The sequence below is a fragment of the Streptomyces sp. NPDC000410 genome (genome assembly GCF_040300305.1).
Taxonomy (GTDB): Bacteria; Actinomycetota; Actinomycetes; order Streptomycetales; family Streptomycetaceae; genus Streptomyces.
This window is the reverse complement of the sequence record NZ_JBEPDM010000002.1, coordinates 230,687-288,357: the sequence shown is the minus strand read 5'-3', so window position 1 is coordinate 288,357 and position 57,671 is coordinate 230,687. Positions and strand designations below refer to the sequence as shown.

Sequence of the window (57,671 nt, the reverse complement as noted above, 5' to 3'; positions counted from 1 at the left end):
CGCAGTCCCGGGTAGGCGGCGACTGCCGACTCGGGGGAGATCAGGCGTACGGTCAGCCGGCCGTCGGACTCGGCGACGCAATCGGCGATCGGCATGAGGGAGGTTGACGCAGCCGACGAAACCGACGGAGCCGACGCGGCGGAGGAGGACGACGGCGCCGCCTCTGCCGACCCGGCGGACGGAGACGACGAGGAGGACCCGGCCGACGCAGGCGACCCGGACGCCGGTGCCGACCCCGACGACCCGGCCGCCCGGCCGGGCCCCGTGGGCGAGGTGGCCGGAACCGGGCTCGCGCCGAGTTCGGCGAACAGCTCCTCGTACTTCTGGGCCACCGGGCCCGGGTCGAAGCGGCGGGCGTTCTCCCGTGCCGCCGCGCCCATCCGGCCGCGCAGTTCCTCGTCGTCGATGAGCCGCAGCAGCGCCTGGGCCACGGCGTCCGCGTCGCCGACCGGCACGAGCAGCCCGTCGACCCCGTCCGCGATGATCTCGCGCGGCCCGTAGTCGCAGTCGGTGCTGACGACCGGGAGCCCACAGCGCATCGCCTCGACGAGGGTCATGCCGAACGACTCGTGCCGCGAGGTGGACACGGCGATCGCGCCCTTGACCCATTCCGGCTCGATCGGCGAGCGGGGGCCCATGAGGTACACGCTGTTGTAGAGGCCCAGCTCGTCGATGCGTGCGCGCAGCCGGTCCTTCTGGTTGCCCCAGCCGCAGATGCGCAGGGTCCACTCGGGCCGGGCGGCGACGACCTTGCCGAATGCCTTGATCAGCACGTCGTACTGCTTCTCCGAGGCGAGCCGTCCCGCCGCGACGATCGTCCTCCCGTCCGGCTCGGCGGGGGCGACCATCGGCTCGGGCACGCTGTTCGGGATGGACAGGATGCGGGTGTCCGGCAGCGGCATCCGCTCCCGCCAGACCGCGGCGTCGCCCTCCGACACGGTCACGAACGCGTCGAGCGCGGCGAGGTGATCCCGCATCTCGGCGCGGAGTTCGGGCTTGTGGTGATGGTGCGTCATGTGCTCCTGCCCGATGAGCACGGCGCCCTTCGGCGCGAACTGGGCCACGTACGCGACGAGGCCGGGCCGGGTTCCGATGACCACATCCGCGCCGGCGGCCGCGTAGTGGTCGCGCACCCGCTCGTCCGTGAGCGCGCTGTACTCCTTGAAACGCGCCTCGCGGGCCGGGAAGGCTTCCGCGGGCCGGAGCGCGAGCGGGTGCTCGGACTCGTTGGCCGGGGAGCCCGGGCGGGTGTCGACGAGCGGTACGACGGTGATGCGGGGGTCGATCGCGAAGAGCGGCACGTCCCGGTGCCGGAACACCGAGACGATCTCCACCTCGTGCCGGTCGGCGAGCTCCTCCGCGAGGTTGAGCGTGGTGCGGATGGTGCCGCCGATGCCGTAAATCGTGTGGATGAGGAAGGAGACCTTCACTCGACGCTCCGTTCAGTTCAGCCGGGGCATCCTGCCGCCCCACCCCCGCCTACTAGACGGGAATGAGGGTCGGCAGGTTGTTCCACCGGATGGATCTGACCGAAACCGGTTTCACCGGCCGAAACGAGCTGCACCTATCGCTCGAACGAGCGAGCCCGTCGCCGGAACGAGCCGCCGCTAGAACGGGTTGAACTCGTCGAACTCGCGCTGCGCGCTGTCCCGCTCCGCCTCACGGTCCTTACGGCGCTGCGCCGCGGGCCGGGGGGCCTCCATCCGGTGGTCCTCGCCACGACGGCCGAGCATCTCCGCACCGGCCATCATCGTCGGCTCCCAGTCGAAGACGACCGCGTTGTCCTCCGGACCGATGGCCACGCCGTCGCCCGCGCGGGCACCGGCCTTCATCAGCTCTTCCTCGACACCGAGGCGGTTGAGCCGGTCGGCCAGATAGCCGACGGCCTCGTCGTTGTTGAAGTCGGTCTGGCGCACCCAGCGCTCCGGCTTCTCGCCGCGCACGCGGTAGAGGCCGTCCTCCTCCAGCGTGACGGTGAAGCCCGTCTCGTCGACCGCCTTCGGGCGGATGACGATCCGGGTCGCCTCCTGCTTCGGCTTGGCCGCGCGCGCCGCCGCCACGATCTCGGCCAGCGCGAAGGACAGCTCCTTCAGGCCCGTACGCGCCACCGCCGACACCTCGAAGACGCGGTAGCCGCGCTTCTCCAGGTCGGCGCGGACCATGTCCGCGAGATCCTGGCCGTCCGGGATGTCGATCTTGTTGAGGACGACGATGCGAGGACGGTCGTCCAGGCCGCCGTACTGCTTCAGCTCCTCCTCGATGACATCGAGGTCGGAGATCGGGTCGCGCTCGGATTCCAGCGTCGCCGTGTCCAGGACGTGGACGAGGACGGAGCAGCGCTCGACGTGGCGCAGGAACTCCAGGCCGAGGCCGCGCCCCTGGCTGGCGCCCGGGATCAGGCCCGGCACGTCCGCGATCGTGTAGACCGTCGCGCCGGCCGTGACCACGCCCAGGTTCGGCACCAGCGTGGTGAAGGGGTAGTCCGCGATCTTCGGCTTGGCGGCCGACAGGACGGAGATCAGCGAGGACTTTCCTGCGCTGGGGTACCCCACCAGGGCCACGTCGGCGACGGTCTTCAGCTCCAGGACGATATCGCCCAGGTCACCGGGCTCGCCGAGCAGCGCGAAGCCGGGCGCCTTGCGGCGGGCCGACGCGAGCGCCGCGTTGCCGAGGCCGCCGCGGCCGCCCTGGGCCGCCACGTACGTCGTGCCCTGGCCGACCAGGTCGGCGAGCACGTTGCCGCTCTTGTCGAGCACCACCGTGCCGTCCGGGACCGGCAGCACCAGGTCCTGGCCGTCCTTGCCGGAGCGGTGGCCGCCCTCGCCGGGCTTGCCGTTGGTGGCCTTGCGGTGCGGCGAGTGGTGGTAGTCGAGCAGCGTGGTGACGGACTGGTCGACGACGAGGATGACGTCGCCGCCACGGCCGCCGTTGCCGCCGTCGGGGCCGCCGAGCGGCCGGAACTTCTCACGGAACACGGAGGCGCAGCCGTGGCCTCCGTTACCCGCGGCGACATGCAGTTCGACGCGGTCCACGAAGGTGGTCATGGTTCTGTGCCTCCTGGGGGTCCCCCGGCCGAAGGCTGAGGGCGTACGGAAATGTCTACTCGTCTAGTCAATAACGCGCGAAAGGCGGACCCGCTTCCCGTAACGGGAAGTGAGGTCCGCCCCTCGCAAAGAACCGATCAGGCGACCGGAACGATGTTCACAACCTTGCGGCCACGGTGGGTACCGAACTCCACCGCGCCGGCGTTCAGCGCGAACAGCGTGTCGTCGCCGCCACGGCCGACGCCCGAGCCCGGGTGGAAGTGGGTGCCGCGCTGGCGGACCAGGATCTCACCGGCGTTGACGACCTGACCGCCGAAGCGCTTCACGCCGAGCCGCTGAGCGTTGGAGTCGCGACCGTTCCGGGTGGACGATGCGCCCTTCTTGTGTGCCATCTCTCCTCAGTCCCTTACTTCGCAGCCGTGGGGATCGCCGTGACCTTGATCGCCGTGTACTGCTGACGGTGGCCCTGACGACGGCGGTAGCCGGTCTTGTTCTTGTAGCGCAGGATGTCGATCTTGGCGCCCTTGTGGTGGTCCACGACCTCGGCCTCGACCTTGATCCCGGCCAGCACCCACGGGTCGCTGGTCACAGCGTCGCCGTCGACAACGAGCAGGGTCGAGAGCTCGACCGTGTCGCCAACCTTGGCAGTGGAAATCTTGTCAACCTCAACGATGTCGCCGACAGCAACCTTGTGCTGGCGACCACCGCTGCGCACGATGGCGTACACGCGGATCTCTCTCTCGCTCGGAACGGGAACCTCTGATGCCAGCCGTCCGCACGGACCCAGGGCCCGTGACTCTCCGCAATGGATGAACGGCCTCTCCCGACCCGGGGTCGGGAGGGAGGTGCTCAGAAGCTGACGTGCATGGAAACACGCCGACGGTCAAGGTTACGGGGCACATCTCGGGGGGTCAAACCGGCGGACGCGCCGGGCAGTATGCTCGCTCGGCGAAGCCCGTCACCGGAAGGCAAGGCAGAGAAGTGAACTACAGGGTCCAGCCCACCGCCCAGGTCGCCGAGAGCGCCGTGATCGGCGACAGCAGCAGCGTGTGGGAGCTCGCCCAGATCCGAGAGGACGCCCGGCTCGGTGAGGGCTGCGTGATCGGCCGGGGCGCGTACGTCGGTACCGGCGTCCGTATGGGTGACAACTGCAAGCTGCAGAACTACTCCCTGGTCTACGAGCCGGCCGAGCTCGGCAACGGCGTCTTCATCGGCCCGGCCGTCGTCCTCACCAACGACCACAACCCGCGCTCCATCGACCCCGAGGGCAAGCAGAAGCGCGGCGGCGACTGGGAGGCCGTCGGTGTGAAGATCGCCGACGGCGCCTCGATCGGCGCGCGCTCGGTGTGCGTGGCCCCGATCGAGATCGGCCGCTGGGCCATGATCGCGGCCGGCGCGGTCGTCACCAAGGACGTTCCGGACTTCGCGCTGGTCGTCGGCGTCCCGGCCCGGCAGATCGGCTGGGTCGGCCACGAGGGCGTACGTCTGGTCGAGCGCGAGGGCGAGGCCGGTGTGTGGGAGTGCCCGAAGTCGGGGCGTCTCTACAAGGAGACGGCCGAGGGGACGCTCACCGAGGCGGTGTGATCGCGTATCGCGGAGCGGGCGAGATCGTGAATGAGGGGGACCGGGCTGCCGGTCCCCCTCACTCTTACAGCCGCATAGGATGGCCGGGTTTCCTGGCGCCCTACGCAAGCGAGGCCGACATTGTCCCCGACTGATGTCCAGATCTCAGGTCAACTGGACAGGGCTGCGGCGAGCGGAGCGCAGCAGCAGCCCCGCAAAAAGGCCGCACCGCCCCGCCTGTACGCGCTGGACGCGCTGCGGGTCGTGGCGGCGGTGTCCGTCATGCTCTTCCATTTCACGGGGATCGACGCGGCGAACCGGACCAACTGGGGAGTGAACCCCAGGGAGTTGTTCCCTTCGATCTTCCCGTTCACGACCTACGGCTCGTACGGCGTCCAGCTGTTCTTCATCATCAGCGGTTTCGTCATCTGCCTCTCGGCCTGGGGCCGTACGCCGGGCCAGTTCGTCCGGGCCCGCTTCCTGCGCCTCTTCCCGGCCTACTGGTTCTCCGTGGTCCTGGCCTTCCTCGCCTGGCGTGCGCTCCCGGACGGCCAGCGGAAGGTCCCCAGCATCAGCGACTCGCTGACCAACTTCACGATGATCCAGGTGCCGCTGGACGCCCGCCATCTGGTCGGCGCGTACTGGACGCTGTGGGTCGAGCTCACCTTCTACCTGATCTTCCTCGTGGTGGTCTGGAAGGGTCTCGACTACAGGCGCGTCTCCGTCTTCTGCTGGGTGTGGCTGCTGGCGAGCGTGCTGGTCCAGAAGGACAAGACCATCCCGCTGCTGGCGACCTTCGCCCAGCCCCTGAACACCGCGCTCTTCGTCGCCGGCATCGCGATGTATCTGATGTACCGGTTCGGCCCCGACCTCAAGCTGTGGGGTCTGCTCGGCGCGAGCTGGCTGGTCATGCAGAGCGACCTGGTGGAGTACGTGGACGGTCTGCGGCACGACCGGGGCATGGATGTGCACCCCTATGTCGCGCTGGCCCTCGTGACCTCGTTCTATCTCCTTGTTCTGGCCGTCGCCCTGCGCAAGCTGGAGTGGGTCAGCTGGAAGTGGCTGGCGACCGCGGGCGCCCTCGTCTATCCGCTCTACCTCCTCCACGAGGAGCTCGGCTGGGCGATGATCCGCGAGCTGTACGGGCACGTGGGCGCCTGGGCCACCCTGGGCATCACGACGGCCGTGCTGATCGTGCTGTCCTGGCTGGTGCACCGTTTCGTGGAACGGCCTTCGCAGCAGTGGCTGCGCGCCCGCCTCGCCCGGGAATCCGCGCGAGAATCCGCGCGTGATGTGAGCAACATCTGAAGATAATTCACAGCCGGAGTGAACCCGGCGTGAACATTCCCATTCCTACCTCCCGGAGTATCTCGGGAGGTAGGAATGTCCATTCGGTCGCGGCGTTCGGTGCTGGGCCTGCTCGGAGTCGGAACGGCGGGAGTGGCGACGTACGCGCTCTCCGACGATCTGTCGCCGGAAGCGAAGCGGTCCCCGATCTCCGAGCCCACGCCCCAGACGGTCGAGCCCGCGGTATCGGTTCCCTCCCACTCCCTCGCGGAGGAGAACCGGCTGGCCGGCTCCCGCGACTGGCTCTCCGATCCCGAGGACCCCATGGCGTCCGGCGACCGGCGCCGACAGATCCAGGGTTACGCCTCCGCCACCTCGGTCGGACACGGCGAGGTCATCGACTTCCACGTCTCCGTGCACGACTGGCAGCACTACCGGATCAGCGTGTTCCGGCTGGGCGACTACAGCGGCACCGGCGCCCGGCTGCTGACGACCAGCTCCCGCCTCCAGGGCAGGCGGCGCACCGTACCCGAGTCCGATCCGCACACCGGGTCCATAGCCTGCGACTGGCCCGTCTCCTGGAGCCTGCGCGTTCCGTCCGACTGGATGTCCGGTCTCTACCAGGCCGTTTTCACCACCGAGGACGGGCACCGCGCCAGTACGCCCTTCGTGGTGCGGGAGCCGGACCGGGCCTCGGACATTCTCGTGGTGCTTCCCTTCACCACCTACCAGGCGTACAACATGTGGCCGATGGACGGTCGCACCGGCAAGAACCTCTACCGGGGATACCTGGAGAACGGAAAGGTCGGCGCCGCCGACGAGCGGGCGTACAAGGTCTCCTTCGACCGGCCGTACGCACAGTCCGGTATTCCCAAGTGGTTCCAGATGGACACCAGCTTCGTCCGCTGGGTCGAACGGGCCGGACGTGATGTGACCTATGCGAGCAGTGTCGATCTGCACGAAGGGGCGGTGGACACGGCCAAGTACCGCGCGGTGTTCTTCCCCGGCCACGACGAGTACTGGTCCAGGCCCATGCTGGATTCCGCGAAGAAATCCGTCTCGGCCGGCACTCATCTCGCGTTCCTCGCCGCGAACAACGTCTACTTCCACGTGCGGATGGAGTCGTCCGCCGACGGCCGCGCGAACCGGATGATGGCCTGCTACAAGACGTCACCCGACCCCACTCCCGACAAGGCCGGACACACCTCCCGCTGGCGGGACGTCGTAGCGGACGGACGGCACGCCGAACAGGGCCTGCTCGGCATCCAGTTCAACGGGATCCTGAACAAGCCCGCGCCGCTGGTGGTCAAGGAGAGCGGGCACTGGCTCTGGGCGGGCACCGGGCTGCGCGACGGCCACCGGCTGCCCCGGATGATCGGCGTCGAGGCGGACGGCTACGACCCGAAGGCCCCGAGCCCGGCCGGCGCCACGCGCACCCTGCTGGCCGAGTCCTCGTACCGCGACAAGCGCGGCGCCATGAAACGGCGCGTCCAGCACACCGCGCTGACCGAATACCCGAACGGGGCCATGGTGTTCATGGCGGGCACCTTCCACTGGGCGCTGGCCCTGGACGACCCGGGGCACCGGAACCGGCACGTGCAGACGGCGACGGCGAATCTGGTCGACGAGATGCTGCGCGACCGCCGTGCGCGGGCGGAGAGCGGCGCATGAGCGGGCAGCCGGCAGTGCAGGAGCGGGCAACGCAGGAGAGCAATGCATGAAAAAGGGCCCCCGCGGGGGCCCTTTTCCCTGTCGTGCGTGTGTGTCAGCCGCCGATGACGACGCGGCGCACACCCTCCCAGTTGGCCGGGTCCGTGGTGCGGCGGCCGTCGACCAGGACGGTGACGTCCGGCAGGTCGGTGGCGGCCAGCTCGCGGTACTCGGCGTGGTCGGCCTGGAGGACCGCGGCGGTGACCTTCTCGCCCTGGTGCGGGGTGAGGCCGTGCGCGGCCAGCTCGTCGGCCGTGTACATCGGGTCGGAGACGTACGCCACCGCGCCGCGCGCCTTCAGCGCCTCGACGGTGCCGAAGACGCCGGAGAACGCGGTCTCCTTGACGCCACCGCGGTAGGCGGCGCCCAGGACCAGCACGTTCACACCGGACAGGTCGCCGTAGGCGGCGGCCAGCAGGTCGACGGCGTAGTCCGGCATGGCGGCGTTGGCCTCGCGGGCCGAGCGCACGACGGTCGCCTCCGGGTCGTTCCACAGGTACATCCGCGGGTAGATCGGGATGCAGTGGCCGCCGACGGCGATACCGGGCTGGTGGATGTGGCTGTACGGCTGCGAGTTGCAGGCCTCGATGACCTTCTTGACGTCGATGCCGTTCTTGTCCGCGAACCGCGCGAACTGGTTGGCCAGACCGATGTTGACGTCGCGGTAGGTGGTCTCGGCGAGCTTCGCGAGCTCGGAGGCCTCGGCGGTGCCCAGGTCCCACACGCCGTTGGCCTGCGGCAGGTCGGTGCGCTCGTCGAAGTCGAGGACCTGCTCGTAGAACTCCACACCGTGCTTGGTCGACGCCTCGTCGATGCCGCCGACGAGCTTCGGGTAGCGGCGCAGGTCGGCGAAGACCCGGCCGGTGAGGACCCGCTCCGGGGAGAAGACCAGGTGGAAGTCCTTGCCCGGGGTGAGGCCGGAGCCCTCCTGGAGCATCGGCGCCCAGCGGGTGCGGGTGGTGCCGACCGGCAGGGTGGTCTCGTACGAGACGAGGGTGCCGGGCTTGAGGCCCTTGGCGATCGCCTTCGTCGCGGCGTCCATCCAGCCGAAGTCCGGGGTGCCCTCGGCGTCCACGAACAGCGGGACGACGACCACGACGGCGTCGGACTGGGCGACGGCCGCGGTCGTGTCGGTGGTGGCGGACAGCAGCCCGGCGCCGACGGTCTCCTTCAGGAGGCGGTCGAGGTCGTGCTCGCCGGGGAAGGGCTCGGTGCCGGCGTTGACCAGCTCGACGACCTTCTCGTTGACGTCGGCGCCGATGACCTTGTGGCCCTTGGCGGCGAACTGCACGGCGAGCGGCAGGCCGATCTTGCCCAGCGCGACTACACAGATATTCATCGGGTTACTTTCCTCTTCACACGGGACAAGGTTCGGCGCAGTCGCCTGCCCACGCCGGGCGAGGGCTCCCAGAGCGGAGCCGTGGTGATCACCAGTCGTCCCTTGGCGTTCGCGTTGACCGAGACGCGGTAGGGGACGTTCGCACGCCAGCGCCTGGCCAGCGGCAGCGGCAGACCTCGGGTGGTCACCGGGATCTCATACGTCGAGCCTGCCACGTCCAGGTAGGCGCGCACGCCCAGCCTGGCCCGCGCGGCCCGGATCGGGACGGTCGTGGTCAGCACCGTCGCCGTACCGTCCGGGGTCGCCGTCCTGACCGGCTCACCGGCCGGGGCGGGCAGTTCGGTGCCCGTCGGCAGCCTGCGGCCACCGGGCTTGTCGGCGCTCTTGGGCATGGCCTTGGGCGCCAGGCGGAGCACGGCCGAATCGGTCTCACCGGCGACGGGGACCCGTACCGCGAGCCGCAGCACCGGCTCCCGGCCCGACTGCTCCCACTCGGCCGAGACCAGCCCCGTGCCGTCGGCGAGCTGCCGCGGCACGGCCTCGCCGGTGACCTCGAAGAGCCGGTCGGGCAGACCGAGAGCGGCGTCCCGGAAGCCCGGATAGCGGGCGAAGGCGCGGCCGTCCTCCAGCAGGAACGGCGGTGCGCCGTCCTTGGCCTCCTCGCTGATGGCGCGCACCAGCTCGGCGACGGCGCCACGCTGGGCCAGCGCGATCCGCACCCGGCGCTTGACGTCCATCGAGTCGCGCAGCGCCTCGGTGAAGTACTCGTCGGCGAGGGTGGCGATGCCGGCGCAGACCTCGCGCTGCGTCTGCGGGTCCAGCGACGGGAAGTCGTCCTGGATCAGCTTGGCGAGTTCCCACGTGAAGTGGCGCTTGAAGACGGCGTCGCGCTCGGGGCCCGCCTCGATCAGACCGGCCGCGTGCTTCATGATCGCGTCGGCGCAGCGCAGCCGGGCCAGATGGTTGGCCCGGTAGGTGATGTTGCTCGCGTCGCCGCGCTTGACCGCGTAGTAGAACGTGTAGTCCGCGAGGACGGAGATCTTGCGGGCCCGTACGCAGGCTTCGATGGTGAAGGGCTGGTCGCTGCCGACCGGCATGTCCTCGGGGAAGCGCAGCTTGTGCCGCTCCACCAGCTCGCGCCGGAACAGCTTGGTGTTGGCGAGGGTGAACGGCAGCGCCGACTCGTACAGGCTGACGTCCGGGTCGTTGTTCTTGTAAAGCGCCTGGTGGACGTAGCGGCCGTTGGTGCCGACCATCTTGCCGACGACGACGTCCGATTCGTTCTTGTCGGCGCAGGCGACCAGACGCTCCAGGGCCTCGCGGCCCAGGTAGTCGTCCGAGCCTATGAAGTAGACGTAACGACCGGTGGCCAGCTCCAGGGCCCGGTTGCTGGGGGCCGCGGGGCCGCCCGAGTTCGCCTGGTGGACGACCTTGACGGTGCCCGGGTAGCGCGCGGCGAAACGGTCCAGCTCGGCGCCGCTGTCGTCGGTGGAGCCGTCGTCGACCGCCACGACTTCGAGGCGGTCCAGGCCGATGCTCTGCTTGACGAGGGAGTTCAGGCACTCCGTCAGGTAGGGCATCGTGTTGTAGACGGCCACGACGACCGTCACATCGGGCGGTGTCGTCATGATCTGGCCGCCCCGGGGTCACGGTCGGCGAGCAGCCGCGTGTAGAGCTGGTCGAGCACCTCGGCCTGCGCCTCCCACGTCCAGGTGTCGAGGAGACCCGGCTTGTCGTACGCGGCCGTGTAGCGCTCGGGGTCGGCGAGGACGGCCTTGATCGCGCGTACGAGATCGTCGGTGTCCTCCGCCTTGCAGACCTCGCCCTGCCCGGTGGACCGGGTGACCTCGGACATGGTCTTCACATCGCTGACGACCAGCGGCAGCCGGGCGTGCGAGTACTCGAAGAACTTCGTGATCAGCGCGATCTCGTGGTTCGGCCAGTGGTGGATCGGGATGCAGCCCACGTTCGCCGCGGACAGGAAGCGGACCACCTGCCAGTGCGGCACGTACGGCACGGCGTGCAGCCGGTCGCCGACGCCGAGCTCCGCCGCGCGGCGGAGCAGGCCCTGGATGTACCCGGCGGCCGGGCTCGGCACCACGAACGCCATGTGGACGCCGTCCAGCTTCGGCAGGGCCTCGACCATGTCGCCGAGGCCGCGCTGCGGACCGGGCGAGCCGCTGTAGACGACCAGCGGGACGTCCGGGCCGATGCCGCACAGCACGCGCAGGTCCGGGACCGGCTCGAAGTCCTCAAGCTGCTCGTCCACCTCGACCGGCCGGTCGGGGGCGTTGAGGACGACCGTCGGCTGCTCCTTCAGGCCGTGCCGCTCGCGCAGCAGGTCGCCGAGGCCCTCGGAGACGGTGACGACGGCGTCCGCGTACGGCGCGAACTCGCTCTCGTGCGCGGTGTTGCCGGGGATCCAGTGCGCGTTGTCCTCCCACGGCCGTACGCCGGGCAGGAACTCGTGCGCGTCCCAGACGAGCTTGACCCTGCGCCCGGCGGCGCGGGCCCGTATGGCGGCGCGGGCGCCGACACCGAGCATGCGGAAGTCGTTGGCGTGGATCAGATCGGGCTTGAGCGCGTCGATCTCCTTGCCGTACGTGAGCTCGTAGTCCCACAGGACCGGCTCCAGCCGGCGCCAGGCGCGCTTGCCCTTGACGGCCTTCCAGGAGGCGGTGAACGCGCGGTCCACCGGTCCGCGCAGCCGGCGGCCGGCCTTCTGGGCCTCGCTGGTCTGGCGGGCGCGGAAGCCGACCCACTTCTGCATGAACTTGGAGGCGGGTCCGGCCACCGTGAGGCGGGCCTTCTCGGCCTTGCGGAACAGCGGCGAGCCGACGGCGTCCGGCGCCACACGCAGCGCGGCCCGGCGGGTGGCGACGTCCGCGCGCCACGCCTTCGCCCACTGGCGGCGGTAGGCCGCGAGCGGACCGGGCGGGTAGGCCAGCGGGCGGCGCAGCGGCGAGCGGTGCCGCTCGGCGTGCCGCTTGGCCAGCGGGGTCTTCAGCGGCAGCAGCCGGACTTCGGCGTCCCCCAGCTTCCAGGTGCGTCCGTTGCCGGAGCGCACGAGGCCGAGCAGTACGACGTCCCAGCCGGCCGCGGCCGCGGACTCCGCGGCCTTCTGCACCCGGGAGTCGCCCTCGACCTTGTTGTCGACCAGCATGACGACGCGGCCCTTGGAGGGGCGTGCCGCGTCGGCACTCTGCGTTTCCATGAACAGCCTTTCTGGACCGGTCACTTGAGGAAGCCGCTCAGGACCTGTGCGGTCCAGGTTCCGTCGTGGTACGTACGCGCGAACTTCGCCGACTCCTGACCGATGAGGGCCGTGCCCTCACGGTCGTCGAGCAGGGACTCCAGCACTTCGCGCAGATCGGTGGGCGTGGCGCTCACGATCGGCAGGGCGCCCTGCGTGGCGCCCTTCACCTGGTCGCTGATGTATCCGACGATGGGCTTGCCCGCGGCCATGGCCTCGACCGCGAAGGTGCCGTAGCTGCCGGTGGTGAACTGGTCGAGGACGATGTCGCAGTCCTGGACCCACTCCCGCATCTCGCCCACCGGGATGCCTTCGGCCAGCCGGAACTCGATGAGGCCCTTGTCGTGGAGCTCGGTGAGGACCGGCATGATCCGGTCGGTGCCCTTGGTCCAGCGCTTGGAGGGGGCGTGCAGCACGACGGGCCGCTTGCGCTCCATCACCGGGCGGTCGGTGGCCCAGGCCGCCACGTTCACGACGAGCGGGGTCCAGGTGGCCGTCGGCAGGTCGTCGAGCAGGTCCGGGGTGGTGACGTAGAGCGGAAGGCCGCACTCGTCGGCGATCTTCTTGTTCCCCTCGGCCTTGGCCTGGAGCTTCTTGGCGATGCCGTCGGGGGCGTCACGGAACAGCGAGAACTCGTGCCGCTCCATGTGCTGTCCGGGGTGGCGGATGTCGCTGCCGTGGGAGACCAGCGCGACCTTGATCCCGGCGTTCTTGAGGGCGTCCAGGTCACCGGCGATCGTGCCGCCGTTGAGGAGTCCGAAGACGGGCAGGAACGCGTCCGCGAGAAGGTGCGTGTAGCGGCCCAGGATCCGCTCCACCTGCTCGAACTGCACGTCGCGGTCGCCGAGGCGGGTCGCGTCGACGTACACGTCGGCCGGGTAGTCGAACGACTCGGGGCGCTTGTTCATGACGACCTCGGCGGACACGTCCGGGTCGAGCCGGGTGATCGCCTGGGCGTAAGCGGCGCCCTGGCCCGCGTAGTTGGCGGGGCCGAGGCCCACCTTGACGCGGGTGTTCCCCAGCTTGCGCCAGGTCGGCTGCTCGCCGCCGCCCGTGGCCTCGGCGGTGCGGACGCCGGCCGGGGACTCCTGCACGGTCCAGGACACCTCGGGGCGCGGGCCGGGCGGAGTCTTCTTGGACAGCGTGCGGTACAGCTGCATCAGCCGGCCGCTCTGCTCTTCCCAGGAGAGGTCGGTGAGGACCTCCTCCGTGATGTTCGCGGCGAGCTGGTCGCGGCTCTTCATGGCGCGGGCCGCGGCGCCGGCGAACGTCTTCGGGTCGTCCCAGGTGAACACCTCGCCCAGGCCGTGCTCCTCGACGTACGCCTTGATGACCTTCACATCGCTGGTGACCAGCGGCAGCCGGGCCTGGAGGTACTCGGAGACCTTCGTCGGCAGCGAGACCTCGCAGTTGGGCACCCGCTTGAACGGGGTGAGGCCCAGGTCGGCCGAGGAGAGGTAGTCGGCGACCTCGTGCTGCGGGACGTAGGGCACCAGGTGGATCCGGTCGCGGACGCCGAGGGTCTCGGCCTGCGCGAGCAGTTCCTCCAGCAGCGGGGTCGTCCGGCCGACCACCAGGGCGAGATGGAAGTCCGGCAGCTCCGGCAGACCGTCGATGACCGCGTCGACGCCCCGCTCGCGGCCGATCCAGCCCGAGTAGACCATCAGCGGCACCTCGGGGCCGAGGCCACAGGCCGCGCGGACCGAGGCGCGGGCCTTGCCGCCGCCGATCACCGCGCGGACCGGGGAGTTGCCCACGACCAGCGGCAGCTCGCGCAGCTTGTGGTCGTTCCTGAGCAGCTCGGCCATCTGCGTGGAGACCGTGACCACGGCGTCGGCGCGGCCGATGAACTCGGCCTCGATGGCCGGGAGGGCGTAGCCCTGCCGCTTGTTCGGCCATTCGACGCCCTTGATGTACTCGTGGGCGTCGTACAGCCAGGCGCAGCGGTGGCCGATCGCCTTGAGCCGCGCGGCGCTGCGCGCCGCGGTGACGATCATGGTGGCGTCGTTGGCGTGGATGACGTCCGGCTTGATGTCCTCGATCACCGGGCCGAAGGCCAGGTCGAGATCGACGACCTGCGGCCAGTCACGGCGCCAGTCGCGGACGGGCGCCGGGTCCTTCGGACGGCGCCGCTGCTCCCACTTGAAGGCGCGGACCCGCAGCCGGTGCACCGTACGGCGAGCGCGGAGCATCGCCTTGACCGAGAGACGGCGCGGGGCGCCCGCCCCGCTCGCCTCGGCGGACTTCTGGCGCACCCACGCCCGGTAGGCCGCCGTGTAACGGTTCAGCGCGGCCTGGTCCTGGAGGTGGAACTGGGTGGCGGACGCACGCATGCGCTTGCGCGCGTTCACCGACCGGAGGTACTCCTGCCCCACCGGGACCCTGATCACATCGATCGGGCCCATCTTGGAGTGCTGGACGCGCTTGGTGTCGCTCCTGCCGATCAGGGTGACGTCCCAGCCGTCACGTGCCGCCGCGACAGCGGTCTTCTGAACCCGCGAGTCGCCCGTGATGCCGTTGCCGACGATCACCACGAGCTTCGGCCGACGGGCAGGGGATTCCATTGCGTACTTCCTCCGGTGGAACGCAGAGTTCGGCGTCCCCGGCTCCCTGGAGGGGGAACCGGGGACCGGCGGGCAGCGGCGACCCGCCCCCGAGGCGGTGGGTCAGGCAGCTCCGCCGCTGACATTGTCGAAGCGGACAGTAGTGCCGTCCGCCGCCGACTCCAGGACGGCGGCGGCCACCTCCACGGTACGCAGACCCTGACGCAGCGTGCAGATGTCCTGCGACTTGCCGAGGACCGCGTCGCGGAACAGCTCGTGCTCGACGAGCAGCGGCTCACGCTTCGGGATGGCGTAGCGGATCATGTCGCCCTCGGCGACACCGCGGAACGCGCTCAGCGCCTCCCACTCGGTGGTCACGGCCGCGTTCGAGTAGAACGTCAGGTCGGCGGTGAGCGTGTCGGCGATGAAGCAGCCGCGCTCGCCGGTGACCGAGGTGAAGCGCTCCTTGAGCGGGCTCAGCCAGTTCACGAGGTGGCTGACCATCGTGCCGTCGCTGAGCTGGCCGACGGCGGAGACCATGTCCTCGTGGACGCGGCCGGACTTGGAGACCGTGTGCGCCGCGATCGAGGTGTACTCCTGGCCGGTGACCCAGGCCGTGAGGTCGATGTCGTGGGTGGCGAGGTCCTTGACCACGCCGACATCGGCGATGCGGTGCGGGAAGGGGCCCTGGCGGCGGGTGACGACCTGGTAGACGTCGCCCAGCTCGCCGGCCTCCAGCCGGGCGCGCAGGCTGCGCAGCGCCGGGTTGCAGCGCTCGATGTGGCCGACACCGGCCACCAGACCGCGCGTCTCGAAGGCCTCGACGAGGCGGCGGGCGCCCTCGACGGTGTCCGCGACCGGCTTCTCGACGAGCGCGGCGACACCGGCCTCGGCCAGCTTGAGGCCGACTTCCTCGTGCAGCCCGGTCGGGCAGGCGACGACGGCGTAGTCGATGCCGAGTGCGATGAGCTCCTCGACGGTGGCGAGGACGGGGGCGCCCTGCGCCCAGCCGTTCTTGTCACCCATCGGGTCGACGACGGCGACCAGCTCGACGCCGTCGAGGCCGGCGAGGACGCGGGCGTGGTGGCGCCCCATGGAGCCGAGGCCGATCAGGCCCGCCCGCAGCGATCCAGCAGTCACAGGTTCTCTCCCAGCGCGTTCACGGCGGTGACGATGCGCTCGAGGTCGCCCTCGGTCAGCGAGGGGTGGACGGGCAGCGAGACGACCTCGGCGGCGGCGCGCTCGGTCTCGGGCAGGTCCCAGTTACGGCCCGCCTTCTGGTCCGGCTCCCAGTACGGCTTCAGCCGGTGGATGGGGGTCGGGTAGTACACGGCGTTGCCGATGCCCGCCTCGGTGAGCTTCGCCATGGCGGCGTCGCGGTCACCCTGGATGCGGACCGTGTACTGGTGGTAGATGTGGCGCGCACCCTCGGCGACGACCGGGGTGACGACGCCGGCCGCGGAGATGTTCTGCGTGAGGTACGCGGCGTTCGCGATGCGCTGCTCGGTCCAGCCGGGGAGCTTGGCCAGCTGGACGCGGCCGACGGCGGCGGAGACGTCCGTCATGCGCATGTTCGCGCCGACGATCTCGTTCGCGTACCGCTGCTCCATGCCCTGGTTGCGCAGCAGGCGCAGGGTGCGGGCGACCTCGGCGTCGGCCGCGGAGATCATGCCGCCCTCGAGGCTGTGCATGTTCTTGGTCGGGTAGAAGCTGAACGTGCCGCCGTTGCCGAAGGCGCCGACCGGGGTGCCGTTGAGCGCGGCCGCGTGCGCCTGGCAGGCGTCCTCGACGACCGCGAGCTTGTGCTTGTCGGCGATGGCCATGATCTGGTCCATCGCGGCCGGGTGGCCGTACAGGTGCACCGGCATGATCGCGGCGGTGCGGGGGGTGATGGCGGCCTCGACGGCGGCCGGGGAGAGGCAGAACGTGTCCGCGTCGATGTCGGCGAAGACGACGTCGGCGCCGACCAGCCGGACCGCGTTGGCCGAGGCGGCGAACGAGAACGACGGGACGATCACCTCGTCACCCGGGCCGATGTTCAGAGCCATCAGAAGGAGGTGCAGCGCGGAGGTACCGGAGTTGACGGCCACGCAGTGGCGTCCCTCCACGAGCTCCGAGAAGCCCTCCTCGAACGCGGCCACCTCGGGGCCCTGTACGACCCGGCCGCTGCGCAGTACGCGTACGGCGGCTTCGATCTCTTCTTCACCGATGACCGGGCGCGCAGCGGGGATGGGCTGCTCGTTGCTACTCGGCATGGACGTCCTCCTTGAACACCGCAAGATCTCTATGTGGCAGAGGTCCGGGGTGCGGGGCGTCCTGTGAGAAGGCCGCGCGTACCCCTCCGGCGCGATTGCCGACGCCCTACCGAGGAATGCTGGGACCGGTCTGTCCCTGGAAACCGGGCCGGTCACCGACCGTAGTCTCCGGGCGGGGCCCGCACACGGCAGCGACCGCCGTCACATTATCAGGAATTTCCTAGTCAATTTCTGGGCTGTTAACGCGGCCAAGCATCAATTCAGAAACAAACCTAGCGTCCTGCCCGGGCCCTCGGGACGGGGGCAGGACACCCTCGGTCAACCACCTACCAGTTGTTCGTCACACATATCGGTCACTTCTTGGTCAGCAATTCACCGGTCGTTCAGCTCTCGGCTGACGCGGTCACGGTGGGCAGCGGCTGCTGCTCGGCCGCGGCCGTCTTCTTGGCCGGGGCCGCCTTCTTCGTCGCGGCCTTCTTGGCGGTGGTCTTCTTCGCCGCGGTCTTCTTGGCGGCCACGGTCTTCTTCGTGGCGGCCTTCTTCGCCGTGGCCTTCTTGGCGGTCTTTCGGGCGGCCGCCTTCTTGGCCGGGGCCTCCTCCGCCGCTGCCGGTGCCTCGGGCTCCTCGGCCGCCGGCTCGGGCTGCGGTGCCGTGGTGACCACGACGATCGCGGCCTCCTCCGCTCCGGACGGCGAACCGGCCGGGGCGGTGACCTTGCGGGTCACGCGGCGACGGGCGCGCGGCGGGGCGGCGACGGGAGCCTCCGGCTCCACGGCGTCGACCAGCGCGGCGACCGGGGCGGGCTCCGGCTCGGAGACCTCCGTCACCTCCGCCACCGGGGCGGCGGGGGTCACGATCTCGACCGGGGCCTCGGTCACGGCCGGCGGACCGGCCGGGGACGTCGCCTTACGGGTGGCCCGGCGGCGGGTACGGCCCGTGGGGGCCGGCTCCGCCTCGGCGACGGGCTCGGCAACCGGCTCGGCGACGGGCTCGGCGACGACCGGGGCCTCGACGGCCTCCTGCACCGGAGCGGTCTCCCGCACCGGAGCGGTCGCCTTGCGGGTCGCCCGGCGGCGGCCACGGCCGCGCACCGCCGCCTCGGCCTCCGCGACGCTGCTGTACAGCTCCTCGTCCGGGGCGAAGTCCGGCTCCGGGAGCGCGGCCGGCGCGGCGAACTCCGCCGCCACCTCGGCCTCGGTCTCGGCCAGTTCCTCCACGACGGGCGCCTCGGCCACGGCCTCGTGCTCGTGGACGTGCTCCGCGCCACCACGGCCGCGCTTCTTGGCACGCTTGCCGCCGCCACCGCCACCGACGGTGGACGGCTGCTCCATGTGGACGATCACGCCGCGCCCGTTGCAGTGGACACAGGTCTCGGAGAACGACTCCAGCAGGCCCTGGCCGACGCGCTTGCGGGTCATCTGGACCAGGCCCAGCGAGGTGACCTCGGCCACCTGGTGCTTCGTACGGTCCCGGCCCAGGCATTCGAGCAGGCGCCGCAGCACCAGATCGCGGTTGGACTCCAGCACCATGTCGATGAAGTCGATGACGACGATGCCGCCCAGGTCGCGCAGCCGCAGCTGGCGCACGATCTCCTCGGCCGCCTCCAGGTTGTTCCTGGTGACGGTCTCCTCGAGGTTGCCGCCCTGGCCGGTGAACTTGCCGGTGTTGACGTCGACGACGATCATCGCCTCGGTCTTGTCGATCACCAGCGAACCGCCGGAGGGCAGCCAGACCTTGCGGTCCAGCGCCTTCATCAGCTGCTCGTCGATCCGGTACGTCGCGAAGACGTCGACCTCGGAGGTCCAGCGGTTCAGCCGGTCCGAGAGGTCGGGCGCGACGTGCGAGACGTAGCCGTGGATGGTCTCCCACGCCTCGTCGCCGCTGACGATGACCTTGGTGAAGTCCTCGTTGAAGATGTCGCGGACGACACGGACGGTCATGTCCGGCTCGCCGTAGAGAAGGGTCGGGGCGTTGCCGCTCTTCGCCTTCTTCTGGATCTCTTCCCACTGCGCCTGGAGGCGCTCGACGTCGCGGCGCAGCTCGTCCTCGCTGGCGCCCTCGGCGGCGGTACGGACGATGACGCCCGCGTCCTCGGGAACGATCTTCTTGAGGATGGTCTTCAGCCGGGCGCGCTCGGTGTCGGGCAGCTTGCGGCTGATGCCGGTCATCGAGCCCTCGGGCACGTACACCAGGTAGCGGCCGGGCAGCGAGACCTGGCTGGTCAGGCGGGCGCCCTTGTGCCCGATCGGGTCCTTGGTGACCTGGACGAGGACGGACTGCCCGGACTTCAGCGCGGACTCGATGCGGCGGGGGCCGTTGGCGAGCCCGAGCGCCTCGAAGTTGACCTCACCGGCGTACAGGACGGCGTTGCGGCCCTTGCCGATGTCGACGAACGCGGCCTCCATGGACGGCAGTACGTTCTGCACCTTGCCCAGGTAGACGTTGCCGACGTAGGAGGTCGACTGCTCCTTGTTGACGTAGTGCTCGACGAGCACGTTGTCCTCGAGAACGCCGATCTGGGTGCGGTCGCCGTTCTGCCGGACGACCATCACGCGCTCGACGGCCTCGCGACGCGCGAGGAACTCCGCCTCGGTGATGATCGGGACGCGGCGGCGGCCCTGCTCGCGGCCCTCACGGCGGCGCTGCTTCTTGGCCTCCAGACGGGTCGAGCCCTTGATGGACTGGACCTCGTCGGACGGCTCCGCCTTGGGGCGCGGCTCGCGGATCTTGACGACCGTACGCTCCGGCTCGTCCGCGCCGGGCTCGATCTCGGCGCCCTCGCCGGTACGACGGCGGCGGCGACGGCGGCGACGGCTGCTGCTGGTGCCCGCGGCGGACGGGGTGCCGGCCTCTTCGCCGCCCTCCTCCTCGGGCTCCTCGGCCTCTTCGCCGGCCTCCTCGGCCTCCAGCTCCTGCTCGGCCTCCTCCGCCTCGGCGCTCTCGCCACGGCGACGGCGGCGGCCACCACGGCGGCGGCGGCGCGAAGGACGGTCCTCGTACTCCTCGGTCTCTTCGGCCTCGGCCTCCTCGGCCTCGGTGGCTTCGGCGGCCTCGACCTCCGGCTCCTCGGCGACGGGGACCTCCACCGCCTCGACAGGCTCGGCGGGCTCGCCACGACGGCGACGGCGGCGACGCGAGGGGGCCTCGGTGACCTCGGCGGCCCTGGCGACGGGAGCGGCCTCGACGACCTCTTCCTCCGTCTCCTCCTCCACCTCGACGGCGGCCTCGGCGGCGGCCGCGGCAGCGGCGGTCTCCGGGGTCTGGAACATCGGCTCGGTGAACACCGGCGCCTGGAACACGGCCACGGCGGGCCGCGCGACGCGGCGCCCACGGGCGGGCTGCTCGGCCTGCGCGGGCTCGGCGGTGAACTCGGGCGCGGCGGCCCGACGGCGCGTACGGCCGCGCGACGCGGCGCGCTCGGCGGCCTCGACCTCGGCCTCGTCCGCGGCGATCTGCGCGACGGTGTCCGCCGGGAGGCCCTCGCCCGCGACGGCCTCGTCCTCACGGGCGGAACCGGTCGCCTTGCGGGTGGCCCTGCGGCGCGTACGGCCGCGCGGGGCCTCCGCCGCTTCCTCGGCCTCGGGGCCGGTGGTGGGCTCCGCCACCGCCTCCGCCTGCTCGGGCGACGTCACCTGGCGGGTCGCCCGGCGACGGGTACGCCCTGTGGGCTCCTCCGCAGCGTTCTCGCTCACGGCACCTTCCTCAAAGTCTTCGTCGGCGACGGCCTCGGCCGGAGCGGGGGAACCCGCCGGCGCGGTCGCCTTACGGGTGGCCCGCCGGCGCACACGCGGCGCGGCCACGGGCTCCTCGGCGGGGGTGAGCGGCTCAGCGGGCGGCTGGGCGGCGGTGACCGTCTCGGCCACGGCGGTGACCGGAGCGACCGTCTCGGCCGCCTGCGGCGCACCGGCGGGCGCGGTCGCCCTGCGGGTCGCACGGCGACGGGCCCGGGGCGCGGACGCCTCGACGCCGGTCTCGGCATCGGACACGGCCCCGGCGGTCTCGGCGGCGGGCGCGGTCCCGGCCGCCTGCGCGGGCACCGTCGCCTCGGAGACGGCAGGCGAGCCCGCAGGAGCGGTCGCCTTACGCGTCGCACGACGACGCGCACGCGGCGCGGCCGCCTCGGCGACGTCCTCGTCCTCCGCAGGCGCGGCCACCGACACGGCAGCGGACTCGGCGGCAGCCGCCACGACATCGGCGGACACGGCAGGCGCACCGGCAGGAGCCGTCGCCTTACGCGCCGCACGACGACGCGCACGCGGCGCGGCCGCCTCGGCAACGTCCTCGTCCTCCGCAGGCGCAGCCACCGACACGGCAGCGGACTCGCCAGCAGCCGCCACGACATCGGCGGACACGGGCTCCGCGACAGCGGGCTCAGCAGGCGCACCGGCAGGAGCCGTCGCCTTACGCGTCGCACGACGACGGGTACGCGGCGCGGCCGCCTCGGCGACGTCCTCCACACCGGCACCCTCAGGCGCAGCAGCGGACTCGGCGGCAACCGCCACGACATCGGCGGACACCGGCGCCGTCACGTCGGAAACAGCAGGCGTACCCGCAGGCGCCGTCGCCTTGCGGGTGGCCCGGCGGCGCGTGCGCGGCGCGGGGGTTTCGTCGGGTGCGGCGCTCGCCGGTATGGCCGGGGCGGAGAGCGACTCCGTGACGTCCTGGACGGTCTCGGCCGCCTTGGCGGCCACCGGCGGGCCCGCGGGGCGGGACGCCGCGCGACGGCGGCGCGGGGGCAGCCTGTCGCTGGGTGAGTTTTCGTTGTTGTCAGTGCCCCCGGTCGTACCGGGGCCGTTCTGCTCGAGCATGCGGGCGGTTCTCCCGTCACGCTCCCGGGCGCCGCGCCTTGATCCGGTCCGACGGCGCGTCCCGCGTGATGAGCGCGGGGCCGTCGTCCGGGGCGCGGGCGCCGCACGGGAGCTGTATGTCTGGCTCGCCGGTTCCGTACGCGATGTACGCACGGCCTGGCGAAAGTCTCCTGGTCTGTGCGCTGCCCGACCCAGGTGGCTCCCGAGTACGAGGGCTGCGCTACGACGACCGCCCCTACGCGGGACCGGCACCCTCCGGAGCCTTCGCGGCGGCGTGTCCGGCGACCCCTGAGCGATCGGCCGGGGCGGCCATGACTGCCTCGCGGTCGGGCGCGAGCGGGTCGGTCACCGTGCCGGACTCCTCGTCGAAGAGCCCCTGCGCCAGCCTGGTCACCGCTGCGGGGACCGGCGGCGCCAGGTCGGCCACAGCTCGGAGACCGGACAGGACGTCGTCGGGTCGCACGGCAGGTGTCACGTGCCGAACAACCAGCCGCAGTATCGCACAGGGCCCGTCGCCGGGCCTATCGGCCTGTGGATAAGTCGCGGTCAGCTCGGCCACGGCGCCTCGTGCGTCGAAGCTGCGCATCCCGTTCTTGGTCCTGCGCTGGACCTCGACCGTCTCGGCGGCGAGGAACGCCGCCACGGCCATCGAAGCCTCCTCCACCGCGACCCCGTCGAGCCGCAGCTCCCACACGGACGCGGTCAGCCGGTCGGCGAGCCCGGACGTGCGGGCCTCGACGGCGTCGATGATGTCGAGTCCGTCCGGCAGCGACTCGTCGAGCAACGCCTGCAGCGTCGCGGGATCACGGGTCTCGGTGAGCGCGATCTCCAGGTACTCCGCCTCGGACCCGGTGCCCGTGGGCGCGGCGTTCGCGTACGACACCTTCGGGTGCGGGGTGAAGCCCGCCGAGTACGCCATCGGCACCTCGGCACGGCGCAGCGCACGCTCGAAAGCGCGCTGGAAGTCGCGGTGGCTGGTGAACCGGAGGCGGCCGCGCTTGGTGTAGCGCAGTCGGATGCGCTGCACCGCAGGTGCGGGCGGCGGGCCTTCGGGCTGTCGCTTGCCCAGTGGTTCTTCTCCTCGGTGCGGGGCGGGCGCGGGTGGCGCGCCGCCCTCTGGCCTGCGGGTGTCCCCTGGGGGCCCGTCCGGTTCACCCCTGCTTTCGCAGGGAGATCTCGGGTCCGGGCGCCGCGCCGGGGACGGAAAGTGCGTGTTGCGTACGTCCCAGGTTACGCGCCTGATCCGCCGCCGGTTCCACGGCCTCGCGCTCGCGCGGCCCGCCGACCAGCGCCCGCCATGCGTCACGGCGGGCCTGTCGCACGGTCGCGCGGACCGAGCTCAGGGCTCCGCGTACGGCGCGTCCCGCCTCCACGGCGGCCCTGCGCACGGGGCGCCAGAGGCTGTCGCGCACGAAGTGGCCGAGCGGGGTGCAGACCTCGCGGTAGAACCAGGCCATCGGCCGCCCGAGCAGGTTCCAAGCTAGCCACTTCAGCGCCCGTCCGACGGCCCGGGACACATATCCGGCGACCCGCCAGGCGACCACGAACGCGTCGGCGATCTCACGGCCGACGACCGCGAGGAAACGGCCCACGGGCGTGAGCACCCAGCGGTACAGGAACACGGCCGGGACCACGACGAACACTTTCACCAGCCATACGACGCCGCTCCACAGGCCGAGGCCGAGCCACCGCAGCCCGTGGCCGAGCGGCGTCAGCACGTACCGGTACGAGAACGCGGCGACCGGCACGACGACGTACCGCCACAGCGCGACCCACGGCCAGTAGAACACCGCCCACACCAGCCACCCGACGCCGTGGCCGAGCGGCGTGAGCAGCCGCACGTACACCCGGGCCAGGCCGTGACCGATCGGGGTCAGCACCGCCCGGTACAGCCACACCGCCGGGACGGCGATCCCGTAGCGCGCGACCGGGACGACGACGTACCGCCACAGCGCGACCCACGGCCAGTAGAACACCGCCTTGAACAGCCACCAGGCCGCGGTGGCGACCGCTTCGGCGACGGGGGCGACGACGTGCTCGAAGAAGAAAGCGAGCGCCTTGCCGAGCGGACGCAGCATCACCCGCCGCAGGAACTCGCCGCACACGACGAGCACGTCCCACAACATCCGCACGGGCACGACGAACAACAGCACCACGATCCGTACCGGGATCCTGATGGCCACCGTCAGACAGCCCTCGGGCTCGCGCTTCTCCACGTCCATGATCGAGGAGACGCGAAGGCCCGGCCCCGGGGTTTCCCCGGTGGCCGGGCCGTCGCCGGAGCGTTACCTGACGGTTCCCGCGTGACGACCGTCGGCGGCAGCGGGTTCCCGCACCTGGGGCGCGTCGCTCGTGCGCGCCGCCGGGATCGCCGCTGTGGCCTCGCGCCGGCGGTCCCACCAGCCGCGCAGCCGTCGTTCCAGCGGCCGCTCCACCGCGTAGTGCAGCGCCGCGGCCCCGGCGAGCGAGACGACGAGCAGGGCCGCGTACCACTGAAGGTTCGACCAGGCCACCGGCTCCTTCCCGAGCAGGTCGCGGGCGGTGTAGAGGAAGGTCGCGTGGACGAGGTAGAAGGCGTACGACCACTCGCCGAGCAGCACCAGCGGACGCGTACGCAGCAGGGACCTTCTGCCGGTGAGATCGCGCCAGGCGACGGTGGCGATCATCGCGGCGCAGGCGAAGATGATCCACTCTTCCTTGGTGACCCGTACGAACGCCTCGAAGGTGCCGGCGGCAGGCCGGTCGGCCGTCGTGGTGAGCCACCCGATGAGGGCCGCGGAGCCCAGGAAGACCCAGATCGGCGCGATACGGACCCGCCAGCCCGAGAGCATGGCGCGGGCGATGGCGATGCCGATGACGAACTCGCTCAGCCGGACGACCGGGAGCGGGAGCTGCGCCGCCCAGGATTCGGGGTGGGACCAGACGAGGACGCGGTATCCGAAGGCTGCCGCGAAGCCGAGGGCCGTGGCCACGAGCGCCCCGCGTAGGCGGAGCCGGCGGAAGACGCGATGCAGCGGCGGAAAGAGGGTGTAGAAGAAGAACTCGCAGGTGAGCGTCCATGCCGCCGGGTTTCCCGAGTACAGCAGGACCGGGTCGCGCCACCAGCCCTGGATCACGGGCACGGACAGCAGCAGCACGCCGACGCTGACCGGCTTGACCCAGCCCTGGGCGGGGTCGGGGGTCAGGCTGTAGAAGACGGGGATCGCCAGCAGCAACGCCACGAAGTGCGCCGGATAGATGCGGGCGAAACGCCGCCAGTAGAAAGTGGGCGCGGTGACACCGGGCCGCGCCGACCAGGTCAGTACGAAACCCGACAGGACGAAGAAGAGCGTCACGCCGTACTTGCCGAACCCGACCACGTCATGGATCGGCAGCGGCGCCAGATTCGTCATGTGGTGCGCGAAGACGGCGAACGCCGCCCACCAGCGCAGTCCGGTGAGGGAGTCGAGACGAGCGGGCCGGGTGGGCGGAGCGGTCGCCGTCGGCTGGGTCATGAAGTCGGTCGCCCTCTGTCGGTCACGGAACGTCGGCAGAGTATAAGCGGACCATTTCCGGGGGCCGGTGGACGACGGAAATGGGGGCGGGCATATCGCCCGCCCCCATCGCCGCGTCGCTCACATCGGCCGCGTTTCGGCCTCAGCCGGTCGGGCCGCCGTTGACCACGCTCAGCGGGAGCAGCTTCTTGCCGGTCGGGCCGATCTGGATGGACGTGTCCATCTGCGGGCACACACCGCAGTCGAAGCACGGCGTCCAGCGGCAGTCCTCGACCTCGGTCTCGTCGAGCGAGTCCTGCCAGTCCTCCCAGAGCCAGTCCTTGTCGAGACCGGAGTCCAGGTGGTCCCAGGGCAGGACCTCCTCGTACGTACGCTCACGCGTCGTGTACCAGTCGACGTCGAGCCCGAACCCGGGCAGCGTCTTGTCGGCGCACTGCATCCAGCGGTCGTACGAGAAGTGCTCACGCCAGCCGTCGAAGCGGCCGCCGTCCTCGTAGACGGCGCGGATGACGGCGCCGATGCGGCGGTCGCCGCGCGAGAGGAGGCCCTCGACAATGCCGGGCTTGCCGTCGTGGTAGCGGAAGCCGATGGAGCGGCCGTACTTCTTGTCACCGCGGATCTTGTCGCGGAGCTTCTCCAGGCGGGCGTCGGTCTCCTCGGCGGAGAGCTGCGGGGCCCACTGGAAGGGGGTGTGCGGCTTGGGCACGAAGCCGCCGATCGAGACCGTGCACCGGATGTCGTTGGAGCCGGAGACCTCGCGGCCCTTCTGGATCACCTTGGTCGCCATGTCGGCGATCTGGAGCACGTCGTCGTCGGTCTCCGTCGGCAGACCGCACATGAAGTACAGCTTGACCTGGCGCCAGCCGTTGCCATAGGCGGTGGCGACGGTCCGGATCAGGTCCTCCTCCGAGACCATCTTGTTGATGACCTTGCGCATGCGCTCGGAGCCGCCCTCGGGGGCGAAGGTGAGACCGGAGCGACGGCCGTTGCGGGTCAGCTCGTTGGCCAGGTCGACGTTGAACGCGTCGACGCGGGTGGAGGGGAGGGACAGACCGATCTTGTCCTCCTCGTACCGGTCCGCCAGGCCCTTGGCGATGTCGCCGATCTCGGAGTGGTCGGCGCTCGACAGCGACAGCAGGCCGACCTCCTCGAAGCCGGTCGCCTTCAGACCCTTGTCGACCATCTCGCCGATGCCGGTGATGCTTCGCTCCCGCACGGGGCGCGTGATCATGCCGGCCTGGCAGAAACGGCAGCCGCGGGTGCAGCCGCGGAAGATCTCGACGGACATCCGCTCATGGACGGTCTCGGCGAGCGGGACGAGCGGCTGCTTGGGGTAGGGCCACTCGTCGAGGTCCATGACGGTGTGCTTGGACACGCGCCACGGCACGCCCGACTTGTTCGGCACGACGCGGCCGATGCGGCCGTCGGGCAGGTACTCGACGTCGTAGAAGCCCGGAACGTAGACACCGCCCGTCTTCGCGAGCCGGAACAGCACCTCCTCGCGGCCGCCGGGACGGCCCTCCGCCTTCCAGGCCCGGATGATCTCGGTCATCTCCAGCACGGCCTGCTCGCCGTCGCCGATGACCGCGCAGTCGATGAAGTCCGCGATCGGCTCGGGGTTGAAGGCGGCGTGGCCGCCGGCCAGCACGATCGGGTCGTCGATCGTGCGGTCCTTGGCCTCCAGCGGGATGCCCGCGAGGTCCAGGGCGGCCAGCATGTTCGTGTAGCCGAGCTCCGTGGAGAAGCTCAGCCCGAACACGTCGAAGGCCTTCACCGGACGGTGCGAGTCCACGGTGAACTGCGGGACCTGGTGCTCGCGCATCAGCTCCTCGAGGTCGGGCCAGACGCTGTAGGTACGCTCGGCGAGCACCCCTTCGCGCTCGTTGAGTACCTCGTAGAGGATCATGACGCCCTGGTTGGGCAGTCCGACCTCGTACGCGTCCGGGTACATGAGGGCCCAGCGAACGTCACAGGCGTCCCAGTCCTTGACGGTGGAGTTGAGCTCTCCGCCGACGTACTGGATCGGCTTCTGGACATGCGGGAGAAGCGCTTCCAGGCGTGGGAAGACCGACTCGACAGGCATCGTGGTGTCTCTCGTGAGCGGGCAGGGATGACTGTCAAGCGTACCTCGGTGGTCAGCCGGTCAGCGCCGCCAGAAGATCAGGGCCGGAAGCCTCCGCCCAGACGTCCGGCAGCTCGCGCTCGTCGGCCGCCGCCTGGGCCTCCTCCTTGCCGTAGAGAAGTCCCCAGGTGAAGGCGGACTCACCGGCCGCGTGGGCCTGGATGCCGAGATCCCGGAGGGTGTCGCGGGCGACGACGCTGTCCTGATGGTCGCCGAGGACCGTCTGCACGGCCTTCATGCCCTTGGCGAACTTCTTGGCGGGCTTGCCGAGTGCGGAGGTGGCGGCCTCGGCCGCGTACCGGGCGCGCTTGGCGGCCTTGCGGGCGTCGTGCAGGGCGAGGTCCCGGTCGTGGCCCGCGGGGAGGCCGAGGGCGTGCTCGATCCGCCGGGCGAGCCGGTCGTAGTCCTTGATCACGGCCTTGGGGAGGGCCTTGGCGGGCTTCGCGGCGGCGGCGTCGCGCAGGGGCGGGTCGGCGAGCAGCGCGTCGAGGGTGGCCAGCAGCGCGAGGTAGCGCTTGCTGTCGAGTACGGCGACGGAACGGCGCCGGGAGCCCGCCCGGCGCGCGGAGCCCCAGATCCGCAGCCGCCCGCGGACCGGGCCGAGCAGCAGCGTCCTCGGCAGCTCGTCGATCCTGCCGAGCAGCCGCTCCGCGAGCACCTCCTGGTCGCGGGCGACGCCGAGTTCACCGGCGAGCCACTTGAGCTCCTCGCCGATGGGGTCGGTGACCGCCCGGTCGACGATCTTCCCGAACGTCTTGAAGGCGCTGCGCATCCGCCGGGTCGCGACCCGCATCTGATGGACCGAGTCGGGCAGGTCCCGCCGCACGGCCGGATCCAGCACCACGATCGCGTCCCGCTGCTCCCGCAGATACGCGAGGACGTACGCACCGGCGCTCCCGGCCACCCCCGGCTCGGCCTCGGGCCCGCTCCCGGTCGCCTTGGCGGCCTCGGCGGCCTTCGGAACCTTGGCGCCCGCCTTCACGAAGGGGTCGGCGGCCCGGGAGGTCCGCTCCTCCTCTGCGGCGGCCGCCTGCGCGGCCTTGTCGCGCTTGCCGCCGGGCTTCGCCGGCGCGGCGACCGCCTCGGGGGCCTCGGGTGACCAGGGGCCCGTCTCCGCCAGTGCCCGCTCGAGCTTCGAGGCGGACGTCGCGGGGCGGATCCCCGCCTTGCGCAGGCGCTTGTCCACCGCGTCGAGGAGCGCCGGATCCACGTCGTCGGCGAGTTCCGCCTCGATCTCGGTCCAGGACGTCGTACGGCCGGAGCCTTCGGTCAGGCGCTCCGCGAGGACGGAGTCGACGCTCAGCTCGGCGAGGAGTTCGCCGTGCCCGTCGACGAGGTGACGGACGTCGCGGGAGGACAGGATCCGGACGACGGGGACGACTTCGGCGTCGCGGGTGCGGGAGCGGATCAGCCCCGCCAGGACACCGGGCAGCGTGTCGGCGAGCGGGGCGCGGATCTCGTCACGGATGCCGGTGGACACGGGGAACTTCAGGTGCCAGCCCTCGTCCGAGCCACCGGTTCGGCGGCGCAGGGTGATCCCGTCGGCGGCGAGGCGCAGGTCCGCGGTGTCGTAGTAGACGGCGTCCAGCTCCATGACGCCCTCGCCGACGACGGCCGAGACCCCGGCCACCTTGGTCAGGTCCGGCAACCCGGCGCCGGCCGCGTCGTCCGTGGCTTCGTACTTCCGCTCGATCTCTCGCTTCGTGTCCACCATGAACAAAATCTAGTCGCCCACACACCGGTACGTCAGTACGTAATCAGCGGGCTCGGCGAGGTTCCGGGCGGTTCGGTGCGGTTCGGCAGCGCCCCGAAGGGGCGCGGGGAGCTGCGCGACCAGCCACGACGCACCCGGAGCACTTACGCCGACATCGGCCTCTGCACCCGGATCGACTGGAGCAGTCCGACCGCCACCCACACCGCGAACATCGACGAGCCGCCGTACGACACGAACGGCAGGGGAAGACCGGCGACCGGCATGATGCCGAGCGTCATCCCGATGTTCTCGAAGGACTGGAACGCGAACCAGGCGATGATCCCGGCCGCGACGATCGTCCCGTACAGCTCGGTCGTCTCCCGCGCGATCCGGCAGGCCCGCCACAGCACCACGCCCAGCAGGAAGAGGATGAGTCCCGCGCCCAGGAAGCCGAGCTCCTCCCCCGCCACCGTGAAGACGAAGTCGGTCTGCTGTTCGGGGACGAACTGGCCGGTGGTCTGCGAGCCCTTGAAGAGGCCGGTGCCGACGAGTCCGCCGGAACCGATCGCGATGCGCGCCTGGTTGGTGTTGTAGCCGACGCCGGCCGGGTCGAGCTCCGGGTTGGCGAAGGCCGCGAACCGGTTGATCTGGTACTCGTCGAGCAGCCCCAGCGCGGTGACCAGCACCGCGCCCGCGACACCCGCGCCGATCAGTCCGAGGACCCACCGGTTGGAGGCGCCGGAGGCAAGCAGTACCCCGAGCACGATCACCGCCATGACCATCACCGAGCCGAGGTCCGGCATCAGCATGACGATCGCCATGGGGATGACCGCGAGGCCCAGGGACTTGCCGACGGTGCGATGGTCGGGATGGACCTGATCGCCCGCGTCCACCTGGGCCGCCAGCATCATCGCCATGATCAGGATGATCGTGATCTTCACGAACTCCGAGGGCTGGAGCGAGAATCCGCCGCCGATCACGATCCACGCGTGCGCGCCGTTGATGGTCGCGCCGAGCGGGGTGAGGACGAGCAGCACCAGCACCACGGAGATGCCGTACAGGACCGGCACCGCGCCGCGCAGCGTGCGGTGGCCGAGCCAGATCGTGCCGACCATCAGGGCGAAGCCGATGCCCGTGTTCAGCAGATGGCGGAAGAGGAAGTAGTACGGGTCGCCCTGGTTGAGCTCGGTGCGGTTACGGGTCGCCGACCACACCAGCAGCGCGCCGATGAGGGACAGCGCGACCGAGGACAGCAGTATCGGCCAGTCGAGCCGCCGCACCATCGAGTCGCGCGCGAAGAGCTTGGCGAGGGCGCCCCGCTCGGGTGCGTACCGCGAGACGGAGAAGCCGTTGGTTCCGGACATGGTGGTGTCAGTCCCTCCGCCCGGTGGCGGGGGGCGGTCCCGCGAGCTGCTTGTCGTCCGGCTTCACCGGCACGTACGGCGCGATCTTCGGGGCGTCGATCGAGCCGTCCTGCTGGATCTTCGGCAGCGCCTGCTGCGGCTTGGGCAGCAGGGCCTTCTTGAGGTCCTGCTTGCCCTCCATGTCGAGCCCGTAGAGCGCGTTGTAGATGTTGCGCACGGCCGGTCCCGAGGCGCCGGAGCCGGTACCACCCTGGGAGATCGTCATGACGATGGAGTAGTCGCTGGTGTACGTGGCGAACCAGGAGGTCGTCTGCTTGCCGTAGACCTCGGCCGTACCCGTCTTGGCGTGCATCGGGATCTTGTCCTGCGGCCAGCCGCCGAATCGCCAGGCGGCGGTACCGCGGGTGGCGACTCCCGCGAGGGCCCCGTCTATCATCTTGCGCGTTTTGGCGTCCATCGGCAGTTTGCCGTGCGACGTGGGCTTGATCTCGCGGATGTTCTTGCCGTCCGCGCTGACGACGGCCTTGCCGACGGTCGGGTCGTAGAGCGTGCCGCCGTTGGAGATCGCGGCGTAGATCGTGGCCATCTGGATCGGGGTGACGAGCGTGTCGCCCTGACCGATGGAGTAGTTGACGGAGTCACCGGCACGGAGCAGGTTGCCTTCGAGGCAGTTCTCGTAGGAGAGCTGCTGGACGTAGCTGCCGCCCTTCTTGCCGATCTTGCACCAGTAGTCCTTGTTCGCCTCCCAGAAGTTCTGCTTCCAGCGGCGGTCGGGGACGCGGCCGCGCTCCTCGTTGGGCAGGTCGATGCCGGTCTCGCGGGCGAGGCCGAACTGGTGGGCGGTCTTGTAGAACCAGTCCGCCGGGTTCCGCTTCGGCTTGAGGCCGCCGTCCTTCTTCCACTGCTCGTGGGAGAGGGAGTAGTAGACGGTGTCGCAGGAGACCTCGAGGGCGCGGCCCAGCGAGATGCTGCCGTGGTGCTGCGACTCGAAGTTCTTGAAGACCTGGTTGCCGATCGAGTACGAGCTCGTGCACGGGTAGCGGCCGTTGAAGTCGTAACCGGCGTTGACCGCGGCGGCCGTCGGGATGACCTTGAAGATGGAGCCGGGGGCGGCCTGGCCCTGGATGGCGCGGTTCAGGAGCGGGAAGTTGGAGTTCTTGCCGGTGAGCCTGGCGTAGTCCGTGCCGGAGATGCCGCCGACCCAGGCGTTCGGGTCGTAGGTGGGCAGTGAGGCCATCGCCACGATCCGGCCGGTCCTGGACTCCATGACGACGACGGCGCCGGAGTCCGCCTTGTAGTTCCTGTTGGTGTTGTCGTCGAAGACCTTGCGGGCTTCCTTCATCGCGTTGTTGAGCTCCCACTCGGCGACCGCCTGGACGCGGGCGTCGATGGAGGTCACCACATTGGCGCCGGGCTCGGCCTTGTCCGGCTTGCCCTGGCCGATGACGCGGCCGAGGTTGTCGACCTCGTAGCGGGTGATGCCGGCCTTGCCGCGCAGCTCCTTGTCGTACGTACGCTCGAGGCCCGAGCGGCCCACCTGGTCGGAGCGGAGGAACGGCGAGTCGGTGTCCTTGGCCTTCTCGAGCTCCTCGTCGGTGACGGGCGAGAGGTAGCCGAGGACCTGCGCGGTGTTGGACTTGCCGGGCGCCGGGTAGCGGCGTACGGCCGTCGGCTCGGCGGTGATGCCGGGGAAGTCCTCGGGGCGCTCACGGATCTGCAGGGCCTGCTGGGTGGTGGCTTCCAGGGTGACCGGGATCGGCTGGTAGGGCGAGCCGTTCCAGCAGGGCTTGGGGGTCTGGGAGTCGCAGAGGCGGACCTTGTCCATGACGTCCTTGGGCTTCATGCCCAGGACGCCCGCGAGCCGGGTGAGGACGCCCTTGCCGTCGTCCTTCATCTTCATCAGGTCGGTACGGGACGCGGAGACGACGAGGCGGGTCTCGTTGTCGGCGAGCGGGACGCCGCGGGCGTCGAGGATCGAACCGCGGACGGCGGGCTGGACGACGCGCTGGACACCGTTGCCCGAGGCTTCCTTCGCGTACTCCTCGCCGTTGCGGATCTGGATGTACCAGAGCCTGCCGCCGAGCGTCGCGAACAGCGAGAAGACCAGGACCTGGATGATGATGAGCCGGATCTGGACGCGAGGTGTCCGCCCGGTCTCGGGAATGTTGCTCACGCTGCTGATACCCCCTCGGTCACAGTCGCTTGATGCCCTTGATGCGCCCGGCGCGGGCCGCTCTCGTCCTGGCCGCCTTCACCCGCAGTCCCCCGCCGCGCTGGCCGCCGATGCGCAGTCCGGTGCCGAAGGACGAGAAGCCGTTGGACACGTCGGTGGCGCCCGACTGGTTCTCGGTGAACGGGTCGTTCTCGGCCTTTCTCGCCAGCGCCATGATCAGTGGCACGGTGAACGGCGCGAGCAGAAGGTCGTACAGGGCGGCGGTGAACAGCAGCGAGCCGAGGCCGACATGGCGGGCGGCGGTGTCGCCGACGAGGGCCCCGACGCCCGCGTACAGCAGGGTGGAGCCGATCGCGGCGGCGACGACCACGGCCATCGGGCCGGTGGCCGAGGTGAGCCGGCCGTTGTCCGGCTTGGCGAGACCGGCGAGGTAGCCGATGACGCAGAGCACCAGGGCGTAGCGGCCGGCGGCGTGGTCGGCGGGCGGGGCGAGGTCGGCGAGCAGTCCCGCGCCGAAGCCGATGAGGGCGCCGCTGACGTGCCCGTAGACGAGGGCGAGTGCCAGGACGACGAGCAGCATCAGGTCCGGCACGGCGCCGGGGAGCTGGAGGCGGGCGAGGACGGTGACCTGGAGGACGAGTGCGACCACGACGAGGGTGGTGGAGAGCAGCATCCGGTTGAAGCGCATGGGTGTTCTTCAGCTCCTTCTGCTACTCGTCGTTGTCGTTGGTGTTGTTGCTGCTGCTGGCGTTGGGGTCGGGACTGGACCCGGTGTCCTGGGAGTCACCCCGGGAATCGACCTGGGCCTCGTCCCGGGTGCCCGACGACGGGGTGACCGTCGGCGTGGGGGTCGGCTTCGGCTTGGCCGGCAGGACGGTGTCGCGCGGGTCGGTGCGCGGCGCCTGGACGACGACTCCGACGATGTCCAGCTTGGTGAGAGAGGCGAACGGCCGGACGTAGATGGTCCGGGTGAGGTCGCCGCCGGAGGGGTCGACGCGGACGACCTCGCCGACCGGCACACCGGGCACGAACGGCTTGTCCGCCTGCGAGCCGAAGGTGACCAGCCGGTCGCCCTTCTTCACCTTGGCCTTGCCGTTGAGGAGCTGGACGGCCAGCGGCCGGTCGCCCTGGCCCGTGGCGAAGCCCAGCTCGTCGGTGCGCTCCATGCGCGTGCCGACCGTGAAGTCCGGGTCGCTGGCGAGGAGTACGGTCGAGGTGTCCGGGCCGACGGTGGTGACCCTGCCCACCAGACCGTCGCCGTTGAGCACGGTCATGTCGCGCCGGATGCCGTCCTTGGAGCCGATGTCGATGGTGACGGTCCACGAGAAGCCCTGAGCGGCTCCTATCGCGATGACCTCCGCGCCCTTGATGCCGTACTGCCCGTTGGCGGCCGTCTTGAGCATGGTGTCGAGCTGCTTGATCCGGCTGCGGTTGCGGTCGTCGCTGCCGAGCTTCGCCTTGAGGGCGGCGTTCTCCCGCTCCAGCACGGCGATACGGTCGTGCCGCTCACCCGAGTCCCGGACCGCTCCGATGGCGTTGCCGATCGGGTCCACGGCCGCCGCGACGCCGCTCTCGACCGGGCCCAGGACGGTGGCTGCGGCCCGCCGGGCGCCGTCGACCGGTGACTCCTCGCCGCCTCGGATGTCCACCGTGATCAGTGCGAACGCGATGGCGATCAGCAGCACCAGGAGCAGCCGGCTCTCTTTCGTGTCCCTCACGTGCGGCGGCCGTGCCTTCCTCGTAGGAAACTTTGTGCCGTTATATCAACGATCGACCGGACGGGCCGGTGTGGCCCATACCGGGGGTCCCCCCGGGCTCACGGCCCGGGAGGAGGGTGTTCTTCTCGGGACGCTGCCCGGTGTGCGGAGGCATGACCCGGCCATCGCCCGCGGCGTTACCGGCGGGGCTGCGCGTCCAGCACCTGCTGGAGCGCCTCGAATTCCTCGACGCACTTGCCGGAGCCGAGCGCGACCGAGTCCAGCGGATCCTCGGCGATATGGATGGGCATGCCGGTCTCGCGGCGCAGCCGCTCGTCGAGGCCGCGCAGGAGCGCGCCGCCGCCGGTGAGGACGATGCCGCGGTCCATGACGTCGCCGGAGAGCTCCGGCGGGCACTTGTCGAGGGTGGTCTTGACCGCGTCGATGATGGAGTTGACCGGTTCCTCGATGGCCTTGCGGACCTCGGCGGCGGAGATGACGACGGTCTTCGGCAGGCCGGAGACCAGGTCACGGCCGCGGATCTCGGTGTGCTCGTCCGTCTCCAGGTCGTACGCGGAGCCGATGGTCATCTTGATGCTCTCGGCGGTCCGCTCACCGAGGAGGAGGCTGTACTCCTTCTTGACGTGCTGGATGATCGCGTTGTCCAGCTCGTCGCCGGCCACCCGGATCGACTGTGCCGTGACGATTCCGCCGAGGGAAATGACGGCGACCTCGGTCGTACCGCCGCCGATGTCCACCACCATGTTGCCGGTGGCCTCGTGAACCGGCAGCCCGGCGCCGATGGCGGCCGCCATGGGCTCCTCGATGATGTGCACCTGACGCGCACCGGCCTGGGTGGAGGCCTCGATGACCGCGCGGCGCTCGACACCGGTGATCCCGGAGGGGACACAGACGACGATGCGCGGGCGGGCCGCCCACCGCCGCTTGTGGATCTTGAGGATGAAGTAGCGGAGCATCCGCTCGGTGATCTCGAAGTCGGCGATCACGCCGTCCTTCAGCGGGCGCACCGCCACGATGTTGCCCGGCGTGCGGCCGATCATCTTCTTGGCCTCGGAGCCCACCGCGAGGATGCCGCCGGTGTTGGTGTTGATGGCGACCACGGACGGCTCGTTGAGGACGATCCCACGACCCCTGACGTACACCAGCGTGTTGGCGGTCCCGAGGTCGACAGCCATGTCACGGCCGATGAACGACATTGAGTTCCCCTTGTTTCCCATGAGGATGCGTCGGGCCTTCCCAGATCGAGCTTTGATGGCTTCTCAGGTCGGCGAGGAGGGTGATGCACGGGTGGCGTACGAGCTCTGTGGCGTGAAGCTCCATCGTAGTGCCGCCTGCCCGGACACCGCGCGCTGGCCCACCTCAGTAAGGGTGACGATGAGTCGGAGCGATGCGTTCCCGGTATCGGCGTTCGTATGCCTACGTATACCGAAGGGCGACCGAAATTCCTTCGGTCGCCCCAGGCAGTGAGCGCTAGATGGCTGACGCCCGATCAGGAAAGACCCGGAAAAAAGATCTTCAGTTCCCGGACGGCGGACTCCTCGGAGTCCGAGGCGTGGATCAGGTTCTCCCGGACGATCGTGCCGTAGTCGCCACGGATGGAGCCGGGGGCCGCGGCGATCGGGTCGGTCGGGCCCGCCAGGGCGCGGACGCCCTCGATGACCCGCTCGCCCTCGACGACGAGCGCGACGACCGGGCCGGACGACATGAACGCGACGAGCGGCTCGTAGAACGGCTTGCCCTTGTGCTCGCCGTAGTGCTGCTCCAGGGTCTCCTGGTCCAGCTCGCGCAGTTCCAGCGCGGTGATCTGCCAGCCCGCCTTCCGCTCGATGCGGCCGATGATCTCGCCGATCAGGCCGCGGCGTACGGCGTCGGGCTTGAGCAGGACGAGCGTGCGCTGGCTCACGTGCTGGCTCCTTCGGGTTTCAGCTGAGGGGTCGCTGTGCTGCTGAGGGGTAGCAGCACGTCAGAGGCTACAGGGCGGCTCCAGTGATCCATTACGCAGCGTCAGGCCCTGCCGATGCCCCCTCCGCCTGCCGCGCCGCCCACATCGCCTTCGCCTCGTCGACCTTCCGGCCGAAGTGGACCGACGCCCACCACAGACCGGCGAAGACCACGCCCAGGATGAACATCATCGGGACCACGAAACCGCTCGCGATCAGGCCGATCTGCAGGGCCCAGCCGAGCTGCACCCCGCCGGGACGGGTGATCATCCCGCAGAGGAGCACCGACAGCACCATCGCGATGCCGCAGACCGTCCAGACCACCGCCATGGACAGCCCGTCGGTCTTCATCGCCACCAGACCGGCGAAGCCGATCACGAAGAACTCACCGATCAGAGTGGACGCACAGAGCGTACGCATGGGATTCAGCCCCTCCCCAGCAGCAGCCGGGCCTCGCCGACCGTGATCACCGAACCGGTCACGAGGACGCCCGCGCCCGAGTACTCCGCCTCTTCCTCGGCGAGCGTGATCGCCGCCTCCAGGGCGTCGTCGAGGCGCGGCTCCACGACCACCCGGTCGTCGCCGAAGACCTCGACGGCCACCGCGGCCAGCTCGTCCACGTCCATCGAGCGATCGCTGGAGTTACGGGTGACCACGACCTCCGTGAAGACCGGCTCGAACGCCTCCAGCACGCCCTTCACGTCCTTGTCGCCGCTCGCGCCGACCACACCGATGAGCCGGGAGAAACCGAACACCTCGGTGACGGCCTCGGCGGCCGCCCGCGCCCCCGCCGGATTGTGCGCGGCGTCCAGGACGACGGTCGGGCTGCGGCGCACGACCTCCAGACGGCCCGGCGAGACGACGGAGGCGAACGCGGAGCGGACCGTGTCCACGTCGAGCGTGCGCGCGTGCTGCGCGCCGATGCCGAAGAAGGCCTCGACGGCGGAGAGCGCCACGGCCGCGTTGTGCGCCTGGTGGGCGCCGTACAGCGGCAGGAAGATCTCCTCGTACTCGCCGCCGAGCCCGCGCAGCGTCAGCAGCTGGCCGCCGACCGCGACCTCGCGGGAGACGACACCGAACTCCATGCCCTCCCGGGCCACCGTCGCGTCCACCTCGACGGCCTTCTTCAGCATGACCTGCGCGGCGTCCACCGGCTGCTGCGCCAGGATCACCGTCGCGCCCTGCTTGATGACCCCGGCCTTCTCGACGGCGATCTCGGCGGGGGTGCCGCCGAGCCGGTCGGTGTGGTCCAGGTCGATGGGGGTGATCACCGCGACCGACCCGTCGATCACATTGGTCGCGTCCCAGCTGCCGCCCATGCCGACCTCGACGACGGCCACGTCCACCGGCGCGTCCGCGAACGCGGCGTACGCCATGCCGGTCAGCACCTCGAAGAAGGAGAGCCGGAAGTCCTGGGACTGGTCGATCATCTCGACGTACGGCTTGATGTCGTTGTACGTCTCGATGAACCGCTCGGCGGTGATGGGGGCGCCGTCCAGGCTGATCCGCTCGGTGATCGACTGGACGTGGGGGGACGTGTACCGACCGGTGCGCAGCTCGAAGGCGCCGAGCAGCGCCTCGATCATGCGGGCCGTGGACGTCTTGCCGTTGGTGCCGGTGATGTGGATCGAGGGGTACGCGCGCTGCGGCTCCCCCAGGACGTCCATCAGCGCGGAGATCCGGGCGACGGACGGCTCCAGCTTGGTCTCGCCCCAGCGCGTGGCGAGGTCGGCCTCGACCTCGCGCAGCGCCTTGTCGACCTCCGGGTCGGCGGGCCGGGTGGGCACCTGGTCACCCCGGGGCGGTCCGGCCTGGGTGCGCAGCGTACGGCTGCCGGCCTCGATCACCGCCAGGTCGGGGTCGCGGTCGGTCTCGTTGTCGACGATCTCGTCGAACTCGTCGTACTGGTCGGGCTCGGGCTGCTGGTCACTCACGCAGCCAGTCTACGGAGCCCCACCGACAGAACGGCGCCCGTCCCCACCGGGTCGCCCGGGGCCGCTGTGCGGGCCCCACGAACGCCGGACGGGCCCCCATGGGAGCCCGTCCGGTGTCTCGGCCCTCCCCCGGCGGATGGTCCGGGAAGGGGCCGCGCGTGCGTACCTGTTACGCGGTCGGCAGGCTGGCCAGCTGCGTGCCGATGCGCTCGATGTCCTCCTCGGCCTTGGCGAGCCGGCCACGGATCTTGTCGACCACGTTGTCCGGGGCCTTCGCCAGGAACGCCTCGTTGCCGAGCTTCGCCGTCGCCTGGGCCTTCTCCTTCTCGGCCGCCGCGAGGTCCTTCGCCAGCCGCTTGCGCTCGGCCGCGACGTCGATCGCACCGGACAGGTCCAGCGCCACCTCCGCGCCCGCGACCGGCAGCGTCGCCGTCGCGTGGAACGCCTCGCCCTCCGGCTGGAGACGCAGCAGCTGCCGGATCGCGCCCTCGTGCGGCGCCAGCGCGGTGCCGTCGAGCGTGAGGCGGGCCGGGACCTTCTGGCCGGGCTGCAGGCCCTGGTCGGAGCGGAACCGGCGGACCTCGGTGACGACCCGCTGGACCAACTCGATCTCCCGCTCGGCGGCGTCGTCGCGGAAGCCCGAGTCCTTGGGCCAGTCGGCGATGACGACCGACTCGCCCCCGGTCAGCGTCGTCCACAGCGTCTCGGTGACGAACGGGACGACCGGGTGCAGCAACCGCAGCGTGACGTCGAGGACCTCGCCCAGGACGCGCGCGGAGACCCGCGCCGGCTCGCCGCCGCCCATGAACGTGGTCTTGGACAGCTCGACGTACCAGTCGAAGACCTCGTCCCACGCGAAGTGGTACAGCGCGTCCGACAGCTTCGCGAACTGGTAGTCCTCGTAGTACGCGTCGACCTCGGCGACCGTCTTGTACAGCCGCGACAGGATCCACCGGTCCGTGGCGGACATCTCGTCCGGGCCGGGCAGCGGACCCTCGACCGTCGCACCGTTCATCAGGGCGAAGCGCGTCGCGTTCCAGATCTTGTTGGCGAAGTTACGGGATGCCTGGACCCAGTCCTCGCCGATCGGGACGTCGGTGCCGGGGTTGGCGCCGCGGGCCAGGGTGAAGCGGACGGCGTCGGAGCCGTACGCGTCCATCCAGTCCAGCGGGTCGACCACGTTGCCGAAGGACTTCGACATCTTCTTGCCGCGCTCGTCACGGACCAGGCCGGTCAGCGCGATCGTGGTGAAGGGGACCTCGCCGTCCATCGCGTACAGACCGAACATCATCATCCGGGCGACCCAGAAGAAGATGATGTCGTGCCCGGTGAGCAGGACGTCCGTCGCGTAGAACTTCTTGAGATCGGGGGTCTGCTCGGGCCAGCCCAGCGTCGAGAACGGCCACAGGCCGGACGAGAACCAGGTGTCCAGGACGTCCGTGTCCTGGTGCCAGCCCTCGCCGGTGGGCGCCTCGTCGTCGGGGCCGACGCACACGATCTCGCCGTTCGGCCCGTACCAGACCGGGATGCGGTGCCCCCACCACAGCTGGCGCGAAATGCACCAGTCGTGCATGTTGTCGACCCAGTCGAAGTAGCGCTTCGACATGTCCTCGGGGTGAATCTTCGTCCGGCCGTCGCGGACGGCGTCGCCCGCGGCCTGCGCCAGCGGCCCGACCTTGACATACCACTGCAAGGACAGCCGCGGCTCGATCGTCGTCTTGCAGCGCGAGCAGTGCCCGACGGCGTGGACGTACGGCCGCTTCTCGGCGACGATCCGCCCCTGCGAGCGCAGCGCACCGACGATGGCGCTGCGCGCCTCGAACCGGTCGAGCCCCTGGAACGGCCCGTGAACGGTGATGACACCCCGCTCGTCCATGACGGTCATCGACTCGAGGTTGTGCCGCTGTCCGATCGCGAAGTCGTTCGGGTCGTGCGCGGGAGTCACCTTGACGGCGCCCGTGCCGAACTCCGGGTCGACGTGCGTGTCCGCGACGACCGGGATCGTACGGTCCGTCAGCGGCAGCTTGATCCGCTTGCCGACGAGGTGCGCGTACCGCTCGTCGTCGGGGTGGACGGCGACGGCGGTGTCCCCGAGCATCGTCTCGGCACGGGTCGTGGCGACGACGATCGTGTCGTCCCCCTCGCCGTACTTCATCGAGACCAGCTCGCCGTCGTCCTCCTGGTACTCCACCTCGATGTCCGAGATGGCCGTCAGGCAGCGCGGACACCAGTTGATGATCCGCTCGGCGCGGTAGATCAGCTCGTCGTCGTACAGCTTCTTGAAGATCGTCTGGACGGCCTTGGACAGGCCCTCGTCCATCGTGAAGCGCTCACGCGACCAGTCGACACCGTCGCCGAGGCGGCGCATCTGGCCGAGGATCTTGCCGCCGTACTCTTCCTTCCACTGCCAGACCCGCTCGACGAAGTCCTCGCGCCCGAGGTCGTGGCGCGACTTGCCCTCCTCGGCGAGCTGCTGCTCGACCTTGTTCTGCGTGGCGATACCGGCGTGGTCCATGCCGGGCAGCCACAGCGACTCGAAGCCCTGCATCCGCTTGCGGCGGGTCAGGGCGTCCATCAGCGTGTGCTGGAAGGCGTGCCCGAGGTGCAGGCTGCCCGTGACGTTCGGCGGCGGGATGACGATGGTGTACGCCGGCTTCTCACTCTTCGGGTCCGCCGTGAAGTAACCGCGCTCTACCCAGCGCTCATACAGCTTCCCCTCTACCTCGGCCGGCGCGTACTGGGTCGGCAGTTCGGGGTTGCTGGCTGGCTGCTGCTGAGTGTTCTCGGTCACGGGCCACAGTTTAAACCGACCGGCAATTGGAGGGCGGCGTCGCGCGGTCTGGCACGCACATATGCCGGTCCCCCTGGGCCCTGAGTGCCCGGGAGGTACCCCCAGTCGCCGGTCGCGATGACTCCGCATCACTCCTCCCCCTGCCTACGGCGGGGGAACCCCACCTCCACCTTGCATCTGCACGCACCAAACCTCCGCTCCTTCTCTCACCATCCAATTGTCGGTCGGTCCAACGAGATTGAGAGCGAATGCAGTCAGGACGTACTGACTTCCGGGGGTCGGGATAATGGGTGGTCAGCAGGCGGCAGCAGGGACGAGGACGAGTTCGGTACGCGTCTGTCGCCTCGTGGCCCGGCGGGAGGCCCGGTCGGACACCAGGCTGGCAACGGCCCGATGGACCTCCGCATATGTCAAAGCGCGGCTGTGACGACGTGCGCAGCAAGATCGGCCACCCGCCACTCGCGAGCAATCCTTATCGCCCACCGCGTCGTAAGAGAAGTCACGGTCCCGTTGTCAACTACCCGTTGCTAAAGCAATGGGCTTGCACTGCGGGCGGCACCGGCTGTGGCGCTCCGCGTGCGTCCAGCCCTGCCCCGGCTTGTCTGCCAGGGTGAGGCAGGGGCCGTTGGCGGGGCCCCGCATCGCCGGAGCATCGCGCGCCCTCGGGCGCGGATGACCCGGGAGGCATTGCGGTCTGCGTGATCAACGAATCCGCAGGACCGGCACGCGAACCACGCCTGCGAGACGCGGTTCGCCTTGTCGACACACCAGCACTCGGAGCAGGTGCGTGAAGTGTAGGCCGGGCCGACGAACACCACCGGCACTCCGGCGCGAGCGGCTTTGTAGCGCAGCTTGTCTGCCAGCTGGGCGAACGGCCAGCTGTGCACGGCGGCCCGTTGGGGCTTGCGAAGCCGTACCCGCTCGCGGATGCCCTTGAGGTCTTCCAGGGCGATGCCGCGACCGGTGCGTTGTGCCTCGGCCACCAGGCGCTTGCTGATCTTATGGTTGATGTCCTTGTTCCGGCGGGCTTCCTTCCGCCTGCGTTTCGCCAGGCGGCGCTTGGCGGAGCGAGTGTTCTTCTTCTGTAGCTTTGCGCGCAGCTTCGCCTCCCGGGCGCGCAGCCGGTTGAGGTGCCGGTTCGAGGTGATCGTGCCGTCGGAGGTCGTGACAAGGTTCACGATCCCCAGATCACAGCCGATCACGTCCGTGGCCTGCTCGTTGAGCGGGGCTTGGGGGATGTCTACGGTGACGGCAAGGAACCACATCCCGTCCCGCAGCAGCAGGTCCGACTCGCCCTGGCGACACTGTGCTACGCGGGCGAGCTGCTCGGGTGAGCCGGTGAAGGCCAAATCCTTCACCCGTCCGTGGACGGTCCAGATCGACAGGCGGTGCTGTTCGTGCTGCCAGGACAGCATCCTGTCGTCGAACGGCTGCGCGCCCTCCGTCCGGAAGTCGACCGGCTTGGCAGTGGCCTTGTGCCACCGCTTCGAGTGCGGCCTGCCGAGATGCCCGGCCTTCAGGTGCACCGAAAGGGTCCGGTAGGCGTCGCACACCTTCTTGATCACGTGCTGGGCGGCCTGGGCACCCAGACTCCACTCTTCCTTGATGTGCTGGTAGGTGAGCTTACGCAGGCCGATGACGTCCTTCACACTCCGCTCGAAGGCGACCTGGCTGACCCACATCGCGGCCTCATTGCACGCGGTCAGGGTCGCCTCCAGAGCCGCCGCCTGCACCGGCGTCGGCTCCAGCTTCACCTGCACCACCAGCTTCATGGCACCCGACCCTACGTATCACCGCCGCACAAACACACGGAAAGCCCGCCACCTCCCCCGATCCCGCTACCTCGCGAACACATGTACGCGCTGCCGGGAGTGGGTCAAGGCCGACGAGCGGCCTACCGGCCTGTGGGGACCGGCTGTGGGCGGCTCCGCCGCCAAGACACCGCGGCGCTGTCACGAGATGCGATTCCTCCCAGGCATCAGGCCTGGGGGTTCCTCGCAAGAATCTGCTGAAACGGGAATGTTCCGTAACGGTGTGGCCCCCGGTACCTCAGGACGGCACCCGTTCCGTCAGGATGTTCGGAACGGATATGTATCTGGAGGGGAAAGCAAGACATGAGCTACAACCAGCCGGGCCCGTACGGCGGTCAGCCCCAGCAGCCCGGCCCGTACGGCCAGCCGGGCCCTTACGGCCAGCAGCCGCCGGCCCCGCAGCCCGGCTACGGCTACCCGCAGCAGGCCCCCCAGGGCGTCCCGCCGCAGCAGCCGCCGCAGGGCTACGGCTACCCGCAGCAGCAGCCCGCCCCGTACGGCCAGCAGCCCCCGTACGGCGCCCCCGGTGCCCCGGGCGCCTACCCGCCCCCGCCGCCGGGCGCGCCGAAGAAGAAGACGGGCCTGATCATCGGCGCCGTGGTCGTGGCGCTCGCGGTGGTCGCGGGTGGCGCGTGGTACCTGACGGGCGGCACCGGCGCGGACGTCGCGTCCGACACCAAGGGCTACAAGCTGACCCCTGCGGCGTCGGTCGACGAGTTCAAGAAGGACAAGGACAACCCGCAGCCCCTCTCCAGCAAGGAGAAGAAGGAAGCCGAGACGCTCCTCGGAATGAAGAACCCGCAGCAGGCAGGCGCCTCCTACAAGGCAGGTGACCCGGACAACCTGAAGGGCAAGGCCCTCAGCCTCAACGGCCTCTGGGGCGAGATCGCCGACCCGGAGAAGGCGATCGACGGCTACTTCCAGAAGGTGCAAGCAGACGGCACGGAAGACGAGGAGGACGTCAAGATCGAGCTCGTCGGCAGCCCCACCACTGTCGAGCCCGAGGGCTTTGACGGTGCCGTCATGAAGTGCCAGAGCGCCAAGATCACGCCTACCAGCGAGGATTCCTCTAGCCTGGGAATGAAGGAGTTCGAGTTCCCAATGTGCGTCTGGGCCGACTACAGCACCATCGGTGCCGTGAACGTCGTCGACGCTGCCCAGATCGTGGGCGCGGGTGGCAAGGCGGTACCCCAGGACGAGGTCGCCGACCTGACCGCGAAGCTCTACAACAATTCGCGCACCAAGGTCTGATCGAGTAGGTCAATCACTGCGACGCCCGGCCAGTCCAATCGAACCGGCCGGGCGTCGCGTAATGGCGAGTTCTATCAGGCTCGCCTGCAGGCCCAGTCCGCGTGGGACGGATCGACCCGCAGGGACACGAGTGCAGAGATACAACCGGGGTTGGGGACGGGACCGAGCGCGCTGCGACTGCAAGCACTCTTCACCTTCGGGCCGATTATGTATATTTTCTTGCTCGCCAGATAATCCTGGCACTGCTGTGCGGTAGCCGCCGCCGGCGTCGCCGACAGCAGCGGCACGATGCCTGCCGCCACCGTCACGCAAACGGCAGCTAGAGCACGCCTCTTCATGTCCCACCCCACTATTTATGCGAATATTTGTTTAAGGTCGGGACTAGAAGATCATATTCGCGAAAGCGGATCCAGTAGCCACCCGCCTTCTGGCCTGATCTTGCCTCCTCACAGGCCAGTTTCAGGCGCCAACACCCCCTACGCGACTGTCCGCGCTCCATGACCGCGGAAAGGGGCGCCCGGCCAGGCGCCCCTTTGCGTACAGGTGCCGCTTACGCGGACTTCTCGTGCCGCCCGTCGTTCTTCACGATCCTCGGCACCAGCGTCGGGTTGACGTTGTTGTGGACGACATCCGCCGTGATGACGACACGCGCGACGTCCTTGCGGGACGGCACCTCGTACATCACCGACATCAGGACCTCTTCCATGATCGCCCGCAGGCCACGCGCACCGGTGCCGCGCAGGATCGCCTGGTCGGCGATGGCCTCCAGGGCGGGGCGGTCGAAGTCCAGCTCGACGCCGTCGAGTTCGAAGAGGCGCTGGTACTGCTTGACCAGGGCGTTGCGCGGCTCGACGAGGATCTTCAGCAGGGCCTCGCGGTCCAGGTTGTGGACCGAGGTGATGACCGGGAGGCGGCCGATGAACTCGGGGATCATGCCGAACTTGACCAGGTCCTCCGGCATGACCTCCTGGAACTGGTCGCTGGCCTCGATCTCGCGCTTGGAGCGGATCGTGGCGCCGAAGCCGATGCCCTTCGCCCCCGCGCGCGACTCGATGATCTTCTCCAGGCCGGCGAAGGCGCCGCCCACGATGAAGAGGACGTTGGTCGTGTCGATCTGGATGAATTCCTGGTGCGGGTGCTTCCGGCCGCCCTGCGGGGGGACCGAGGCGGTCGTGCCTTCCAGGATCTTGAGCAGGGCCTGCTGGACGCCCTCGCCGCTGACATCCCGTGTGATCGAGGGGTTTTCGCTCTTACGGGCGACCTTGTCGATCTCGTCGATGTAGATGATCCCGGTCTCGGCCTTCTTGACGTCGTAGTCGGCGGCCTGGATCAGCTTGAGCAGGATGTTCTCGACGTCCTCGCCCACGTAGCCCGCCTCCGTGAGCGCCGTCGCGTCGGCGATGGCGAACGGGACGTTGAGCATGCGGGCGAGCGTCTGGGCGAGCAGCGTCTTGCCGGAACCGGTGGGGCCCAACAGGAGGATGTTGGACTTGGCGAGCTCGATCGCGTCGTCCCGGCCCTGCGCGCCGCCGTTCTCACCGGCCTGGACGCGCTTGTAGTGGTTGTACACCGCGACGGAGAGGGCCTTCTTCGCGGGCTCCTGGCCGACGACGTAACCCTCGAGGAACTCGTAGATCTCGCGCGGCTTGGGGAGTTCCTCCCACCGCACCTCGGAGGTCTCGGCGAGCTCCTCCTCGATGATCTCGTTGCAGAGGTCGATGCACTCGTCGCAGATGTACACCCCGGGGCCTGCGATGAGCTTCTTCACCTGCTTCTGGCTCTTTCCGCAGAACGAGCACTTGAGCAGGTCGCCGCCATCACCGATGCGTGCCACGAGGTGCTTCCCCTTCGCCTGGGAGCGCTTGGTTCAGCGACTCCTGGTGCCTCATATCCGACGGTACCTTGCCGGGCCCCTCGTTCGGGCCCCCCTTGGCGCGGTTCACATTGACGTGTACCGCGCCAAGGTCAGGTCGGGCGTCAGGCGGCCGCTGCGGCCGTGCTCTTGCGGGTCGACACGATCTGGTCGACCAGGCCGTACGCGAGCGCGTCCTCGGCGGTCAGGATCTTGTCGCGCTCGATGTCCTCGCGGACCTTCTCGATCGGCGTCGAGGAGTGCTTGGCCAGCATCTCCTCGAGCTGCTCACGCATGCGCAGGATCTCGTTGGCCGCGATCTCCAGGTCGGAGAGCTGCTCCCGGCCGGTCTGGGAGGACGGCTGGTGGATCAGCACACGGGCGTGCGGCAGGGCCATCCGCTTGCCGGGGGTACCGGCGGCGAGCAGGACGGCGGCGGCGGAGGCCGCCTGGCCCATGCAGACCGTCTGGATGTCCGGCTTCACGAACTGCATCGTGTCGTAGATGGCGGTCAGCGCGGTGAAGGAGCCACCAGGGCTGTTGATGTAGATCGAGATGTCGCGGTCCGGGTCCATCGACTCCAGGCACAGCAGCTGCGCCATGACGTCGTTGGCGGAGGCGTCGTCGATCTGCACGCCGAGGAAGATCACGCGCTCCTCGAAGAGCTTCGCGTACGGGTCGTACTCGCGCACACCCTGCGAGGTGCGCTCGACGAAGCGGGGGACGACGTAGCGGTTGTCCACCTGCGGGCCCGTGTAGAGGCCGCTCGCGGAGAGGTTGTTCTGCATGTCGGTGTTCACCATCCTGGTGGCGTTCAGCGGGCTGGGGGTCTGGGTGGGCGGCCGGGGCTGCTGGGCCCCGGCGCGGGGGCTCAGGCCCCGGTGCCGCCGCCGCCCGGAACGCCCGAAGCGGCGGAGATGATCTCGTCGATGAGGCCGTAGTCCTTGGCCTCCTCGGCCGTGAACCAGCGGTCGCGGTCGCCGTCGCGGATGATCGTCTCGACGGTCTGGCCGGAGTGGCGGGCGGTGATCTCCGCCATGCGCTGCTTGGTGCGCAGCAGGTACTCGGCCTGGATCTTGATGTCCGACGCGGTGCCGCCGATACCGGCCGAGCCCTGGTGCATCAGGATGTCGGTGTGCGGCAGCGCGAAGCGCTTGCCGGAGGCGCCGCCGGTCAGCAGGAACTGGCCCATGGAGGCGGCCATGCCCATGCCGATGGTGACCACGTCGTTCGGGATGTACTGCATGGTGTCGTAGATCGCCATGCCGGCCGTCACCGAACCACCGGGGCTGTTGATGTAGAGGTAGACGTCCTTCTCGGGGTCTGCGGCCAGGAGGAGGAGCTGCGCCGTGATCTTGTTGGCGATGTCGTCGTCGACCTGCTGGCCCAGGAAGATGATGCGCTCGCCGAGCAGCCGGCTGTAGACCTGGTCGCCGAGGCCTCCACCGATGGACGGCTCACCGGCGGCGTTAGGCATCAGAATCGTCACGTAATCCACCTGCTCGTCTCTGACGGCTGCGGCCGTCTCAGCGTCTTTAGTACTACCGGGGGCCGGCCCCACCACCCGGGACCGGCCCGGGTCGGGTACTCCCCTGCCCTCGTATTCATGGACCCTAACGCGCTGGTGGGCGGGCGCCATCCCGCTTCCGGAACTGTTCGCTCGGAGCGCAAGGTACGGGGGATGTACGGGACCCGGAATACGGCGTCGGGCCCGTACGCGGCTGTGCGCGTACGGGCCCGGCGGACAGGGTCAGCGCGAGGCTCAGGCCTCGGACTTGCCCTCGGCGTCGGCGGCCGCGGCGGCGACGTCGGCGGCCTCCTCGATCTCGTCCTCGTCGTCGCTCAGGTCGACGGTCTCACCGTTGGTGTCCTTGACGGTGGCCTTGTCGACGACGGCGGCGAGCGCCTTGCCGCGGGCGACCTCGCCGACGAGCATCGGCACCTGGCCGCCCTCGACGACGGCCTGGGCGAACTGGTCGGGGGACATGCCGGAGGAGGCGGCGCGGCGCATGAGGTGCTCGGTGAGCTCCTCCTGGCTGACGTTCAGCTTCTCCTGGGAGACCAGCTCGTCGAGGACGAACTGGGTCTTGATGCCCTTGACCGCCTGCTCCTTGGTCTCGGCATCGAACTCTTCCTCGGTCTTGCCCTGGATCTCCAGGTACTTGGCGAGGTCGAGGCCCATCTGGGCGAGCTGGTGGTTGACCAGGTTGTGCTTGCGGGTGTTGATCTCGTCCTCGAGCAGCTTCTCGGGGATCGGGACCTCGACCAGCTCCAGGAGCTTCTCCAGGACGCGCTCCTGGGCCTGGGTGGCCTGGTCGTACTGCTTCATGTTCGTGAGGCGCTTGCGGCTGTCGGCCTTCAGCTCGTCGAGCGTGTCGAACTCGCTCGCCATCTGCGCGAACTCGTCGTCCAGCTCGGGGAGCTCACGGGCGGCGACCTGGGTGACCTTGACGGAGACCTCGGCCTCCTTGCCCTCGGCGGAGCCGCCCTTCAGCTCGGAGGTGAAGGTGGCCTCGCCGCCGGCCTCCAGGCCGGTGACGGCCTCGTCGATGCCCTCGAGGAGCTCGCCGGAGCCGATCGTGTACTGCACGCCCTCGGCGACACCGTCCGCGAGGACCTCGCCGTCGACCTTGGCCTCCAGGTCGATCGTCACGACGTCGCCTTCGGCGGCGGCGCGCTCGACCGGGGAGGTGGACGCGAAGCGCCCGCGGAGCTGCTCCACCGACTTGTCGATGTCCTCGTCGCTCACCTCGATGGCGTCGACCTCGACCTCGATGCCGGAGTAGTCCGGGATCTCGATGGCCGGGCGGACGTCCACCTCGGCGGTGAAGTTCAGCGTCTCGCCGTCCTTCAGCTCCGTGATGTCGATCTCGGGCTGGCCGAGGACGTTGACCTCGGCCTCGTTGACCGCCTGGGTGTAGAACTTCGGGAGGGCGTCGTTGACGGCCTCCTCCAGCACCGCACCGCGGCCGAACCGCTGGTCGATGACCCGGGCCGGGATCTTGCCCTTGCGGAAGCCCTTGACCGTGACCTGCTGGTTGATCTTCTTGTACGCCGCGTCGAGGCTGTCCTTGAGCTCCTCGAAGGGCACCTCGACAGTGAGCCGAACCCGAGTCGGGTTCAGGGTCTCCACGGCGCTCTTCACGGTTCGGTCTCCTTGGTGGCTGAATTCTGGGATTCTGCTGCGTCCCCGCGCGGTGCTGTTCTGTACGGCGGCGGCTCAGCGGATCGGGCCCGGCTCTTCAGACACTCATCAGACACACGGGCACACAGCTTGCATAGTAGCCGCTGGCAGGATGAGCCCCACAATGCGATCACGGCGCGAGCACGCCGGGTGATCGTGGGTGGTGGTCGGGGTGGCGGGATTTGAACCCACGGCCTTCCGCTCCCAAAGCGGACGCGCTACCAAGCTGCGCCACACCCCGTCGGTGCGAGACGTAGGGTACATGCCCACAGCCTGTGCGCCCCCCGATTTGGCGGTGCGGGTGCGGGTGCGGGCAACGGGGTGTGCGTCGGCGGGGTCGGACCCGCTACGATGCTCCTCGTGCCTCGGCGTTCATGGTGTGCTTCATGACCTGCGGTGCGGTGCTTGCGGGCGTAGCTCAATGGTAGAGCCCTAGTCTTCCAAACTAGCTACGCGGGTTCGATTCCCGTCGCCCGCTCTGTGGCCTCAGGCCCGGTTCCACGAGATTCTCGCGGAGCCGGGCCTGAGGCTTTTTCGCTTTCGGCCGGTCAGCACGTCGCCGGCCGATCAGAACGTGGCAGACCTGTCAGAACTTGATCGAATTGATCGTCCGCGCCACCGCGTCGAGAAACCGCTGGATGTCATCGGCCATGCCGGTGGACGCCAGGAAGAAGCCGAACAGCGCCGCGACGACGGCGGGTCCCGGCTTGATGGAGCCGGAGCGGACCATCACCACGAGGACGATCGCCAACAGCAGCACCACAGACAGTGAAATGGCCACAACTGATCACACCCTCGGTCGGTACTGATTCCCCGCCGGGAAGCATGCGGCCCAGCACACCCCCCGTCCCCACCATCGTGCCACCAACACCCGTGCGGTGGCCCCCGGGTGACGAATCGTCGACGGTGGATCCCGTCGCGGCGCGGGGCGGCGGCGGGTGCCACGGTGGCGCTGCGTACCGAATTGCTATTTGATCACCACCCTCTCCGTTGCGGAATGCTCACAGGCCGGTCACAGGAAATTCTCGGGGTATCGGTGAGAAAATTCACCCGCACTTATGGCAGCCTCACGGGCTGTTGATATGCCCCGTTTAAGGGGGATTAATTAGGGCATACTGTAGGTTTGACGGTGGTTTCCGTGCGCGAATAGGCGGACCACCTGCGGGGTTTTACTAAATCGATTGTGCGGGGCTAGGGTGCCTCGAATGTTCCACGCTCCGCACGAAATTCAGAGGGCCACGCTCCCCCAGGCCGCCCGAGAGCCGGAGACCGACCGGAGGCAGGCGTCGGCCACACCGCGCAAGAGACGCGACGCCTTCTTCGACAACGCCAAGTACCTGGCGATCGTGCTGGTGGCGGTGGCTCATGCGTGGGAGCCGGTGATGGAGGGCAGCCGCGCCACCAGAGCGCTGTACATGCTCGTCTACACCTTCCACATGCCGGCCTTCATCATCATTTCCGGCTACTTCTCGCGGAGCTTCACGGGCCGTCCCGATCAGCTGAAGCGGCTGGTGAGCGGCCTGATCGTGCCGTACGTGGTGTTCGAGGTGGCGTACACCCTCTTCACCCGGTGGGTCATCGACCCGGGCCATCCGTTCAGCCTGACCGATCCGTTCTATCTGACCTGGTTCCTGTTGGCGCTGTTCATCTGGCGATTGTCCGTACCGCTGTGGCGCGCGATCCGGTGGCCGCTGCCGGTCGCGCTGGGCATCGCCGTGATCGGTTCGCTCACCCCGGACATCGGGGACGATCTCGATCTCCAGCGCGTGCTGCAGTTCCTGCCGTTCTTCGTGCTGGGGCTGTCGCTGAAGCCGGAGCATTTCGAGCTGCTGCGGCGGCGGGAGGTCCGGCTGCTGGCCGTGCCCGTCTTCGCGGTCGCGGCGGTCTTCACGTACTGGATCACGCCGGACCTGCGGATGGGCTGGTTCTTCCGCACCTCGGGCGCCGGGGACCTGGGCGTGGCCTGGTGGGCGGGGCCGGTCATGACGTTCGGGCTGTTCGGTTGTGCGCTGCTGCTCACGGCGGCGTTCCTCGCGCTGGTGCCGCGCCGGCGGACCTGGTTCACGGTGCTGGGCGCGGGCACCATCTGCGGGTACCTGCTGCACGGCTTCCTGGTGAAGGCCATGGACTATCTGGAGCTGGTGGCCCGGCACCCCTGGCTGGCCGGTCCCGCCGGGGAGATCGCGGTGACGCTGGTCGCCGCGACGGCGGTGACGCTGTTCTGCACGCCTCCGGTGCGGCGGGCGCTGCGCTCCGTCACGGAGCCGGAGCTGTCGTGGGCGTTTCGCCGGGACGCGAAGGAGGCGGCTGGGGCAGGCCCAGCAAACGCCGGACGTTCGCGTACTTCAGGGTGAGACGGGCCCGGGTCGCCTCGTCGAGGACGGCGAGGCGGGACGGGTCCGCGTTGTGGGCGAGGTCGGATTCCTTGACGAGCAGGGCGCCGGGGGTGGCGAGGATGCGCCGGGTGTACTCCCGCACGTCCTCGCCCTCGCGCTTGGTCAGGGCGAGGACCATGTCCTTGACGGACTGCGGCAGTTCGGCGCCGTCCAGCCACTCCCGGGAGAGCGCGTCGTCCTCGATCGCGTCGTGCAGCCAGGCCGCCGCGATCTGCTCCTCGGATCCGCCCCGGCTGCGGACGCCCTCGGCCACGGCCTGGAGATGCTCCGTGTAGGGCCGGCCCGCCTTGTCCGTCTGGGTGGCGTGCGCGTCGCGGGCGATGGCCTCGACCTGGGCGAGGGTGAGGGAAGACATGCCCCGACTGTACGGGGCGGGCCGGCTGTCAGCCGATCAGGTGGTAGTCCGCCATGACCGCCAGGAAGAGCGGGGCGGCCAGGGCTATCAGGGTGTAGTGGATCCGGCCCGCGCGGCCCCACCAGCCGCGCCGCCATGCCACTGCCGCACAGCCGAGGGTGGCCACGGCGGCCACGGCGGTGGCGGTGAGGCTCTGGAGCGCCGCTGCGAGCAGGGGTGAACTGCCGAGGAAGACGGTCTCGTTCAGGGCGTTGGCGTCGAGGACCAGGGTCAGGAACAGGCCGAGGAAGACGACCGGCAGGACGCACAGGGTCCAGGCCACGACGCGGGCGAAGCGGGCGCCCCAACCGGACGAAGGGCGGTGCGTGCGGCCGCGGGCACGCCGGATCAGGGCGGTCAGGGGCCAGCCGAACAGCCCGGTCAGCAGCACCAGGAGCGCGGCGCCGGCCGCGAGCTGGTGCGTGCGCGAGGAGGCGTACCAGGAGGAGCGCTCGTAGGCCACGGTCGGATCCTGGCCGGTGAGCAGTCGGCCGTCGGCGAAGGCGATCGTGTCCTGGCCGCCGCGCTCACGGAAGAGGCCGTCGCCGACCGGTATCCAGTGCTGTGTGGCCTTGTCGGGGTCGTAGGAGAGCGGACCGTCGGTGGTCAGTCCGCCGTCCGCACCGTCCGCGGTCACCGTCACGTCGCCCATGAGCGCGGCCGCCTTCGTCAGGTCGGCGGTGGAGGTACGGCTGGAGCGGTACGTCCCTTCGTAGCGGGCGGCGTCCGTGAGGGGAGCGGCCGTGGGTGGGGTGGTGGGCGTCGTACCGCCCGGGAAGAAGTGGGCGACGAAGGCGTTGACCAGGTCCCGCGCGGCGAAGGACGCCGCGCCGTTCGCACCGTCCCCGTTGAAGGTGACGTAGATACCGGTGTCGCGCTCCGGCAGCAGGGCGAGGAGGGAGTGGAAACCGGGGACGTCGCCGTCCTTGAGGAGCAGGTTCTGGCCGTCGCGGCGGTCCTGGGTCAGCAGGTACGCCATGCCGGGCAGTCGCGGGTCCGGGCCGAAGTGGCGGCTCTCCAGCGCGGTCACGCTCTCCGGGCGCAGGATGCGGGACCCGCCGAGCCGGCCTCCGTCGAGCAGGGCACGCATCAGTCTGCCCATGTCGGCGGCGGTGGTGACGGTGCCCGCGCCGGTCGGGGACATCGCGCCGAACTGGCCCCGGGCCCGGATCGGGCCGCCGTCCGAGGGGCGGTAGCCGTGGGCGGTGTCCGGACCGGTCATCCGTGGATCGCTCTGGTCGAAGGTCGTGCGCGTCATGCCGAGCGGGCTCAGAACGCGCTCGTCCATGTACGCGGCGAAGGGGCGGCCGGAGACGGCCTGGACGAGATAGCCGGCCAGCGCGACCCCGTAGTTGTCGTACGCCGGGACCTGTCCGGGCGGCCGGACGCGGGCCGGCTGCTCGGTACGCAGGAACTCCTCCAGGTCACCCGCGTCCCGGGGATGGATCCGGCCCGCTCCCAGGGCGACGGTGTCGAAGCCGGAGGTGTGGGTCAGCAGGTGCTCCACGGTGACCGGGCGGCCGGGGTAGGTGTCGGCGATCTTGAAGCGGGTGAGGTAGCGGTTGACGTCGGCGCGCGGGTCGAGCTTCCCCTCCTCGACGAGCTGCATGACGGCCACCGCCGTGAGGACCTTGGCGACCGATCCGGTCAGGAAGCGGGTGCGGTCGGCGGAGACGGGCGTACGGCGGCCGGTGTCCGCGATCCCGTACCCCTGGGCGGCCAGCTGCCGGCCGCCCAGGACCACGGACACGGAGGCGCCCGGTATGTCGCACGCCGCGAGCCGCGCGGGGATCTCCTTGTCCAGGAACGCCCGCACTTCGGCAGGGCGGGGCGGCGGGGAGCTCGTCGCGGCCGACGCCGTGGCCGTGGCCACCATGGTGAACAGCAGCGCCAGCACGGCCGGCGCCACCCTCGCGAATCCGCGCATCGACCCTCAACTCCCCCGACGAACCAGTGAACCGGTCTTTCGTCAAAGAGCGTATGAGCCGGTGGCGGCCATGATCGATAGGCCTGACCCCCCTCTTGGGGGTGTACCTAACCCCCCTGCCCGGACCCCCGGAGTCAGGGCTCCCGGCAGATCAGCAGCAGCGCGCGGTCGTCGTTGACGTCCTTGGCGACGGTCTCGATCAGATGCCAGGCCGCGCCCTCGAAGCCCGTCGCCACATGGCGGTCCGCCTCGCCGGTGAGCCGGTCCATGCCCTCGGCGATGTCCCGGTCGGAGGCCTCCACCAGGCCGTCGGTGAAGAGCATCAGGACGTCGCCGGGCCGCAGCCTGCCCTTGACCGGATCGAACTGGGCGCCGTCGTACACGCCCAGCAGCGGGCCTTCCGCGGACTTCTCCTCCCAGCGGCCGCTTCCGGCATTGAGCTGGAGCGCGGGGAGGTGGCCGGCGGAGAGGAGCTCGTAGTCCCCGGAGTCGAGGTCGAGGACGAGATGGACGGAGGTGGCGAAGCCCTCGTCCCAGTCCTGGCGCAGCAGGTAGCCGTTGGCGGCGGGCAGGAAGCCGTGCGGCGGCAGCGAACCGAGGAGCCCGCCGAAGGCGCCGGAGAGCAGCAGGGCGCGGGAGCCCGCGTCCATGCCCTTGCCGGAGACATCGGTGAGGACGACCTCCAGGGTGCGGCCGCCGTTCGTCCGGGCCGCGACCACGAAGTCGCCGGAGAAGGACTGGCCGCCCGCCGGGCGCAGCGCCATCTCGTGGTGCCAGCCCTTGGGGAGGCGGGGCAGGGCGCTCTGCACCCGGATGCGTTCGCGCAGGTCGAAGAGCATGGTGCCGCCGCGCCGCCACGGCACTCCGACGCGGGCCCGGAACTGGGCGATGAGCAGCCCGAAGAATCCGCAGGCCGCCACGACGAGGACGGTGCCCGGGGTGACGCGCGCGGGCCCCTCCATGTACGGGCCGAGCACGAGCGACTCGACGATGAGCGCGGCCGCGGCGGCCGCGTACAGCCCGAGGAGGCTCGCGGGCCGCAGGAGCAGGCCGCCCGCGACGATGGGCAGGACGAGCGCGTTGGGCGAGCACCAGACCGGCAGCGCCATCGTGCCGCAGGCGATCGCCGGGATGGTGAGGAGGAGACCGGCCAGGGCGACCCAGTCGGAGCCGTCGCCGCGGAAGTAGTCCACTGCGGATTTGCGCAGCGCCGTGCGGGCCCGGTGTGCGGACCTCCGCAGCCGGGCCGCGTACGAGTCTGCCGCGCCATGTGTCATTGCCGTGGACCCTATCCACCCGCCCGGTCCACGTGCAGGGGTACCCCCACGACAATGCATTCGAAATCGGGTCGCGACGGGTCACCCCGCCCTGGTAGGGAGGGCATATGACGACAGAGCTGCGGGTGCTGCGACCGTCCGAGTGGGACGACTGGTTCGGGAAGCTGGAGCGGGCGTTCGGTGGCACTCCGGAGGAGCCGGAGGAGCGCGAGCTGGAGGAGGCTCTCACCGAGCACGAGCGTTCTCTCGGGGTCTGGGACGGCGACGAGTGCGTCGGTACGGCCTCCGCGTACAGCTTCGGGGTGTCGGTGCCGGGCGGCTCGTTCGTCCCCGCGGCCGGGGTGACGATGGTGAGCGTGGCGGCGACGCACCGGCGGCGCGGGGTGCTCACCTCGATGATGCGTCGCCAGCTGGACGACGTACGCGCGTGGGGCGAGCCGCTCGCCGTGCTCACGGCGTCCGAGCCGGCGATCTACGGCCGGTTCGGGTACGGCATCGCGACGCACCAGATGAGCGTGGACATCGACACGTCGCGGGTACGGATCGCCGTACCGCCTGGGGCCGATGACGTGCGGCTGCGGTTCGTTCCGGTGGCGGAGGGCGCGGAGGCGTGCGAGGCGGTGTATCTGCGCACGATCGGGACGCGGGCGGGGATGCTCGAACGGCGGCCGGGGTGGGAGCGGCTGCCGCTGCTCGATCCGGTGAGCGAGCGGGACGGCGCGTCGCCGATGCAGTGCGTGCTCGCCGAGCGCGGCGGGGAGGTCGTCGGCTACGTGCGCTTCCACAACAAGTCGGAGTGGACCGCGAACGGGCCGGACGGGTCCGTCACCGTGCGGCACATCGACGCGCTGGATCCCGCGGCGTACGCGGCGCTGTGGCGGTTCGTGTGCGGGATCGACCTGACGTCGACGGTCCGGTCGCGGAACCGGCCGGTGGACGATCCGCTCCTCCACCTGGTCTCGGACGTGCGGCGGTGCGGGGTGCGGGTGCGGGACTCGATGCACGTGCGGCTGGTGGACGTCGGCGCGGCGCTGGCGGCGCGGACGTACCGGACTCCGGTGGATGTGGTGTTCGAGGTGGAGGACGCGTTCTGTCCCTGGAACGAGGGACGTTGGAGGCTCACGGGCGACGCGAAGGGGGCGTCCTGCGAGCGGACGGGGGACGCGGCGGACGTGGCGTTGTCGGTGCGCGATCTGGGGGCGGCGTACTTGGGTGGGGTGACGCTGTCGTCGCTCGCCGGGGCCGGACGGGTGCGGGAGCTGCGCGGCGGCGCGGTGCGGGAGGCGTCGGTCGCGTTCGGGGCGGACCTGGCGCCGTGGCTGCCGCACGGGTTCTGAGGCGCGGGGGTACGGGGGTGCCTGCGCGGCCAGGGCCTGATCCGAAAGACAGGCCCTAAGCCGGCTGGCACGTCGGGCACCAGAACAGGTTCCGGGCCGCCAGGTCCGCCGTGCGGATGGCCGTCGCGCAGATGTGGCACGGCAGTTGCGCCCTGCGGTACACGTACACCTCACCGCCGTGGTCGTCGACGCGCGGCGGGCGGGACATCGCCTCGGGGGTGTGCTCGGGGCGGACGGTGTCGATGCGGTTGTTCCGTACGCCCTCGCGCATCAGCGCGACCAGGTCCGTCCAGATGGCGTCCCACTCGCGCCGGGTGAGCGAATTGCCCTGGCGGTACGGGTCGATGCCGTGCCGGAAGAGGACCTCCGCCCGGTAGACGTTCCCGACGCCCGCGATGACCTTCTGGTCCATGAGCAGGGCCGCGATGGTGGTGCGGCTGCGGGAGACGCGGGCCCAGGCCTTGTCGGGAGAGTCCCCGGCGCGCAGGGGGTCCGGGCCGAGCCGGTCGTGTATCGCCTGCTTCTCACCGTCGGTGATCAGGGCGCAGGTGGTGGGGCCGCGCAGGTCGACGTACGCCTCCGGGTTCGCGAGCCGCAGCCGTACCGTCTCGGTGGGCGGGGGCGCCGGGGCGTCGCCGAAGTTGACCTTGCCGAAGAGGCCCAGGTGGATGTGGACCCATTCGTCGCGGGGGAAGGCGAGGAAGAGGTGCTTGCCGTGGGCCTCGGTGCCCTCCAGCACCGTGCCGTCGAGCAGCGCCGCCGAGTCGGCGAACTTGCCCTGCGGGCTGGTCACCCGCACGGACCGGCCGCCGAACCGTTCCCGGTAGTCGGCGGCCAGTCGGTGGATCGTGTGCCCCTCGGGCATCAGGCTTGCGGGTGGTGGGCCGGGATCGGGGGGAGCTCGCCGGTGGTCTCGTACACCGACAGCATGTCGATGCGGCGGGTGTGCCGCTCCTCGCCCGAGTACGGGGTGGCGAGGAAGATCTCGACGAACTTCGTCGCCTCTTCCTGGGTGTGCATCCGGCCGCCGATGGAGATCACGTTGGCGTTGTTGTGCTCACGGCCGAGGGCGGCGGTCTGCTCGCTCCAGGCGAGGGCGGCGCGCACCCCCTTCACCTTGTTCGCGGCGATCTGCTCGCCGTTGCCGGAGCCGCCGATCACGATGCCGAGGCTGTCCGCGTCCGCGGCCGTCCTCTCGGCGGCACGCAGGC

General features: G+C 70.1%; 42 protein-coding genes and 2 tRNA genes (2 of these 44 running past the window's edge). 7 read left to right on the top strand and 37 right to left on the bottom strand.

Annotation, left to right across the window (positions count from 1 at the left end):
- From ABT342_RS04640 to rplU, 4 genes are all read right to left on the bottom strand, one after another.
- On the bottom strand, nucleotides 1-1,430 hold the 5' portion of the coding sequence (locus ABT342_RS04640; protein ID WP_351566939.1) for a glycosyltransferase family 4 protein. It extends 805 nt beyond the left edge of the window; the window shows 1,430 of its 2,235 coding nt (coding positions 1-1,430); its start codon is at nucleotides 1,428-1,430; its stop codon lies beyond the left edge, outside the window.
- A gap of 177 nt (nucleotides 1,431-1,607) precedes the next feature.
- Entirely contained in the window at nucleotides 1,608-3,044 is a 1,437-nt protein-coding gene (obgE, locus tag ABT342_RS04635; RefSeq protein ID WP_351566936.1) for a GTPase ObgE, read from the bottom strand.
- Between the two features lie 137 nt (nucleotides 3,045-3,181).
- Nucleotides 3,182-3,436, bottom strand: coding sequence for a 50S ribosomal protein L27 (gene rpmA / locus ABT342_RS04630; protein WP_019063244.1), 255 nt, complete (start codon nucleotides 3,434-3,436; stop codon nucleotides 3,182-3,184).
- A 14-nt stretch (nucleotides 3,437-3,450) separates the two neighbouring features.
- Nucleotides 3,451-3,771 carry a 50S ribosomal protein L21 gene (rplU, locus tag ABT342_RS04625; protein WP_030211179.1) on the bottom strand — a complete coding sequence of 107 codons (321 nt, stop codon included), beginning with the start codon at nucleotides 3,769-3,771 and terminating at the stop codon, nucleotides 3,451-3,453.
- Between the two features lie 254 nt (nucleotides 3,772-4,025).
- Between rplU and ABT342_RS04620 the strand changes: the two genes are divergently transcribed.
- From ABT342_RS04620 to ABT342_RS04610, 3 genes are all read left to right on the top strand, one after another.
- On the top strand, nucleotides 4,026-4,628 hold the full coding sequence (locus ABT342_RS04620; RefSeq protein WP_351566931.1) for an acyltransferase: 603 nt from the start codon (nucleotides 4,026-4,028) through the stop codon (nucleotides 4,626-4,628).
- A 120-nt stretch (nucleotides 4,629-4,748) separates the two neighbouring features.
- Entirely contained in the window at nucleotides 4,749-5,915 is a 1,167-nt protein-coding gene (locus ABT342_RS04615) for an acyltransferase family protein (protein WP_351566928.1), read from the top strand.
- A 75-nt stretch (nucleotides 5,916-5,990) separates the two neighbouring features.
- Nucleotides 5,991-7,565 (top strand): N,N-dimethylformamidase beta subunit family domain-containing protein, encoded by a 1,575-nt coding sequence (locus ABT342_RS04610; protein ID WP_351566925.1) that lies wholly within the window; start codon nucleotides 5,991-5,993, stop codon nucleotides 7,563-7,565.
- Between the two features lie 94 nt (nucleotides 7,566-7,659).
- On the opposite strand, the gene ABT342_RS04605 is transcribed toward ABT342_RS04610, so the two are convergent.
- The 22 genes from ABT342_RS04605 to ABT342_RS04500 form a co-directional block, all read right to left on the bottom strand.
- A complete protein-coding gene (locus tag ABT342_RS04605) occupies nucleotides 7,660-8,943 on the bottom strand; it encodes a nucleotide sugar dehydrogenase (protein ID WP_351566922.1) in 1,284 nt (427 codons plus the stop codon).
- On the bottom strand, nucleotides 8,940-10,571 hold the full coding sequence (locus ABT342_RS04600; protein WP_351566919.1) for a glycosyltransferase family 2 protein: 1,632 nt from the start codon (nucleotides 10,569-10,571) through the stop codon (nucleotides 8,940-8,942). The genes ABT342_RS04605 and ABT342_RS04600 overlap by 4 nt, the downstream gene beginning before the upstream one ends.
- Complete coding sequence (locus tag ABT342_RS04595) at nucleotides 10,568-12,157, bottom strand: glycosyltransferase family 4 protein (RefSeq protein WP_351566916.1); 1,590 nt, start codon at nucleotides 12,155-12,157, stop codon at nucleotides 10,568-10,570. Before ABT342_RS04595 ends, ABT342_RS04600 begins: the two co-directional genes overlap by 4 nt.
- Nucleotides 12,158-12,177: 20 nt before the next feature.
- Nucleotides 12,178-14,760 carry a glycosyltransferase family 4 protein gene (locus ABT342_RS04590; protein ID WP_351566913.1) on the bottom strand — a complete coding sequence of 861 codons (2,583 nt, stop codon included), beginning with the start codon at nucleotides 14,758-14,760 and terminating at the stop codon, nucleotides 12,178-12,180.
- 102 nt (nucleotides 14,761-14,862) lie between these two features.
- Nucleotides 14,863-15,879: a Gfo/Idh/MocA family protein gene (locus ABT342_RS04585; protein ID WP_351566910.1), complete on the bottom strand. Its 1,017-nt coding sequence runs from the start codon at nucleotides 15,877-15,879 to the stop codon at nucleotides 14,863-14,865.
- A complete protein-coding gene (locus tag ABT342_RS04580; RefSeq protein ID WP_351566908.1) occupies nucleotides 15,876-16,994 on the bottom strand; it encodes a DegT/DnrJ/EryC1/StrS family aminotransferase in 1,119 nt (372 codons plus the stop codon). The genes ABT342_RS04585 and ABT342_RS04580 overlap by 4 nt, the downstream gene beginning before the upstream one ends.
- A gap of 383 nt (nucleotides 16,995-17,377) precedes the next feature.
- Nucleotides 17,378-21,802, bottom strand: coding sequence for an Rne/Rng family ribonuclease (locus tag ABT342_RS04575; RefSeq protein ID WP_351566905.1), 4,425 nt, complete (start codon nucleotides 21,800-21,802; stop codon nucleotides 17,378-17,380).
- Nucleotides 21,803-22,037: 235 nt separating this feature from the next.
- Nucleotides 22,038-22,829, bottom strand: coding sequence for a TIGR03936 family radical SAM-associated protein (locus tag ABT342_RS04570; RefSeq protein ID WP_351566902.1), 792 nt, complete (start codon nucleotides 22,827-22,829; stop codon nucleotides 22,038-22,040).
- Between the two features lie 124 nt (nucleotides 22,830-22,953).
- Complete coding sequence (locus tag ABT342_RS04565) at nucleotides 22,954-24,024, bottom strand: hypothetical protein (RefSeq protein WP_351566900.1); 1,071 nt, start codon at nucleotides 24,022-24,024, stop codon at nucleotides 22,954-22,956.
- 63 nt (nucleotides 24,025-24,087) lie between these two features.
- The gene (locus tag ABT342_RS04560; RefSeq protein WP_351566898.1) at nucleotides 24,088-25,296 is read right to left on the bottom strand and encodes an acyltransferase family protein; all 1,209 of its coding nucleotides are present in this window, start codon (nucleotides 25,294-25,296) and stop codon (nucleotides 24,088-24,090) included.
- Between the two features lie 142 nt (nucleotides 25,297-25,438).
- Entirely contained in the window at nucleotides 25,439-27,379 is a 1,941-nt protein-coding gene (locus tag ABT342_RS04555; RefSeq protein ID WP_351566897.1) for a TIGR03960 family B12-binding radical SAM protein, read from the bottom strand.
- A gap of 52 nt (nucleotides 27,380-27,431) precedes the next feature.
- Nucleotides 27,432-29,132, bottom strand: coding sequence for a CYTH and CHAD domain-containing protein (locus ABT342_RS04550; RefSeq protein ID WP_351566895.1), 1,701 nt, complete (start codon nucleotides 29,130-29,132; stop codon nucleotides 27,432-27,434).
- 143 nt (nucleotides 29,133-29,275) lie between these two features.
- Nucleotides 29,276-30,475, bottom strand: coding sequence for a rod shape-determining protein RodA (gene rodA, locus ABT342_RS04545; RefSeq protein ID WP_351566892.1), 1,200 nt, complete (start codon nucleotides 30,473-30,475; stop codon nucleotides 29,276-29,278).
- 7 nt (nucleotides 30,476-30,482) lie between these two features.
- Nucleotides 30,483-32,648 (bottom strand): penicillin-binding protein 2, encoded by a 2,166-nt coding sequence (gene mrdA, locus ABT342_RS04540; protein WP_351566890.1) that lies wholly within the window; start codon nucleotides 32,646-32,648, stop codon nucleotides 30,483-30,485.
- Nucleotides 32,649-32,667: 19 nt separating this feature from the next.
- Nucleotides 32,668-33,336 (bottom strand): rod shape-determining protein MreD, encoded by a 669-nt coding sequence (mreD, locus tag ABT342_RS04535; protein WP_351566887.1) that lies wholly within the window; start codon nucleotides 33,334-33,336, stop codon nucleotides 32,668-32,670.
- A gap of 22 nt (nucleotides 33,337-33,358) precedes the next feature.
- On the bottom strand, nucleotides 33,359-34,366 hold the full coding sequence (gene mreC, locus ABT342_RS04530; protein ID WP_351566884.1) for a rod shape-determining protein MreC: 1,008 nt from the start codon (nucleotides 34,364-34,366) through the stop codon (nucleotides 33,359-33,361).
- Nucleotides 34,367-34,542: 176 nt separating this feature from the next.
- Entirely contained in the window at nucleotides 34,543-35,562 is a 1,020-nt protein-coding gene (locus ABT342_RS04525; protein ID WP_351566881.1) for a rod shape-determining protein, read from the bottom strand.
- A gap of 293 nt (nucleotides 35,563-35,855) precedes the next feature.
- On the bottom strand, nucleotides 35,856-36,269 hold the full coding sequence (gene ndk / locus ABT342_RS04520; protein ID WP_351566878.1) for a nucleoside-diphosphate kinase: 414 nt from the start codon (nucleotides 36,267-36,269) through the stop codon (nucleotides 35,856-35,858).
- 91 nt (nucleotides 36,270-36,360) lie between these two features.
- Complete coding sequence (locus ABT342_RS04515) at nucleotides 36,361-36,726, bottom strand: DUF4233 domain-containing protein (RefSeq protein ID WP_351566875.1); 366 nt, start codon at nucleotides 36,724-36,726, stop codon at nucleotides 36,361-36,363.
- A 5-nt stretch (nucleotides 36,727-36,731) separates the two neighbouring features.
- Nucleotides 36,732-38,240, bottom strand: coding sequence for a bifunctional tetrahydrofolate synthase/dihydrofolate synthase (gene folC, locus ABT342_RS04510; RefSeq protein ID WP_351566872.1), 1,509 nt, complete (start codon nucleotides 38,238-38,240; stop codon nucleotides 36,732-36,734).
- Between the two features lie 169 nt (nucleotides 38,241-38,409).
- On the bottom strand, nucleotides 38,410-41,031 hold the full coding sequence (locus tag ABT342_RS04505; protein ID WP_351566869.1) for a valine--tRNA ligase: 2,622 nt from the start codon (nucleotides 41,029-41,031) through the stop codon (nucleotides 38,410-38,412).
- 527 nt (nucleotides 41,032-41,558) lie between these two features.
- On the bottom strand, nucleotides 41,559-42,803 hold the full coding sequence (locus ABT342_RS04500; protein ID WP_351566866.1) for an RNA-guided endonuclease InsQ/TnpB family protein: 1,245 nt from the start codon (nucleotides 42,801-42,803) through the stop codon (nucleotides 41,559-41,561).
- A 342-nt stretch (nucleotides 42,804-43,145) separates the two neighbouring features.
- On the opposite strand from ABT342_RS04500, the gene ABT342_RS04495 reads away from it, so the two are divergent.
- A complete protein-coding gene (locus ABT342_RS04495) occupies nucleotides 43,146-44,093 on the top strand; it encodes a hypothetical protein (RefSeq protein WP_351566863.1) in 948 nt (315 codons plus the stop codon).
- Nucleotides 44,094-44,643: 550 nt separating this feature from the next.
- On the opposite strand, the gene clpX is transcribed toward ABT342_RS04495, so the two are convergent.
- The 5 genes from clpX to ABT342_RS04470 form a co-directional block, all read right to left on the bottom strand.
- Nucleotides 44,644-45,927, bottom strand: a complete 1,284-nt coding sequence (clpX, locus tag ABT342_RS04490; RefSeq protein WP_318106826.1) for an ATP-dependent Clp protease ATP-binding subunit ClpX — start codon at nucleotides 45,925-45,927, stop codon at nucleotides 44,644-44,646.
- 143 nt (nucleotides 45,928-46,070) lie between these two features.
- Nucleotides 46,071-46,748 carry an ATP-dependent Clp protease proteolytic subunit gene (locus tag ABT342_RS04485; RefSeq protein ID WP_351566859.1) on the bottom strand — a complete coding sequence of 226 codons (678 nt, stop codon included), beginning with the start codon at nucleotides 46,746-46,748 and terminating at the stop codon, nucleotides 46,071-46,073.
- A gap of 68 nt (nucleotides 46,749-46,816) precedes the next feature.
- The gene (locus ABT342_RS04480) at nucleotides 46,817-47,422 is read right to left on the bottom strand and encodes an ATP-dependent Clp protease proteolytic subunit (protein WP_351567308.1); all 606 of its coding nucleotides are present in this window, start codon (nucleotides 47,420-47,422) and stop codon (nucleotides 46,817-46,819) included.
- 285 nt (nucleotides 47,423-47,707) lie between these two features.
- On the bottom strand, nucleotides 47,708-49,090 hold the full coding sequence (tig, locus tag ABT342_RS04475) for a trigger factor (RefSeq protein ID WP_351566856.1): 1,383 nt from the start codon (nucleotides 49,088-49,090) through the stop codon (nucleotides 47,708-47,710).
- Between the two features lie 203 nt (nucleotides 49,091-49,293).
- Nucleotides 49,294-49,370, bottom strand: a tRNA-Pro gene (locus tag ABT342_RS04470).
- 166 nt (nucleotides 49,371-49,536) lie between these two features.
- On the opposite strand from ABT342_RS04470, the gene ABT342_RS04465 reads away from it, so the two are divergent.
- Nucleotides 49,537-49,607 (top strand) — tRNA-Gly (locus ABT342_RS04465).
- Nucleotides 49,608-49,715: 108 nt separating this feature from the next.
- On the opposite strand, the gene ABT342_RS04460 is transcribed toward ABT342_RS04465, so the two are convergent.
- The gene (locus tag ABT342_RS04460) at nucleotides 49,716-49,910 is read right to left on the bottom strand and encodes a hypothetical protein (RefSeq protein ID WP_351566853.1); all 195 of its coding nucleotides are present in this window, start codon (nucleotides 49,908-49,910) and stop codon (nucleotides 49,716-49,718) included.
- Nucleotides 49,911-50,334: 424 nt separating this feature from the next.
- On the opposite strand from ABT342_RS04460, the gene ABT342_RS04455 reads away from it, so the two are divergent.
- Nucleotides 50,335-51,483, top strand: a complete 1,149-nt coding sequence (locus ABT342_RS04455) for an acyltransferase family protein (protein WP_351566850.1) — start codon at nucleotides 50,335-50,337, stop codon at nucleotides 51,481-51,483.
- Here the strand turns inward: ABT342_RS04455 and ABT342_RS04450 are convergent.
- From ABT342_RS04450 to ABT342_RS04440, 3 genes are all read right to left on the bottom strand, one after another.
- Complete coding sequence (locus ABT342_RS04450) at nucleotides 51,386-51,880, bottom strand: HD domain-containing protein (RefSeq protein WP_351566847.1); 495 nt, start codon at nucleotides 51,878-51,880, stop codon at nucleotides 51,386-51,388. The genes ABT342_RS04455 and ABT342_RS04450 overlap by 98 nt on opposite strands.
- 28 nt (nucleotides 51,881-51,908) lie before the next feature.
- On the bottom strand, nucleotides 51,909-53,846 hold the full coding sequence (locus ABT342_RS04445; protein ID WP_351566844.1) for a serine hydrolase domain-containing protein: 1,938 nt from the start codon (nucleotides 53,844-53,846) through the stop codon (nucleotides 51,909-51,911).
- A 134-nt stretch (nucleotides 53,847-53,980) separates the two neighbouring features.
- Complete coding sequence (locus ABT342_RS04440; RefSeq protein ID WP_351566841.1) at nucleotides 53,981-55,123, bottom strand: SpoIIE family protein phosphatase; 1,143 nt, start codon at nucleotides 55,121-55,123, stop codon at nucleotides 53,981-53,983.
- 107 nt (nucleotides 55,124-55,230) lie between these two features.
- Here ABT342_RS04440 and ABT342_RS04435 point away from each other — a divergent pair, with 107 nt between their 5' ends.
- Nucleotides 55,231-56,460, top strand: a complete 1,230-nt coding sequence (locus ABT342_RS04435) for a GNAT family N-acetyltransferase (protein ID WP_351566838.1) — start codon at nucleotides 55,231-55,233, stop codon at nucleotides 56,458-56,460.
- 55 nt (nucleotides 56,461-56,515) lie between these two features.
- On the opposite strand, the gene ABT342_RS04430 is transcribed toward ABT342_RS04435, so the two are convergent.
- Nucleotides 56,516-57,325, bottom strand: a complete 810-nt coding sequence (locus ABT342_RS04430) for an Fpg/Nei family DNA glycosylase (protein ID WP_351566835.1) — start codon at nucleotides 57,323-57,325, stop codon at nucleotides 56,516-56,518.
- Nucleotides 57,325-57,671: the 3' portion of a ribose-5-phosphate isomerase gene (locus tag ABT342_RS04425; RefSeq protein WP_351566832.1), read on the bottom strand. 139 nt of this gene lie beyond the right edge of the window; 347 of the gene's 486 nt are visible here — the last part of the coding sequence; the start codon falls outside the window, past its right edge — the gene reads right to left on this strand; it ends in the stop codon at nucleotides 57,325-57,327. The genes ABT342_RS04430 and ABT342_RS04425 overlap by 1 nt, the downstream gene beginning before the upstream one ends.

Excerpts from the sequence above, each read along its gene's own strand:
- obgE (WP_351566936.1), bottom strand. The coding sequence starts at position 3,044 with ATGACCACCTTCGTGGACCGCGTCGAACTGCATGTCGCCGCGGGTAAC.
- rpmA (WP_019063244.1), bottom strand. The coding sequence starts at position 3,436 with ATGGCACACAAGAAGGGCGCATCGTCCACCCGGAACGGTCGCGACTCC.
- ABT342_RS04610 (WP_351566925.1), top strand. The coding sequence starts at position 5,991 with ATGTCCATTCGGTCGCGGCGTTCGGTGCTGGGCCTGCTCGGAGTCGGA.
- ABT342_RS04605 (WP_351566922.1), bottom strand. The coding sequence starts at position 8,943 with ATGAATATCTGTGTAGTCGCGCTGGGCAAGATCGGCCTGCCGCTCGCC.
- ABT342_RS04600 (WP_351566919.1), bottom strand. The coding sequence starts at position 10,571 with ATGACGACACCGCCCGATGTGACGGTCGTCGTGGCCGTCTACAACACG.
- ABT342_RS04595 (WP_351566916.1), bottom strand. The coding sequence starts at position 12,157 with ATGGAAACGCAGAGTGCCGACGCGGCACGCCCCTCCAAGGGCCGCGTC.
- ABT342_RS04590 (WP_351566913.1), bottom strand. The coding sequence starts at position 14,760 with ATGGAATCCCCTGCCCGTCGGCCGAAGCTCGTGGTGATCGTCGGCAAC.
- ABT342_RS04580 (WP_351566908.1), bottom strand. The coding sequence starts at position 16,994 with ATGCCGAGTAGCAACGAGCAGCCCATCCCCGCTGCGCGCCCGGTCATC.
- ABT342_RS04575 (WP_351566905.1), bottom strand. The coding sequence starts at position 21,802 with ATGCTCGAGCAGAACGGCCCCGGTACGACCGGGGGCACTGACAACAAC.
- ABT342_RS04565 (WP_351566900.1), bottom strand. The coding sequence starts at position 24,024 with ATGGACGTGGAGAAGCGCGAGCCCGAGGGCTGTCTGACGGTGGCCATC.
- ABT342_RS04560 (WP_351566898.1), bottom strand. The coding sequence starts at position 25,296 with ATGACCCAGCCGACGGCGACCGCTCCGCCCACCCGGCCCGCTCGTCTC.
- ABT342_RS04555 (WP_351566897.1), bottom strand. The coding sequence starts at position 27,379 with ATGCCTGTCGAGTCGGTCTTCCCACGCCTGGAAGCGCTTCTCCCGCAT.
- ABT342_RS04550 (WP_351566895.1), bottom strand. The coding sequence starts at position 29,132 with ATGGTGGACACGAAGCGAGAGATCGAGCGGAAGTACGAAGCCACGGAC.
- rodA (WP_351566892.1), bottom strand. The coding sequence starts at position 30,475 with ATGTCCGGAACCAACGGCTTCTCCGTCTCGCGGTACGCACCCGAGCGG.
- mreD (WP_351566887.1), bottom strand. The coding sequence starts at position 33,336 with ATGCGCTTCAACCGGATGCTGCTCTCCACCACCCTCGTCGTGGTCGCA.
- ABT342_RS04525 (WP_351566881.1), bottom strand. The coding sequence starts at position 35,562 with ATGTCGTTCATCGGCCGTGACATGGCTGTCGACCTCGGGACCGCCAAC.
- ABT342_RS04515 (WP_351566875.1), bottom strand. The coding sequence starts at position 36,726 with ATGCGTACGCTCTGTGCGTCCACTCTGATCGGTGAGTTCTTCGTGATC.
- ABT342_RS04500 (WP_351566866.1), bottom strand. The coding sequence starts at position 42,803 with ATGAAGCTGGTGGTGCAGGTGAAGCTGGAGCCGACGCCGGTGCAGGCG.
- ABT342_RS04495 (WP_351566863.1), top strand. The coding sequence starts at position 43,146 with ATGAGCTACAACCAGCCGGGCCCGTACGGCGGTCAGCCCCAGCAGCCC.
- ABT342_RS04485 (WP_351566859.1), bottom strand. The coding sequence starts at position 46,748 with ATGGTGAACACCGACATGCAGAACAACCTCTCCGCGAGCGGCCTCTAC.
- ABT342_RS04480 (WP_351567308.1), bottom strand. The coding sequence starts at position 47,422 with ATGCCTAACGCCGCCGGTGAGCCGTCCATCGGTGGAGGCCTCGGCGAC.
- ABT342_RS04455 (WP_351566850.1), top strand. The coding sequence starts at position 50,335 with ATGTTCCACGCTCCGCACGAAATTCAGAGGGCCACGCTCCCCCAGGCC.
- ABT342_RS04450 (WP_351566847.1), bottom strand. The coding sequence starts at position 51,880 with ATGTCTTCCCTCACCCTCGCCCAGGTCGAGGCCATCGCCCGCGACGCG.
- ABT342_RS04445 (WP_351566844.1), bottom strand. The coding sequence starts at position 53,846 with ATGCGCGGATTCGCGAGGGTGGCGCCGGCCGTGCTGGCGCTGCTGTTC.
- ABT342_RS04440 (WP_351566841.1), bottom strand. The coding sequence starts at position 55,123 with ATGACACATGGCGCGGCAGACTCGTACGCGGCCCGGCTGCGGAGGTCC.
- ABT342_RS04435 (WP_351566838.1), top strand. The coding sequence starts at position 55,231 with ATGACGACAGAGCTGCGGGTGCTGCGACCGTCCGAGTGGGACGACTGG.
- ABT342_RS04430 (WP_351566835.1), bottom strand. The coding sequence starts at position 57,325 with ATGCCCGAGGGGCACACGATCCACCGACTGGCCGCCGACTACCGGGAA.